This is a genomic window from Klebsiella sp. GG_Kp173 (genome assembly GCF_040062415.1).
GTDB classification, from domain to species: Bacteria; Pseudomonadota; Gammaproteobacteria; order Enterobacterales; family Enterobacteriaceae; genus Klebsiella; species Klebsiella quasipneumoniae.
The window spans coordinates 111,102-161,113 of record NZ_JBEAFZ010000003.1 but is presented as its reverse complement, the minus strand read 5'-3'; the positions used below and the strand labels follow the sequence as shown (position 1 = coordinate 161,113).

42 protein-coding genes and 2 pseudogenes (1 of these 44 only partly in view) are annotated in these 50,012 nt (G+C 60.8%); 22 read left to right on the top strand and 22 right to left on the bottom strand.

Features of this window, described 5'->3' with window-relative positions; all coding sequences use genetic code 11:
- Positions 1-53: 53 nt before the first annotated feature.
- The 7 genes and pseudogenes from ABLU50_RS04175 to ABLU50_RS04145 form a co-directional block, all read left to right on the top strand.
- A pseudogene (locus tag ABLU50_RS04175) lies at positions 54-1,541 on the top strand (glycosyltransferase); the annotation flags it as partial.
- Positions 1,538-2,869 carry a DUF3131 domain-containing protein gene (locus ABLU50_RS04170; RefSeq protein ID WP_017898777.1) on the top strand — a complete coding sequence of 444 codons (1,332 nt, stop codon included), beginning with the start codon at positions 1,538-1,540 and terminating at the stop codon, positions 2,867-2,869. The pseudogene ABLU50_RS04175 and the gene ABLU50_RS04170, both read left to right, overlap by 4 nt.
- On the top strand, positions 2,866-4,413 hold the full coding sequence (locus ABLU50_RS04165; RefSeq protein WP_064189257.1) for a DUF3131 domain-containing protein: 1,548 nt from the start codon (positions 2,866-2,868) through the stop codon (positions 4,411-4,413). Before ABLU50_RS04170 ends, ABLU50_RS04165 begins: the two co-directional genes overlap by 4 nt.
- On the top strand, positions 4,398-5,792 hold the full coding sequence (locus ABLU50_RS04160; protein ID WP_004203928.1) for a DUF3131 domain-containing protein: 1,395 nt from the start codon (positions 4,398-4,400) through the stop codon (positions 5,790-5,792). Before ABLU50_RS04165 ends, ABLU50_RS04160 begins: the two co-directional genes overlap by 16 nt.
- A complete protein-coding gene (locus tag ABLU50_RS04155; protein WP_004179506.1) occupies positions 5,789-6,223 on the top strand; it encodes a globin in 435 nt (144 codons plus the stop codon). Before ABLU50_RS04160 ends, ABLU50_RS04155 begins: the two co-directional genes overlap by 4 nt.
- A gap of 2 nt (positions 6,224-6,225) precedes the next feature.
- Complete coding sequence (locus tag ABLU50_RS04150; protein ID WP_087832819.1) at positions 6,226-8,919, top strand: response regulator; 2,694 nt, start codon at positions 6,226-6,228, stop codon at positions 8,917-8,919.
- A complete protein-coding gene (locus tag ABLU50_RS04145; protein WP_080837600.1) occupies positions 8,909-11,107 on the top strand; it encodes a glycoside hydrolase family 2 TIM barrel-domain containing protein in 2,199 nt (732 codons plus the stop codon). The genes ABLU50_RS04150 and ABLU50_RS04145 overlap by 11 nt, the downstream gene beginning before the upstream one ends.
- A gap of 24 nt (positions 11,108-11,131) precedes the next feature.
- Here ABLU50_RS04145 and ABLU50_RS04140 read toward each other — a convergent pair whose 3' ends face one another.
- From ABLU50_RS04140 to ABLU50_RS04130, 3 genes are all read right to left on the bottom strand, one after another.
- A complete protein-coding gene (locus tag ABLU50_RS04140) occupies positions 11,132-12,001 on the bottom strand; it encodes an aldo/keto reductase (RefSeq protein WP_017898781.1) in 870 nt (289 codons plus the stop codon).
- A 78-nt stretch (positions 12,002-12,079) separates the two neighbouring features.
- Entirely contained in the window at positions 12,080-13,282 is a 1,203-nt protein-coding gene (locus ABLU50_RS04135) for an MFS transporter (protein ID WP_017898782.1), read from the bottom strand.
- A gap of 68 nt (positions 13,283-13,350) precedes the next feature.
- The gene (locus ABLU50_RS04130; RefSeq protein ID WP_043521183.1) at positions 13,351-14,484 is read right to left on the bottom strand and encodes an alpha/beta hydrolase; all 1,134 of its coding nucleotides are present in this window, start codon (positions 14,482-14,484) and stop codon (positions 13,351-13,353) included.
- A gap of 169 nt (positions 14,485-14,653) precedes the next feature.
- Between ABLU50_RS04130 and ABLU50_RS04125 the strand changes: the two genes are divergently transcribed.
- Positions 14,654-15,538: a LysR family transcriptional regulator gene (locus ABLU50_RS04125; RefSeq protein ID WP_087832817.1), complete on the top strand. Its 885-nt coding sequence runs from the start codon at positions 14,654-14,656 to the stop codon at positions 15,536-15,538.
- Positions 15,539-15,840: 302 nt separating this feature from the next.
- Here the strand turns inward: ABLU50_RS04125 and ABLU50_RS04120 are convergent, their stop codons facing one another.
- Together ABLU50_RS04120 and ABLU50_RS04115 are read right to left on the bottom strand one after the other, a co-directional pair.
- Entirely contained in the window at positions 15,841-17,457 is a 1,617-nt protein-coding gene (locus ABLU50_RS04120) for a peptide ABC transporter substrate-binding protein (protein WP_087832816.1), read from the bottom strand.
- A gap of 21 nt (positions 17,458-17,478) precedes the next feature.
- Positions 17,479-17,571: pseudogene (locus tag ABLU50_RS04115) on the bottom strand (hypothetical protein); the annotation flags it as partial.
- Positions 17,572-17,643: 72 nt separating this feature from the next.
- Between ABLU50_RS04115 and mpaA the strand changes: the two are divergent.
- Positions 17,644-18,351, top strand: a complete 708-nt coding sequence (gene mpaA, locus ABLU50_RS04110; protein WP_023318054.1) for a murein tripeptide amidase MpaA — start codon at positions 17,644-17,646, stop codon at positions 18,349-18,351.
- 2 nt (positions 18,352-18,353) lie between these two features.
- On the opposite strand, the gene ycjG is transcribed toward mpaA, so the two are convergent.
- Positions 18,354-19,319 carry an L-Ala-D/L-Glu epimerase gene (gene ycjG / locus ABLU50_RS04105; RefSeq protein WP_087832815.1) on the bottom strand — a complete coding sequence of 322 codons (966 nt, stop codon included), beginning with the start codon at positions 19,317-19,319 and terminating at the stop codon, positions 18,354-18,356.
- A 102-nt stretch (positions 19,320-19,421) separates the two neighbouring features.
- Here ycjG and tpx point away from each other — a divergent pair, with 102 nt between their 5' ends.
- Positions 19,422-19,928 (top strand): thiol peroxidase, encoded by a 507-nt coding sequence (tpx, locus tag ABLU50_RS04100; protein ID WP_004203917.1) that lies wholly within the window; start codon positions 19,422-19,424, stop codon positions 19,926-19,928.
- Between the two features lie 70 nt (positions 19,929-19,998).
- Here tpx and ABLU50_RS04095 read toward each other — a convergent pair whose 3' ends face one another.
- The 8 genes from ABLU50_RS04095 to pspA all read right to left on the bottom strand — a co-directional run bounded on the left by ABLU50_RS04095 (position 19,999) and on the right by pspA (position 27,033).
- Entirely contained in the window at positions 19,999-21,051 is a 1,053-nt protein-coding gene (locus ABLU50_RS04095) for an AbrB family transcriptional regulator (protein ID WP_004203916.1), read from the bottom strand.
- Between the two features lie 100 nt (positions 21,052-21,151).
- The gene (tyrR, locus tag ABLU50_RS04090; RefSeq protein ID WP_004203915.1) at positions 21,152-22,693 is read right to left on the bottom strand and encodes a transcriptional regulator TyrR; all 1,542 of its coding nucleotides are present in this window, start codon (positions 22,691-22,693) and stop codon (positions 21,152-21,154) included.
- A 227-nt stretch (positions 22,694-22,920) separates the two neighbouring features.
- Positions 22,921-23,982, bottom strand: a complete 1,062-nt coding sequence (locus tag ABLU50_RS04085) for a YcjF family protein (RefSeq protein WP_017900790.1) — start codon at positions 23,980-23,982, stop codon at positions 22,921-22,923.
- Positions 23,979-25,376, bottom strand: a complete 1,398-nt coding sequence (locus ABLU50_RS04080) for a YcjX family protein (RefSeq protein WP_017900791.1) — start codon at positions 25,374-25,376, stop codon at positions 23,979-23,981. Before ABLU50_RS04080 ends, ABLU50_RS04085 begins: the two co-directional genes overlap by 4 nt.
- Positions 25,377-25,478: 102 nt before the next feature.
- The gene (gene pspD, locus ABLU50_RS04075) at positions 25,479-25,697 is read right to left on the bottom strand and encodes a phage shock protein PspD (RefSeq protein WP_002901915.1); all 219 of its coding nucleotides are present in this window, start codon (positions 25,695-25,697) and stop codon (positions 25,479-25,481) included.
- Positions 25,698-25,725: 28 nt separating this feature from the next.
- Positions 25,726-26,085 carry an envelope stress response membrane protein PspC gene (gene pspC / locus ABLU50_RS04070; protein ID WP_004203911.1) on the bottom strand — a complete coding sequence of 120 codons (360 nt, stop codon included), beginning with the start codon at positions 26,083-26,085 and terminating at the stop codon, positions 25,726-25,728.
- Positions 26,085-26,309: an envelope stress response membrane protein PspB gene (gene pspB, locus ABLU50_RS04065; protein ID WP_002901911.1), complete on the bottom strand. Its 225-nt coding sequence runs from the start codon at positions 26,307-26,309 to the stop codon at positions 26,085-26,087. The genes pspC and pspB overlap by 1 nt, the downstream gene beginning before the upstream one ends.
- A gap of 55 nt (positions 26,310-26,364) precedes the next feature.
- Positions 26,365-27,033: a phage shock protein PspA gene (pspA, locus tag ABLU50_RS04060; RefSeq protein WP_004203910.1), complete on the bottom strand. Its 669-nt coding sequence runs from the start codon at positions 27,031-27,033 to the stop codon at positions 26,365-26,367.
- 152 nt (positions 27,034-27,185) lie between these two features.
- Here pspA and pspF point away from each other — a divergent pair, with 152 nt between their 5' ends.
- Complete coding sequence (gene pspF / locus ABLU50_RS04055) at positions 27,186-28,175, top strand: phage shock protein operon transcriptional activator (protein ID WP_074195238.1); 990 nt, start codon at positions 27,186-27,188, stop codon at positions 28,173-28,175.
- On the opposite strand, the gene ABLU50_RS04050 is transcribed toward pspF, so the two are convergent.
- The gene (locus ABLU50_RS04050) at positions 28,166-29,557 is read right to left on the bottom strand and encodes an MFS transporter (protein ID WP_087832813.1); all 1,392 of its coding nucleotides are present in this window, start codon (positions 29,555-29,557) and stop codon (positions 28,166-28,168) included. The genes pspF and ABLU50_RS04050 overlap by 10 nt on opposite strands.
- A gap of 25 nt (positions 29,558-29,582) precedes the next feature.
- On the bottom strand, positions 29,583-30,752 hold the full coding sequence (locus ABLU50_RS04045) for a M20 aminoacylase family protein (RefSeq protein ID WP_060656242.1): 1,170 nt from the start codon (positions 30,750-30,752) through the stop codon (positions 29,583-29,585).
- Between the two features lie 171 nt (positions 30,753-30,923).
- On the opposite strand from ABLU50_RS04045, the gene ABLU50_RS04040 reads away from it, so the two are divergent.
- A complete protein-coding gene (locus ABLU50_RS04040; RefSeq protein ID WP_087832812.1) occupies positions 30,924-33,245 on the top strand; it encodes a helix-turn-helix domain-containing protein in 2,322 nt (773 codons plus the stop codon).
- Here the strand turns inward: ABLU50_RS04040 and ABLU50_RS04035 are convergent.
- On the bottom strand, positions 33,212-34,054 hold the full coding sequence (locus ABLU50_RS04035) for a helix-turn-helix transcriptional regulator (protein WP_064150225.1): 843 nt from the start codon (positions 34,052-34,054) through the stop codon (positions 33,212-33,214). The genes ABLU50_RS04040 and ABLU50_RS04035 overlap by 34 nt on opposite strands.
- 107 nt (positions 34,055-34,161) lie before the next feature.
- Here ABLU50_RS04035 and ABLU50_RS04030 point away from each other — a divergent pair, with 107 nt between their 5' ends.
- From ABLU50_RS04030 to sapF, 6 genes are all read left to right on the top strand, one after another.
- On the top strand, positions 34,162-35,070 hold the full coding sequence (locus ABLU50_RS04030; RefSeq protein ID WP_072140440.1) for an SDR family oxidoreductase: 909 nt from the start codon (positions 34,162-34,164) through the stop codon (positions 35,068-35,070).
- A gap of 334 nt (positions 35,071-35,404) precedes the next feature.
- Positions 35,405-37,048, top strand: a complete 1,644-nt coding sequence (gene sapA / locus ABLU50_RS04025; RefSeq protein WP_032455881.1) for an ABC transporter substrate-binding protein SapA — start codon at positions 35,405-35,407, stop codon at positions 37,046-37,048.
- Positions 37,045-38,010, top strand: coding sequence for a putrescine export ABC transporter permease SapB (gene sapB, locus ABLU50_RS04020; RefSeq protein ID WP_017900865.1), 966 nt, complete (start codon positions 37,045-37,047; stop codon positions 38,008-38,010). The genes sapA and sapB overlap by 4 nt, the downstream gene beginning before the upstream one ends.
- On the top strand, positions 37,997-38,887 hold the full coding sequence (gene sapC / locus ABLU50_RS04015; RefSeq protein WP_004151901.1) for a putrescine export ABC transporter permease SapC: 891 nt from the start codon (positions 37,997-37,999) through the stop codon (positions 38,885-38,887). Before sapB ends, sapC begins: the two co-directional genes overlap by 14 nt.
- Positions 38,887-39,879, top strand: a complete 993-nt coding sequence (gene sapD / locus ABLU50_RS04010; protein ID WP_004203899.1) for a putrescine export ABC transporter ATP-binding protein SapD — start codon at positions 38,887-38,889, stop codon at positions 39,877-39,879. Before sapC ends, sapD begins: the two co-directional genes overlap by 1 nt.
- 1 nt (position 39,880) lies before the next feature.
- On the top strand, positions 39,881-40,690 hold the full coding sequence (gene sapF / locus ABLU50_RS04005) for a putrescine export ABC transporter ATP-binding protein SapF (protein WP_004203898.1): 810 nt from the start codon (positions 39,881-39,883) through the stop codon (positions 40,688-40,690).
- Between the two features lie 29 nt (positions 40,691-40,719).
- Here the strand turns inward: sapF and hutH are convergent, their stop codons facing one another.
- The 5 genes from hutH to ABLU50_RS03980 are packed head-to-tail and all read right to left on the bottom strand — an operon-like array spanning position 40,720 to position 45,329.
- A complete protein-coding gene (gene hutH / locus ABLU50_RS04000) occupies positions 40,720-42,219 on the bottom strand; it encodes a histidine ammonia-lyase (protein WP_087832811.1) in 1,500 nt (499 codons plus the stop codon).
- Positions 42,216-43,010, bottom strand: coding sequence for an ATP-binding cassette domain-containing protein (locus ABLU50_RS03995; RefSeq protein ID WP_060657071.1), 795 nt, complete (start codon positions 43,008-43,010; stop codon positions 42,216-42,218). Before ABLU50_RS03995 ends, hutH begins: the two co-directional genes overlap by 4 nt.
- 1 nt (position 43,011) lies before the next feature.
- Positions 43,012-43,743: an ABC transporter permease subunit gene (locus ABLU50_RS03990; RefSeq protein ID WP_004203893.1), complete on the bottom strand. Its 732-nt coding sequence runs from the start codon at positions 43,741-43,743 to the stop codon at positions 43,012-43,014.
- Positions 43,744-43,752: 9 nt separating this feature from the next.
- Positions 43,753-44,472: an ABC transporter permease subunit gene (locus tag ABLU50_RS03985; protein WP_004203892.1), complete on the bottom strand. Its 720-nt coding sequence runs from the start codon at positions 44,470-44,472 to the stop codon at positions 43,753-43,755.
- Between the two features lie 11 nt (positions 44,473-44,483).
- The gene (locus ABLU50_RS03980; RefSeq protein WP_004203890.1) at positions 44,484-45,329 is read right to left on the bottom strand and encodes a transporter substrate-binding domain-containing protein; all 846 of its coding nucleotides are present in this window, start codon (positions 45,327-45,329) and stop codon (positions 44,484-44,486) included.
- A gap of 209 nt (positions 45,330-45,538) precedes the next feature.
- On the opposite strand from ABLU50_RS03980, the gene ABLU50_RS03975 reads away from it, so the two are divergent.
- From ABLU50_RS03975 to ABLU50_RS03960, 4 genes are all read left to right on the top strand, one after another.
- The gene (locus ABLU50_RS03975) at positions 45,539-46,081 is read left to right on the top strand and encodes a HutD family protein (RefSeq protein ID WP_060657070.1); all 543 of its coding nucleotides are present in this window, start codon (positions 45,539-45,541) and stop codon (positions 46,079-46,081) included.
- 198 nt (positions 46,082-46,279) lie between these two features.
- Complete coding sequence (gene fabI, locus ABLU50_RS03970; protein WP_004203888.1) at positions 46,280-47,068, top strand: enoyl-ACP reductase FabI; 789 nt, start codon at positions 46,280-46,282, stop codon at positions 47,066-47,068.
- 188 nt (positions 47,069-47,256) lie between these two features.
- Positions 47,257-48,414, top strand: a complete 1,158-nt coding sequence (locus tag ABLU50_RS03965) for a carboxymuconolactone decarboxylase family protein (RefSeq protein ID WP_087832810.1) — start codon at positions 47,257-47,259, stop codon at positions 48,412-48,414.
- Positions 48,415-48,495: 81 nt separating this feature from the next.
- Positions 48,496-50,012, top strand: partial view of an exoribonuclease II gene (locus ABLU50_RS03960; protein ID WP_080841118.1) — the 5' portion only. Its footprint extends 418 nt past the window's final position; only the first 1,517 of its 1,935 coding nucleotides appear in the window; it begins with the start codon at positions 48,496-48,498; the stop codon falls past the right edge of the window.

Below are 50,012 nucleotides of genomic sequence, written 5' to 3'. Positions count from 1 at the left end.
ACACAACCCGCTACGGGGGAGACTTACCCGAAATCTGATTTATTCAACAAAGCCTCGATCTGTTTATCGCCACCTACTCCGAAGACGTGGAGCTGGTCAGGCTATCGATTCGTGACGCCATGCGGATGACCTATCCTGGTCCGCTCGATTATAAGGTGCATGTCCTTGACGACGGGCGTCGCCCGGAGATGAAGGCGGTCTGCGAGCAGGAGGGGGCGAACTATATCACCCGTCAGAGCAATATCGGCTATAAGGCCGGTAACCTGCGCAACGGGCTGGAACATACCGATGGCGACTTTCTGATCATCTGTGATGCCGATACCCGCGTTTTCCCGACCCTGCTGAGCCACACGCTCGGCTATTTTCGCGATCCGGACGTCGCCTGGGTGCAGACCCCACAATGGTTTTTCGATCTCCCGGAGGGGGAGGATCTGGCGCGCTGGCTGCGGCGTAAAGCAGGCGGCGCAGGCTATGGCGTGGGCTGGCTGGCGCAGAAAATCGTCGGTCCGGTGACCATTGGTCGCGATCCTTTTTTCAACGATCCGCGCATGTTTTACGACGTGATTTTACGGCGCCGCAACTGGGCTAACGCCGCGTTCTGCTGTGGCGCCGCCTCCGTTCACCGACGGGAAGCGGTGATGCAGGCGGCGCTGCGCAGCTACGTCTGGAGCGTTGACGCCGAAATCGCGCGTCATACGCGGGATATTCGCGACCCGGCAACGCGGGAAGCGCTGCAGGACGCCATGCGCCCCCACGTTGCCTTCGATACTGAACTGACGCCCTATAAGTTCCACGTCTCGGAAGATATTTATACCTCAATCCTGCTACACGGCGACGCTGCCCGCCGCTGGCGCTCGGTAATGCACCCGCGGATCGAGTCGAAAATGCTCTCTCCGCAGGATATGCTGACGTGGATGATCCAGCGCTTTAAGTACGCCGCCGGATCGCTGGATATCCTGTTCCATGACAACATCTTCAACCGACGCCGCTTTAAACTCTCGCTGCCGCAAACGCTGATGTACGCGACCACCTTCTGGTCGTATCTGGCTTGCGTGTGGAACACCGTGTTCCTGATCTCGCCTGTTATCTATCTCTTCACCGGCATTCCGCCGGTGTCGGCGTGGTCTACCCCTTTCTATCTGCACTTTTTACCCTTTTTTATTGTCTCCGAACTGGCCTTTATGTTCGGCACCTGGGGCATTTCTGCCTGGGACGGCCGGGCCTCTTACCTCTCCTTTTTCTCGATGAATCTGCGGGCGCTGGACACCGTTTTGCGCGGGGAGCAGATCAAATTTCACGTTACGCCGAAAGAGCGACAGACGGGCCGTTTTCTCTATCTCGTCAAGCCGCAAATTGCCATCGTTTTGCTCACCCTGTCGGGGCTGATATGGGGCGGTATTCAGGTGGCGCGCGGTCAGGTTGACGACCCCTCCGGGTACGTCATCAACATTTTCTGGGGCGCGGTGAATATTGCCGCCATGCTGCCACTGATCTTCGCCGCCATGTGGACGCCCCCCGAAGAGCAGGAGGCGAGCCGATGAGGATCCGCGACGCCCTGCTATCCGCGCGCAGCTATCTCACTATCCTCATTGGCTTCCTGCTGGGTTTTGCGATTGTCGTGTGGGTGGAAAAACAAATGCCCGCGCGCGTCGAGAGCAGCGGCGGGATGACGTTGAGCCAGGATTTTCCGCCGCTCCCTCCCCCGCGCGAGCTGACCTTTGACGAGGCGATCTGGGCGCGGGTGGCCTGGCAGTATTATGTCAACAATACCCAGCCAAACGGCCTGGCCAACGCGCACGATGGCGAACCCTGGCTCAGCCTGTGGAGCGTCGGAAGCTATCTTTTCGCCGTGGTCGCCGCAGAGCAGCTGCATATTGTGACCGCCGCCGAAGGTGATGAGCGCATTGCCGCCGCCCTGTTTACCCTCGGTCAACTGCCCCTCAACGCCCAGGGATTGCCCGCCGCTCAGTACCATGCCGACACGCTGCAGATCCTCGGCAACCCGGACTCCTCCGCCATCGGTATGGGACGCCTGCTCACCGCCCTGCAAACCCTGCTCTGGCGCTATCCTCAGCACGCCGCCGCGGTGCGGGATCTGTTTAATCAGTGGCGGGTCGGCGCGCTCATCAGCAACAGCCCCGCCAGCCAGGCCGCGGCGCCGCTGCACCACTGGGCGCTGGCGGCGGATGAACCGCGGGACAGCTTTGGCTACCGGCTGTACGCCAGCCATACGCTGCGGTTGATCGACAGCGCGGCGGGGCTGGCGGTGACCAACCCGCCGCAGGGGCAGCAGATGATCGATATCGACGGCATCATGGTGCCCGACGAGGGGCTGCGCACGCCCTGGGGTCGGCAGCCTTCGCTGATCAGCCTGCCGTACCTGCTCACCGGACTTGAGCTGGGCTTTGACGCGCAGAGTGCGGAGATCGCCTGGCGCATCATGCAAATCCAGCAGCGCCGTCATAGCCTGAGGGTCAGCAAGCCGCCGATCAGCACTGACTACGCCGAGCCCGCGCCGGATTATGCCAGCGCGCTGGCGGACCGGCAGCCGCAGAGCGCCTTCGCCCCACGCAGCACCGCCCCGGAGCAAACGGCGATCACCTCCACCCGCACCGCCTTTGCCTGGTACGCCCTGTTCCGTAATAGCTGGAGCGAGGCGCTGCGCCAGCAGGTGCAGACGCTGCAGGTCCCGGGCAAGGGCTGGCAGCGAGGGTTAAATCTCAACCGCAGCGTCAACGACGTTATTGACGGCGATACCAACGCGATCGTGCTGGAAAGCCTGGCCTACATTTCCCGGGGGCAGATGCTGTGTCTGGCCTGCCTGAGCCCTGCCCCTCTACCCTCGTCCTCAGCAGGAGCAACGCCATGAAGCTGACCTATTTTTCCCGTTTTCCCCTGCTGGCCGGACTCATGGCGCTGTGGCTCTCGCTCTCCGGCGCGCAGGCCGCGACCGGTCTGCCGGCTGCGGAATACGCCCCGCGCAGCGGGGAGCTGACGCCGAGGGAGATGACTATCGCCAGAAACGCCTGGCAATACTTCGTCGCCAACTTTCAGCCCACCACCGGGCTGGTGAATGCGGTAAACAAATACCCCTCCACCACCATGTGGGACAGCGCCTCCTATCTGGCCGCGATGACCGCAGCCCGTGAGTTGGGGATTATTGATAAGGCGGAATTTGACCGTCGGATGCTGAAGTTTCTCGCCACGTTGAATAAGCTCGATTTATTCCGTAACGAACTACCCAACAAAGCCTATAACACGATAAGCGGACAAAAGGTTAACTACCAGAACAAGCCGGGTGAAATCGGCTTTTCGGCGCTGGATATCGGCAGAATGCTGATCTGGCTGAAGGTGATCAAGGAGCGCTATCCGGAATACAGCAACAGCATCGATAATGTGGTGCTGGGGTGGGATTTTAGCCATGTGGTCGATCCCTGCGGCACGCTGTACGGGGCGTATCTGGAAAACGGCCAGCCCAAATACGTTCAGGAAGGCCGTCTGGGATACGAGGAGTACGGCGCGGCGGGCTTTCAGCTGTGGGGATTTAACACCTGTCAGGCCAGCCGGCCGCAGCCCTACGAGCTGGCGGAGATTTACTGCGTGCTGGTCCCCTATGATTCGCGCGACCCACGGCAAACCAGCCAGCATAACTATGTGGTTAGTGAATCCTACGTGCTGTATGGCATGGAGTTTGGCTTTGATAACCCTGGTGACCGGAACAACAGCCCGCGCGAGTACTCCCATCCCTGGATGAAAAACTTCGCTGACCGGGTCTACCAGGCCCAGGAGAATCGCTACGCCATCACCGGGATCCTCACCGCCCGCTCCGAGCATCAGCTCGATAAATCCCCGTACTTTGTCTATGACACCGTGTTCAGCGACGGCTTTAACTGGAACACCATAACCGACAAGGGCCAGTTCGTACCGAATAGCGCCGCCGTGTCGCTCAAAGCGGCGATGGGGATGTGGGTGCTGTGGAACTCGCCCTATACCGATCGTCTGCTGGACGCCATTGAAAACGCGAACGAAGCGGGAAAAGGCTATTACGAGGGGTTGTATGAGAACGGCGACGGGCCAATCAATGAGTTTACCGCCAACAACAACGGCATCATGCTGGAAGCACTGCTATTTAAAAAGGAGGGAAAACTGCTGCAGTTTTCCAGCGACAATCCGAAAAACCGCGATTTCGCCCCGTCGCTGTGGGACAAGAAGCTGGTGGATCTCTTTGAACCCAATAACGGCCCGCGCAATCGCCCGTTCCTGAGCAACACCCCCGCCGTCAAAACATGGTGCGAGCAGACCGGGACCACGCAGCGCACCAAACCCGCCTGCCAGGCCTGCCAGTGTGCCGCCTGCAAGGCTGACGAGCCCATTAAACTTCCGCCGGTGACCGCGCAATGCTTAAAACCATAGCCCGCTGGCTGGCCATCGCCGTCGTCCTTTTTCTTATCGCCCTGGCGCTGTTTTATCGCGAAGGCGCGGGGTGGCGCTGGCTGACCAAAGGCGGCTGGCACACCACTGCCCGCATCAGCAGCCTGACGCCGCAGGAGCGCACGTGGGCGCAGATCGCCTGGCGGTACGTCGAGAACAATACCCAGCCGCAAACCGGCCTGGTCAACGGCAGCGACAAACAGCCCCGCGCAACGCTATGGCAGATGGGCGACACCCTTATCGCCCTGCTCGCCGCCAGAGAGCTGGGGTTGGTAAAGGAAGCGGAATTCGACGCCCGCCTGACGCCCCTGCTCGGCACCCTCAATCGCCTGACGCTGACCGACGGCGGTTCGCCGGGCAGGCTATACTCCACTCAGACGGCGACCCCTGTCGACTTCAGCGGCAAACCGGCGGCCAGCGGCTGGTCAGCAAAAGATATGGCCCGACTGATGCTCGCCCTGCGGCTCACCGCCGAACGCGCGCCGCAGTATGGTGAATACATTGATAAAATTGTCCTGCGCTGGAACTTCTGTCCGGTTATCGATAAAGACGGGGAGCTGTGGTCCGCCTCACTGCAGAACGGTCAGCGGACGATCCGCGAGGAGCTCCGGCTAGGAGACAGTGAATACGCCGCCAGCGCGTTTCGCCTGTGGGGATTTCCGGCCGGCAAGGCCCTCTCTCCCCCGGCGCGCCATGTGATTATTTATCAGCGCCGCCTCGCCGTTGACGACCGCGACCCGCGAACCACCTGGCAACCCGTGGTGCTCTCTACTCTGCCCGCCATGCTGCCGGGACTGGAGTTCGGCTGGCAGCCGCCCGGCGTGCCGGAGATGGCGCAAAAAGCCATGCGCGAGCGGGCGGAAGGGATATGGCTAAGCCAGAAAACGCGCTGGACGCAGGATAAGGTGCTTACCGCCCGGGCCGATTTTTCGCTTACCCAGGCGCCCTGGCACGTGGAAGACACCGTCTGGGGGAATGGCTACGCCTGGAATACGCTCGGGGACGACGGGAAGTACTACCCCCGGCTGGCGCAGGTGACCACCAAAGCGGTCTTTGTCCTGTGGACGCTGTGGGAAACCGAGTATACCGATGCGCTGATGGCGGTCACTACCCATCTTAACGACCCGCAGCGCGGCTGGTTTGAAGGACGGGTCGAGGCCACCGGCGACGTCAACGCCACCCTCACCCTCTCCACCAACGCCATGGTGCTGGAGGCGCTGTTTTACAAACACAACGCCGGGCCGTTGTTCAAAAACGGCCTCGCGGATGACAACAGCTACTTTGCCCACCGCGCGACGGACGAATTTAACCCGCCCCGCCGCTGCCTGCCGGGCGAACGGGTCATGAGGAGCGCACCATGAAGTTTTATCGCGATCTCTTTGAAGCCAGCCTGAATCGCGTCGTACCAGAGCACGACAAACAGCGCTTCTTCCAGGCCTTCTACAGCACCTTTATCCATATGTCACCGGAAACCGAGCAGCACTTCTCCCAACGCTCCGGTGAGGAAGGCCAGCAGATGATCTTTAAGAGCTTTTTCGCCATGCTGGCGGTCAACGGCGACCTCTTTGTACCCGATTTTCTGGAACGGCTGGCGCGAGCGCAGAGCGAGGAAGGCCTGCGTCTACCGCCGCGGTTTTTTGCCCTCTGGCGGGAAGCGATGCTCAAAACCGTCCGCGCCTGTGATCCGCTGTGCGATGAGGAGATCCTCACCGCATGGGCAATGGCCATCGCCCCTGGGCTCGAGTATCTGCGCCGCCAGGCGGAGCTCCACTATCAAACTGTTGGCCAGTAATCATGCATGCCGCTAACCGTAACGACCTTAACCTCCTGCCCTCGGCGGTGATGATCTACGATGAGCGCGAACGACTGCAGGCCTGGAATGATAAGGTGGCGCTGTTTTATCCAACGATCGCGCCCTGGCTCGCCGTCGGCGCCTCTCTTGAGAGCCTGGCGGAGAAGTTTATCGATGCCGGATATAACATCGACCCAGGCCGGCAACAGACGCTGCGCGAGGCGATTATCCGCAACTGCCGCCAGACGAACCACTGCGAGGTCCGCCAGTCGGGCAACCGCCGGATTTACGTTCAGCATCAGCGGCTGGCGGATGGCGGGATTGTCAGCCTGCATACCGACATCACCGAGCTTGACGAGGCCCGGCGTTCGCGTCATCAACTGCATGATGACTTTTTATTCACCGCGGAGTCGATCCAGATCGGCATCTGGGACTGGCAGGTCTCCGGCGACAGCCTGCAGGTGAATGACACCCTGCTGGCGATGGTCGGCCAGTCGCGGGCGCAGTGGCGCTTTCCGCTGCGCTTTATGCTCAACCTGGTCCACGAGGACGATCGCGCCACTCTGCAGCAGGCGATGATCGCCTCGCAAAACGAGCACATGCCGGTTTTTGAATGTGAGCTTCGCGTCCAGCACCCGACGCAGGGCTGGCGCTGGATGCTGCTCTCGGGGCAGATCGTCACCCTCAACATGCAGCAGCAGGCAGAGCGGGTGATCGGCACCTTGCAGGATATTACCCGGCGCAAAGCCGCAGAGCTGCTGGCCATTGAGGCGGCGAAGGAGGCCCGTGAGGCGAACGAAGCGAAAAGCGCTTTCCTCGCCAATATGAGCCACGAAATCCGCACCCCGATGAACGGCATTCTCGGCATGACGCAGCTCTGCCTCGACACGCCGCTGACCGCGGAGCAGCGGGAGTACCTTTCGCTGGTGATGAGCTCAGCCCAGTCGCTGCTGCACATTATCAATGACATTCTTGATTTTTCACGCATTGAGTCGGGCAAGATGCAGGTGGACGTAGAGCCGCTGGAGATCCGCCCTTTTGTTCAGTCGCTGATCCGCCCGCATATGCCTGCCGCCAGCGAAAAGGGCATTGAGCTGCTGGTGGATATCTCCCCTGCGGTGCCTGAGGTGCTGATCGTCGATGGCCCCCGGCTGCGGCAAATCCTGACCAACCTGCTGGGTAATGCCCTGAAGTTCACTCATCAGGGGGAGGTCCTGCTGGCGATAGCGCCGGCCGAGGACGAAAACCACTGGTGCTTTCGCATTCGCGATACCGGCATCGGCATTGCCCCGGAGAAGCAAAAGGCGATCTTCGAGGCCTTCAGCCAGGCCGATAGCTCCACCACCCGTCGCTACGGCGGCACCGGACTGGGGTTAACCATTTCGGCCCGCCTGGTCAGCCTGATGGGCGGTGAGCTGACGGTGGAGAGCCAGCCTGGGGCAGGCAGCGAATTTGCCTTCACCCTGCCGCTGGAAGGCCTGAACGCCGCGGCCTCCGGTAGCGCCCCGCTGAGCCGCTTCAACCACCAGCGTGTGCTGGTGGTTGACGACAACAGCACCAACCTGCGCCTGCTTGACGCCATGCTTCGCCAGATGGGACTGATGCCAACCTGCGTGAACAACGCTGGCGAGGCGCTACGCCGGGCCGCCGAAGGCCCGCCATGGCCGCTGATCCTGCTGGACGCGCAGATGCCGGATATGGACGGCGTATCCCTGGCGCTGGAACTCTCCGCTTTGCCTGAAGCCAGGCAAAGCCAGATTGTTATGCTCAGCTCCATGAGCCGTCATTTTGACGCCAATATGCTTAAGCGCATCGGCATTGCCCACTATCTGCATAAACCGGTGGCACAGCGCGAACTGCATCAGGTTATCGCCGGCATTCTGGTGCCCACGCCGGTGGTGACGACAACGCCTGCCCACGTTGCGCAACCGGTCAGGGACCTGACCGGGCTAAATATCCTGCTCGCCGAGGACAACCTGGTAAACCAGAAGGTCGCCAGACGGCTGCTGGAGCAGTTGGGTCACCGCTGCGAAGTAGTGAACAACGGTCGGGAAGCGCTGGAGCGCTGGCGCGCAGCCTGCTGGGATCTTCTGCTGATCGATCTGCAAATGCCGGAGATGGACGGTGAAACCGCCATCCGCCTGCTGCGGGAAGAGACCCAGGCGCTGGGCAGGCAACATCAGCCCGCGATTGCCATGACCGCCCACGCTATGCAGGGCGATAGAGAACGCTGTCTGGCGATGGGTTTTGACGGCTATATCGCCAAGCCGGTGAGCCAGGAGGCGCTACGGGAAGCCATCGCCCGCGTCGTCGCGGCGGAAGATAGCGCGCCGGAGGAAGAGGAAGGCCTGCCGGACGAAGCCCGCCTGCTGAAACAGTGCGCCGACGATCCTGAGCTTGTCGAGGAGTTGCTGGGACTCTTCGCTGCAGGACTTAATGCTGCGGCCGCCGCCCTCAACCACGCCATTGACGCCAATGACCGGGAGACATGGCGCCGCGCCGCCCACAAACTGCGCGGCGAGGCGGCCACCCTTGGTTTTCAACGCCTTGCCAGTGTGCTCCAGCGGCTGGAGAGCCAGGCGGCCTCGCCAGACCAAAGCGTGCCGGGCGACCTGCGCGACGCGCTGACCGAGGCGATCGCGGGCTGCCACCTGTGGCTGCGCCGCAGAACGCAGGAGGTTCCCCATGATCGCTAGACGTCTTCTGCTGCTGGTCATTTGCCTGCCGCTGGCGCACGCCGGTTCTGCGCCGGTGACCTGGTCACTGGCCGGACAATGGCGGGTGCATGACGCCAACGACAGCGCCTTCGCCGGAGCGCAGGCTTCGGACGGCGACTGGCGCACGTTGCGGGTACCGGCAAACTGGTACAGCGCCGGATACGATCATCAGGGCGCCCTGTGGTATCGCCATCAATTTACCCTGCATGGCCTGACGCCGGACGCCATGGCTACGCTGGTGTTTGACGGCGTCGATTACTTTGCCGAGGTGGCGCTCAACGGCAAGACGCTGACCCGGCACGAAGGCTATTTTCAGCGCTTCCCGGTGGACATCACCGGGGCCGTTCGCCGCCATAATCAGCTCGCCGTGCGGGTCGACAGCCCCTATGAAGACCCGCAAAAAATCTGGCCGCTGCACAAGACGCTGATGAAAGGGATCCTCAATCAGCACGATACCCGTCCGGGCGGCGCCTGGTCGGTTCAGGGGCAGGATGCCAACTCCGGGGGGATCTGGGCGCCGGTGAAGCTCCATCTGAGCCGCGGCGTCACTATCGACGAGGTGATCCTGCGCCCGGACTGGCGACAGGGGCTGGAGAAGCCCATGCTGCGTGCCGAAATCCGCTATCGGGCCGTGACGCCCGGCCCCGTCACGCTGCGCCTGACGGCCACCCCGGACAATTTTTCCGGCCCGCCTTTTCAGCAGGCCTTTGCGGTCACCCTGGAGAATACCGCAGGCACTCTGCGCGTCTCGCTGCCCATGCCCTCGGCAAAGCTCTGGTGGCCGGTGGGCACAGGTAAACCGAACCTGTACCGCGTGCGCGCCACCCTCGTGGATAAGCGGGGGATCATGGATACCGCCGTCACCCGCACCGGATTACGTAAGGTAGAAGCGCTGGCGGATAATCAGGGCTGGCGCATCAATGACAGACGGCTGTTCATCAAGGGCAGCAACTATATTGGCTCGCCGTGGCTGAGCACCATGACGCGGAAAAAGTATCGCCGGGATTTCAGACTGGTCACGGCGATGAACGCCAACGCCATCCGCGTTCATGGCCACGTGGCGGGCCGCGCGCTGTATGAGGTGGCCGATGAGATGGGACTCATAATTTGGCAGGATGTCCCGCTGCAGTGGGGTTATGATGACAGCGCCGCCTTCGCCGATAACGCCGTGCGCCAGACCCGGGCGATGATGGACCAGTTCGGCAATTCGCCGGCGATTATTGTCTGGGGCGGTCACAACGAGCCGCCGTGGAACTCGCCGTGGATGGAGAAACGCTTCCCCGACTGGCGTAAAACCTTAAACCAGACCCTGACGCAGCGGGTGGGCGATGCGCTGGCGGAAGACACCTCCCGCATCGTGCATCGCTTTTCCGCTGTCGAAGAGCACTACTGGGCAGGGTGGTATTTCGGCACCCTGCGCGACCTGCTCGCCCCGGCGAAAACCGGGATTATTACCGAGTTTGGCGCCCAGGCGCTGCCCCGCCTCTCCACCCTGAAGACCATTATCCCGGCCCGTCTGCTGTGGCCGAAAACCACCGCCGCCGACGATCCCGGCTGGGTGCGATGGAAGTACCATAATTTTCAGCCTTTCCAGACCTTTAAATTCGCCGGGATTCCGCGAGGCAACAATATTCAGGAGATGATTGAAAACACCCAGGCGTATCAGGCCAGGCTGGTGGCCCTGGCGGCGGAGAGCTATCGTCGCCAGCGTTATCAGCCGGTGACCGCCTTGTTCCAGTTTATGTTTGTCGAGACATGGCCCTCCATCAACTGGGGGGTGGTGGATTATCTGCGCCAGCCAAAGGCGGGTTACTATGCCCTGCAGCGCGCCTATCAGCCGATCCTGCCGTCCATCGAGCCGGTGACCGCCAGCTGGCGTCAGGGTAGCCCGGCGACGGTGCGCCTGTGGGCGATTAACGATACCTGGACAGCCTGCGAGGATTGTCGCCTGACCTGGCAGGTCAGGCAAAATGGTCGGATACTGACTCAGGGGGAAACCACGCGGACCCTGCCGCCCGACGCCGGCCAGATGGTCAGGGAGCTGACCGTCACCCCCGCCGGCCAGCAGCCCGTGACGATCGTCTACCGTATTGACAACCGTCGCGGCAAACGCGTGGGGGCTAACCAGCATAGCGAACCCGTCGCCGCGGCCCAGGCAGCGAAATGAAGGAGGCTTCCCGCTGAGCCGCGATCAGTCGTGGATTTTCACCCCCAGACAACCGCGAACGAATTGAGGGTTAAAGTGTTTTACCGCTTCGCCGACATAGCCTAAATCCAGAGCGCTGATTTGCGCCATTTCGCGCGCGGTGAGCGAGAAATCCCAGATGGCAAAATTCTCTTCAATACGCTCCTGGCGGGTGGATTTTGGAATTACCGTGACGCCACGCTGCACGTTCCAGCGCAGGATAACCTGCGCAATGGTTTTATGATGGGCATCGGCAATCTCCTGCAGCGTTGCCTCTTCATACGGGTTATGTCTGCCGCCGCCTAACGGCGCCCAGGCTTCCGGCTGAACGTGATAGTGCTTCATGGTTTCCAGCGCCGCGGGCTGGGCGAAATAAGGATGCAGTTCGACCTGGTTCACCATCGGCTTAATTCTGACGGTTTCGCAGAAGTTCGCTAACACATGGGCGTAGAAATTGGACACGCCAATCGCTTTCAGGATACCGGCCTCATAAGCCTCCTCCAGCGCGCGCCAGGCGCTGAAATAATCGCCCATCGCCTGATGCAACAGATAAAGATCGAAGTATTCCAGCCCGGATTTTTTTAAGGACGCGGCGATACCGGCTTTCGCCATCCCGGCGTTGGCCATGTCCTGAACCCACAGTTTGGAGGTGATAAATAGCGCCTCGCGGGTACACAGACCTTCGGCGATGGCTTCGCGAACGGCCTCCCCCACCGCATCTTCATTATCGTAGACGGCAGCGGTATCGATAAGGCGATAGCCGGTACGAATAGCGTTCAGCACCGCCCGCTTACACTCTGCTTTATCGGTCACCTTAAAAACGCCAAAACCCAGCATCGGCATTTTACGGTTGTTACTTAATACACAATATTCCACGGTGCAGTCTCAGTTTGTTAAAAATTTCATGATAGACCAGAAACATCGCCGCGATTACCCCGTCATTTGTGATTTGACTTATGCATCCAGCTCATTAATCGCAGTGCGCTGATATCTCCTGTGTTTGACAGAAAGCAGGAAGCTCCCCCCTGCCGCGCCCAAAAGTAACAGACCGCTCAGAGCAAAAGTGCTGCGCCATCCCAGACTATCAAACACCAGGCCTCCTGCCGTTGACCCGAGGGCAATCGATAGTTGGATCACGGCGACCATCAGACCACCGCCCGCCTCCGCATCCTCGGGCAGCGTCCGCGCAATCCATGTCCACCAGCCGGTGGGCGCTGCCGTCGCCAGCAGGCCCCACAGGCTTAACAGTACGGCGACTGAACCTGTGTGGTGCCCGGCCAGCAGAAGCGTTCCGGCAATCGCGGCCATTAACAAAGGGATAGCCACCAGTGTCGGATAAAACCGGGCGTTCAGAACGGTCGTAATAAGCAGCGTGCCGACAAAACCGGCGGCGCCAATCGCCAGTAATATCAGGGAGAGGCCAGAAGGCTTGACTCGAGTCACTATCTCCAGAAACGGTCGCACATAGGTAAATAAGGTAAACTGCCCCATAAAGAACAGCCCGCAGGCCAACAATCCAAGGGATACCGTCGAGCGACGGAACAGACGCAGCACGGTTCCCTGCCGCTCTGGTGCGCGCTGACTTTTCATCGATGGCAGGCTAACGCATTGCCAGATGAAGGCTACCATCGCCAGCGGGACGAGACATAAAAAGGCGCCGCGCCAGCCGACGGTGGCCCCCAGGTAGCTGCCCAGCGGGGCCGCGACGACCGTGGCCAATGCGTTACCACCGTTAAAAATGGCCAGCGCGCGGGGAACCTGGCGTTGCGGCACCAGCCGAATGGCCGTTGCTGCCGACAATGACCAGAATCCGCCAATGACGATCCCGATGAGCGCCCTGCCCAGCATATAAACCGGAAAACTGGACGCCTGGGCAATCATCAATCCTGAGGCCGCCATCAGCGCCGTGAGCCCCAGCAGCAGCCATTTACGGTCCAGCGACCCGGTAAGAGGGGAAATCGTCAGGCTGGTCAGTACCGCCAGCGCGCCAGAAAGCGCGATCCCCTGGCCTGCTAATCCCTCGGTAATGTGTAAATCACCCGCGATGGGTGTCAACAGACTGACCGGCATAAACTCTGAGGCAATGAGCACAAATACGCAGAGCGTCATCGCCAGGACGCCGCTCCAGTATGCGCGGGTGTTATGTAATCCAGACATTATTTATCTCCGACAAAACAAAGCCGCCTGCAGGCGGCTTTGGGGATGTCTCCGGCACAGGAGAGCGATTACAGGTTGGTTTCGAAAAACTGCGCGAACGTAGCGAAGGGAATTTTGCCCGCGGCGTTGTCATAGAGGTCGACATGGTTTGCCCCAGGGACAATCACCAGCGCTTTCTCTTTGCTGCCGATCGCCTTGAAAGCATCTTCGGCAAAATAACGTGAATGGGCTTGTTCGCCGGTCACAATAAGCGTCGGAATAGTCACTTCGCTGGCGTAACTCAGCAGCGGCATATTCATAAACGACAGCGGCATCGTCGCATTCCATGCCCCGGTTGAATTAACCGAACGCGCATGGAAACCTCGCGGCATACGGTAATAATCGAAGAACTCTTTCAGGACCGGGTTGGGGTTGGCGGGCAAGGTTTCCGGCAAAATACGAGCGGCAGCGCTGACGTTGCCTTTATCATCAACATATATGTCATGCCCACCTGGGGCGAAAGTGCCGTTTGCCGCATCCTTCCAGCGCTGCGCGTTCAAGTACTGCAGTACTGCTCGGCGGTCGGCTGTCGTGTAGCGGTCTTTGCCATCGCCTACCCCATGCCCCATCGCGCGGCTCATGTCATACATGACGCTGGTCGCCACCGCTTTGACGCGTGTATCCATCGCCGCGTCGTTTAGGGCCATACCACCCCAGCCGCAAATGCCGAGCAAACCGATACGGTTGCGATCCACCTCTTTTTGCAGGCCCAGAAAGTCCACCGCGGCACTGAAATCCTCGGTATTGATATCCGGTGAGGCCACGTTGCGTGGGTAGCCACCGCTTTCGCCCGTATAGGATGGGTCAAACGCCAGGGTGACAAACCCCTGTTCGGCCAGCGTCTGGGCATACAGGCCGCTGGACTGCTCTTTTACCGCGCCGAAGGGACCGCTCACGGCAATAGCTGCCAGTTTGCGTTCACCGCGATCCTTCGGCAGGTAGAGATCTCCAACTAAGGTAATCCCGTAGCGGTTCTGAAAGGTCACCTTACGGTGATCCACTTTTGCGCTCTCCGGGAATGTTTTATCCCATTGTTCAATCAATGAAACAGGTGCGTTCGGGTTAGTTGTATCAGCATAACTCATCGTTGTGGCTCCACTTAATAAGGCGCATAGCAGCATGGCGGGTATCGTGGCTGTCATTTTTTTGCTGAAAACCGTCATTAAATCCCCCTAAATAAACGTGTAAAAACCAGTCTCCAGAGGACAACGCTGCTGGGCTTTGTTGTCATGCGCTTATTGTAGCTAGCAATAAAAGTGCTTATTAGAGGCTAAAAAATGCTAAGATTAATACCATTTAGTTCTAAATAGCGCGATTGTTACGAGGCGGAAGATGGCGAAACGGGAAAACTATAATGACCTCTACCTGTTTATGCAGGTGGTGCGGGAAGGCAGTTTTACCTCCGCAGCGCAACGACTGGGTCTGGCGCAGTCCGGGATCAGCCGTGCGGTTCGCGAACTCGAAGAGCGGCTGGGCGTTCAGCTTCTGGTGCGCACCACCCGCCGGTTGTCGCTCACTCAGGCGGGTGAGCAGCTCTATCACAATGTCGAATCCGGTTTCGACGCCTTAGATATGGGACTCGCCACGCTGGCCCATTATCGGCAAACACCGTCCGGTACGGTTCGCATCAATGCCAGCCAGCACGCTATTGATAAAGTTCTGCTGCCTAAGCTGGCGATATTTAAACAACGCTATCCCGATATCCGCCTGGAACTGATCACCGAAAGCCGGTTCGTCGATATTATTGCGGAGCGTTTCGATGCGGGCGTGCGTCTGGGCCCGGAAGTGGGGAGTGGCATGATTGCGGTACGTATTTCGCCCGATATGGAGATGGCGGTTGTCGGAACCCCGGAGCATTTTCGTCGCTACGGCTTTCCGCAAACCCCTGCCGATTTAACCGGTCATCCCTGCATCGCCTATCAGTTCGGCGACGGCAGCCTGTACGCCTGGGAACTTAACGTGGAAGGCAAAAAAATTACCCACCCGCCTCAGGGACAGTGGGCTTTCGCCGACAGCTATATGGAGGCCAAAGCGGCGCGGCTGGGGCTGGGACTGGCTTATGTCCCGGAGGAGCTGGTCACAGATGATCTGCAACGCGGTACGCTTATCCGGGTGCTCCAGCGCTATAGCCAGCGTCTGGAAGGTTCATTTCTCTATTACCCGCACCGAAATGTGTCGCCCGCGCTGAGAGCGGTCATTGATACATTGCGAATGTAGTAGAGGTCGCCTTCAGGCTTACAGAAAACTGGTATTTTCACTTAAGTCGATCTTCGGTGCGACCAGTTACTGAATATATAATATGAAAAGGACAGCCTTTTTATATATTTCGAACATGAAAAATTATTTAGTTCTGGTTTTTAATTATATGAAGACGATATTAATTTTTAAGATCTGGCAAAGCTTAAAGCACCAAATTCTCAATTGGCTGATTTACTTATTAATAAATAACTGGCGCCGCAATCCGCGCCAGCTCTGGGTTCAGCAATGGCTACCTGCCCTGAGCAGGAGGCCAGTACGCATCAGTGTTTAACGATATACATGGTACGGCTGTAGGCCACATCTTCCGGGTTGGTGATCGGGTAGCCTTTCAGCCACGGCTTAATCAGCCGACCGTTGGTGTACTGGTAGATCGGCGCAATTGGCGCTTTGGTCATAATGATCTTCTCCGCCGCGTTGTAATCGTCGTTACGCGCTTTGGCCGAATTCTCCACCGCCGCCTGGGCGAGGATTTTGTCGTACGCCGGATCGTTAAAGCGGGAAATATTTCCGCTGTGGGTGGAAGTCAGTAGCGACAGGAAAGTGGACGGCTCGTTGTAATCCCCTACCCAGGAGGCGCGGATCACATCGAAATTGCCGGTGTTGCGGCTGTCGATATAGGTTTTCCACTCCTGATTCTGCAGTTTCACATCCACGCCGAGGTTCTTCTTCCACATCGACGCCACCGCGATGGCAATCTTCTGATGGTTCTCAGAGGTGTTATACAGCAGCGTCAGCTTCAGCGGGCGATTCGGGCCATAGCCGGCGGCGGCCAGCAGGGCTTTCGCCTGGGCGTTAAGCTCGGCCTGACTCATACTCTCAAACTGCGACGGCTGCGGCGTGAAGCCCGCCGTTACGTCCGGTGTGAAACGCCAGGCCGGTTTTTCCCCGGTCCCTAGCACTTTCTCCGCCATCACCCGGCGATCGATGGTCATACTCAGCGCCAGTCGCACCCGCTCGTCCGCTGTCGGCCCTTTTTGGGTATTAAAGGCGTAATAGTAGGTGCCCAGCTGCGGCGGGGTATACACCTGTCCCGGAATATCCTTCAGCAGCTTCTGGTACATATTTTTCGGGAAAGATTCGGTGATATCGATATCGCCGGCCAGATAGCGCTTGGTGGCGGCGGACTCCTGGTTGATCGGCACAAAGGTGACCTGCTGGATCACCGTTTTGGCGTTATCCCAGTAGTGGGTGTTCGGCACCAGCACCAGCTTTTCATTCACGACGCGATCTTTGAGAACATAGGCGCCGTTGCCCACCAGGCTGCCGGGCCGCGTCCAGTTCGCGCCGCTGTCGACATTGGCTTTTTGCACCGGATAGAAGGCAAAGCTGGCGGTCAGGTTGCTGAACCATGGCAGCGGCTTATCCAGCTGCACCCGCAGGGTGTGGGCGTCGACGGCGGTGACCCCCAGGGTCTCCGGCGCGGCTTTGCCGTCGATGATGTTCTGCGCGTTGGCGATCCCCGCCAGCGCCGCAAACCAGGCGAACGGCGAAGTGGTTTTCGGATCCACCAGACGCTGCCAGCTATAGACGAAATCCTCGGCGGTGACCGGCGTACCGTCGGACCAGCGGGCGTTATCGCGCAGGGTAAAGGTCCAGACGCGGTTATCATTGCTCTGCCAGCGGGTCGCCACCCCCGGCACCAGGTTGCCTTTCGCATCCTGATTGACTAAACCTTCAAACAGATCGCGGATCACCTGGATTTCCGGCAGGCCCACCGCTTTGGCGGGATCTAACGAGGCGGGTTCATCTTTGATATGGCGCACCAACTGCTGTTTTTCCGCCAGTACCGTGCCCGGCGGTACGTCCGCCGCCCAGGCCAGAGAAGATACGCTGGCTAACCACAGCGCGCCGCATGTCAAAGCGACAGGATACTTCATAAGATCCCCTTTAAAATGAGAAAAAACACCGCCAACAGAGCGATAATTATTTGTTTCATCACCTGAAATTGCAAACAACATATGATAGAAAATTGATGTGCCGTCGGATTTCACGCCTCCGGGAATGGGTTTGATTCCAACACGCTTTTCGCCAACACTGAATAATAACGACACACAGGAAGCCCTATGTCTATTTCACGTCCTCGCCCGCAGCGCGGCGACTTTCCGCCGGGAACCCGGCAGTACGGCAGCTCGGAACTGGGCGCGCCGCTGCTGTGGTTTCCTGCGCCGATGGCCGACAGCCGCAGCGGCCTGATTATTGCCGGCACCCACGGCGATGAGAATTCGTCGATTGTGACCCTCTCCTGCGCCCTGCGCACTCTGAAGCCGGAGCTACGCCGCCACCACGTGGTCCTGACGGTCAATCCTGACGGCTGTCAGCTCGGGCTACGCGCCAACGCCCGCGGCGTTGACCTCAACCGTAACTTTCCGGCCGCTAACTGGAGACAAGGGGAAACGGTGTACCGCTGGAACAGCGCGGCGGCGGAACGAGACGTGGTGCTGTTGACCGGCGAGCAGCCTGGCTCTGAGCGGGAGACCCAGGCCCTGTGTCAGTTGATCCATCAGATCCATCCGGCGTGGGTGGTCTCCTTTCACGATCCGCTGGCCTGCATCGAAGACCCGGGACACAGCCCGCTGGGACACTGGCTGGCCGACGCCTTCTCACTGCCGCTGGTGGGCAGCGTGGGCTACGACACCCCAGGTTCCTTTGGCAGCTGGTGCGCCGATATCGGGCTCCCCTGCATCACCGCCGAGTTTCCGCCGGTCTCCGCCGACGAGGCAACGGAGCGTTACCTGCCGGCGATGACCGACCTGCTGCGCTGGCAGGCTTAAACTTAAAGATGAAGCACGCCGGTGCTGAACCGCAGCGCCGGCTCAACGTCCACCGCCAGCCATGTCGGGCCGTCGAGGTCGGCGAAGCGCGCCAGCGGCGCCAGGGGGAGCGCGGCGGCGATCCCCCGCGAGGTGCAGAGCATACAGCCCAGCATCCGTTCAAAGCCCTGCCGTTCCGCCTCCCCGGCCAGGGCCAGCGCTTCGGTCAGGCCGCCGGTTTTGTCCAGTTTGATATTGATCATCTCATAGCGCCCGCGCAGCCTCGGCAGGCTCTCCCGGGTATGGCAGCTCTCGTCGGCGCAAATCGGTAACGGATGAACGAAGTTTTCCAGCGCCGCATCGGCGTCGGCGGGGAGCGGCTGCTCAAGCATCGCCACGCCGAGGTCCGCCAGCAGCTGGCAGCGCGCCGCCAGCCCCTCGCTGTGCCAGGATTCATTGGCATCGACAATCAACGTGGCCTGCGGCGCCGCCTGGCGAATAGCGATTAACCGCTCGCTGATAAGCCGGTCGTCGAGCTTCACCTTCAACAGCTGAGCACCCTTCTGCCACAGCGCCGCGGCGCTGGCCGCCATCTGATCCGCCGTGCCAATGACCACCGTCTGGGCGGTGACCACCCGCTCGGGCAACGTCACTCCCAGCAGTTGGGGCAAGGTTTTGCCTTCGCGCCGCGCCTGCAGATCCCACAGGGCGCAGTCAATGGCATTGCGCGCGGCGCCTGCGGGCAGCAGCCGCTGCAGCTGTTCGCGGGTAAGTCCCGCCTCCAGCTGCTCGCCGATAGCCATCACCTGGGCCATGACCGACGCGATGCTTTCGCCATAGCGTGGATAAGGCGTGCATTCGCCCACGCCTTTCACACCGTCCTCTTCCAGTTCCACCAACACCACTTTTGCTTCGCTGCGGCTGCCGCGGGCGATCACAAAGGGGGTGTGGAGCGGCCAGGCTTCCTCATACACTCGCACATTACGCATTCCCTTGTCCTCTCTGGTCAATGTTAAATAGGGTTTGCCGTGTAGCTGGCGGATGTCATACACTACTCGCGACGTTAACTATATGTAAACAGGAAGATAACCATGTCACAAACCGTGCATTTCCAGGGCAACCCCGTTTCTGTTCAGGGCACCATTCCGCAGGCAGGCGCTAAAGCGCAGCCGTTTACGCTGGTCGCCAAAGATCTCTCTGACGTCGCGCTGAGCCAGTACGCCGGCAAACGTAAAGTACTGAATATTTTCCCGAGCATTGATACCGGCGTGTGCGCCGCATCAGTGCGTAAATTCAACCAGCTGGCCGCTGAACTGGACAACACCGTGGTGCTGTGCATTTCCGCTGACCTGCCGTTCGCCCAGTCTCGCTTCTGCGGCGCCGAAGGCCTGAGCAACGTGGTGACCCTTTCCACGCTGCGCGGCGCATCATTCCTCGCTGACTACGGCGTCGCCATCTCTGCCGGTCCGCTGGCTGGCCTGGCCGCTCGCGCCGTGGTCGTTATCGATGAAAACGATCAGGTCGTCTACAGCCAGCTGGTGAACGAAATCACCGAAGAGCCAGACTACGACGCCGCGCTGGCCGCCCTGAAAGCCTGATAACAGACTGCCCTGGCGCAGCGCGCCTGCGGACATTCGCTTTGCTCAGCCCCCGCTCTGCGGGGGCTTTTTATTGCCGCGGCGCATAGCGGGAAATCGTCCGCGCCATCGCCGGACCGGTCAGCAAAATGGTAAACAGCCGCAGCGTCTGCAGCGCCATGATGAACGACATATCCGCCCGGGTACCGGCGGCGATAATCGCCACGGTGTCCAGCCCGCCGGGGCTAGTGGCCAGATAGGCGGTCATAAAGTCCATCGGCAAAATATGAGTCAGGGCAAGGGCCATCAGGGCACACATCAGGATCAGCCCGAGGATGGAGGCGATAATCTGCGGCAGCGTCTTCAGGGCCAGTAGAAAAACCGCTTTGTTAAACTGCAGGCCCACCGTCCAGCCCAGCACCGCGTAGGCCATCGCCAGCAACCACTCCGGCAGCTCCAGCATCACCCAGCCGCCGCCCTGGACCAGCGCGCCGAACAGCATCGGCAGCAGCATGGCTCCAGAAGGGATACGCAGCCGGACGCCCAGCCAACAGGCCGCCGCCGTCAGCAACAGCGTGATAGGAAAATTGAGGGTCAACGGCGCAAACCAGACGATGGCCTGGCTCATTGCCTGCGCCTCGTTGCCCAGGGCATAGCGCACCACCAGCGCCGCCGCGCCGACGACAAACAGCACCCGTAGATACTGCATCAGCGCCACCAGCCGCACATCTGCCCCGTACTCCTGAGCCATCACTACCATTGCCGACGCCCCGCCGGGAGAGCTTCCCCAGGCGCCGGTGGCGCCCGGCAGCGCGCTATAGCGAACCAACAGCCAGCCGGTGAGACCACTGATCGCCAGGGTGGTCAACAGGATCGCCAGCACCAGCGCCCAGTTAGCGAACAGTACGCCAAAAACAGAGGGATTAATCGCCCTGGCGATCATGCAGCCAACAATGGCCTGCGCCGCCAGATAACAGGGGCGAGGTATGCTCAGCTTCACCCCGCGCAGGCTCAAAATGAGACCGGCGATCAGCGGCCCCAGCAGCAGCGCTGCCGGCAAATGAAGGCGTAACAGCAGCGAGGAAAAGAGAACGGAGAGCAGCAGCAATATCAGCCACTGCCCGATCGCGCGACGCGACGCCAAGATGCACCACCCCGGAAAAAGAATTAAAAAACCAGTATATACAGGTTTGGCCAGCTTTGCAGGCCGAATGCCGGCGACACAGGTCGCCGGCCTGGCGGGATTATTCGTCGCCCTTTTTCTGACTCAGGCCATATTCACGCAGCTTATTAGCGATGGCGGTATGCGACACCCCCAGCCGCTTCGCCAGCTTACGGGTGCTGGGGTAGCTGCGATAGAGCTGGGTTAGCACCGAGCGCTCAAAACGGCGGGTAATGTCGTCCAGCGACCCTTCCATGGCCTCCTCGCCCACCGGCAGCGAGGCGACGTCGTGGTCCGGCAGCAGAATGTCCTGCGGACGCAGTTCGAATCCTTCCAGCTGGGTTAGCGCACGATAGACAGCATTCTTCAGCTGACGAACGTTGCCGGGCCAGCTGTATCGGGTAAGCACCGTACTCAGGTCGGCGGAGAGCTTCGGCCGCGGGATCCCCTGCTCATCAGCAAAGCGGGCAACAAACAGCTCCGTCAGCGGCATAATGTCCTGCGGGCAGTCGCGCAGCGGCGGCAGATACAGGGTCAGGACGTTGAGGCGATAGTAGAGATCTTCGCGGAACAGCCCTTTCTGCACCAGCTCGACCAGGTTTTTCTGCGTCGCGCAGATCACCCGCACATCGACGTGTACTTCATGATCCTCGCCAACGCGGCGGAAGGTGCCGTCGTTGAGAAAGCGCAGCAGCTTGGTCTGCATGCGCGGCGACATCTCGCCAATTTCATCCAGCAGCACCGAACCGCCGTTGGCCTGCTCGAAGAAGCCTTTTTTGCCCTGCAGGGCGTCGCCGAACAGTTCGCTCTCGACCGCGTCCTCGGGAATGGAGCCACAGTTAAGCGCCAGATAGGGTTTGCCCGCCCGCGGGCTGGCCAGATGGCAGGCATGCGCCAGCAGATCTTTGCCGGTGCCCGTATCGCCGACAATCAACAGCGGCGCGCTGAGCATCGCCAGCTTGCGCGCTTGCTCCACCACGTGGCGCATTTTCGGCCCCACCGCGAGGATCTGACTGAAGGCGCTGGTGTCCTGGCTGGTCATGGTCTGCAGTTGCCGTCCCATGCGCACGGTTGAGCGCAGCATCGCCACGGCGCCGGTCAGCACTCGCTCGTTATGCTCCCCTTCCAGATAGACCGGGGTCACTTCCAGCAGGTAGTTCTGCCCGTTCACCACCACATGCTCCGCATGCGTCTCCTGCGGGCTACTTTCCAGCCAGCGCTGGACGTTGAAATCGGCGATCAGCTGGGCCACCGGATGGTTACGCAGCTTCGCCTGGCTTTGGCCAAACAGCAGGCAGCTGGCGGGGTTGGCCAGTTCGACCCTGCCTTTGGTATCCAGCGACAGCACCGGCTCCGGCATCGCCACCAGCAGCGCGCTGAGCGCAAGATGTTCACGCTCAGATGGCATCCACGGCACGGTGCGCACGTCTGTCACGCCGGCGATACGGCGGATCTCCGCCATCAGGCTGCTGAAGGTGGCAAACTCCAGTTCGGCAAAATTGAGGTAGATACGGCCAATAGGGTCAATATCGATACCACGCAGATCAATGCCGCGCAGCACCAGCAAATCGAGCAATTCACGAGTCAGACCGAGGCGGTCTTCACAAAAGACTTCAAGACGCATGGGAGTGTTCACCCTAAAAGTGCCAATGACCGGAGAATAATAGGCCAGGAATGGACTTTCGGGAAGCCAACTGTCAACAATTATTGACAGCATGGCGGAAAAATGGGCGTTGCGCCGTAAAGTCAGGCGGTCAGTGGTGAAATTGACGCCAGGGCGAGCCGGGATTCAACATAACCTCAAGGCCGGGCAAGGCGAAGCCGCCGCCCGGCAATGTCTCTGAGCGGAGGTTACTTCTCCGGACTGGTTTTGCTTTTCTGCAGGGTTTCTTTCAGCTGGCCAATCAGCTCGCGACGAAAATCGCCGAGCCGCGGTTTATCATCGGCGAGCCACGGCAGCGGGCGGCACAGCTCCATCGCCTTGATCCCGAGGCGGGCGGTGAGCAGGCCGGCGCCGATGCCCTGCGCGGCGCGCGCCGACAACCGGGCCGCCAGATCCTGCGACATCCAGTCCATGCCCACCTCGCGCACCAGTTCGCTGGCGCCGGCGAAAGCGATATTCAGCAGCACCAGGCGAAACAGGCGCAGGCGGCTGTAATACCCGAGCTCAATGCCGTACAGGGTGGCAATCCGGTTGATCAACCGCAGATTGCGCCAGGCGATAAACGCCATATCCACCAGCGCCAGCGGGCTGACGGCGATCATCAGCGTCGACTCCGCCGCCGAACGGCTGATTTCCCGCCGCGCCTGAGCATCAAGCACCGGCTGCACCAGTTGGGCATAGAGGCTGACCACTTCCCGGTCGCTTTGCGTTTCGTGGATGGCGGCATACCAGCGCTGCAGCGCCGGATGCGACTGATCCAGCCCGGCCTGCTGCGCCAGCTTCTCACAAAAGGCTTTCCCTTTACCGACCGCGTGACTGTGCAGCATATCGCGGGCTTCATCGCGTTCGTGGGCGCGCTGGCGCAGTCGCCACAGGCGGCGCCACTCGGTGGCCACCGATCCGACGCCGGCGCCGACGATCAGCGCCCCGGCGACGCAGCCGCCCAGCGCAATCCAGTCCTGGGTCTGCCAGGCGTTGGCGGTCCACTGCACCCCTTGCGCCACGACGCTGACGCCGAAGATCGCCAGGCCAGCGCTGACCATCCGCCGCCACAGACTGCGTTTCGGCCGCAGCACTGACTCCACCACCGCCTCTGCCGCTCCCTCTTCCTCTTCGCCGGTCACCAGACGCGCCGGCGCGAAGTTATCGGCTTCCAGTCGGTCGAAGGCGCGAGCGCTTTTCAGCGGCGGCGTTTTTTCCGCCTGCAGCGGGCCATCAAAATCAATCCGCGGTTTTAACGGTTCGCTCATCGCAGTTTATCTCCAATCAAAAATTCCAGCGCCGCGTCGAGGCGAATGTGCGGCAAGGGCCGATCGACATCCATGACCTGCGGACGAAAGTTTTCAAACTGAAAGCCCTGCTGCTGCCAGAAGGCCTGGCCCGGCAGGCGCGCCGGCACCTCGCCGGGATAGATGGTCAACGGCTGGCCGTCGCTCAGCCGATTGCCGCGCAGGGCGGGAATTTTCTCGCCGTTCAGCTCAATCAGCCCGCTCTGGGTCGCCTGAATGGACGCCAGCCCCAGGCAATCCATACTGATCCCCTCGAAGGCGGCATTCTGCCATGCATCCTGGATCAACTGCTGCAGGAGCGACACCATATTGCTGTGCTGATCCACCGTGACGTGGTCGGCTTTGGTGGCAGCGAACAGCAGCTTGTCGATGACCGGCGAAAACAGCCGGCGAAATAAGGTGCGCTGCCCGTAATGGAAACTTTGCATCAGCTGGGTCAGCGCCAGGCGCATATCGTTAAACGCCTGCGGCCCGCTGTTGAGCGGCTGCAGGCAGTCCACCAGCACAATCTGCCGGTCGAAGCGCAGGAAGTGCTCTTTGTAGAACCCCTTCACTACCTTTTCGCAGTAGTACTTATAGCGTTCGCGCAGCATGCCGGCGTTGCTGTGTTTATCAGCTTGCGCCAGCTTGGCTTCGCCGACGGCGTCGACGTCTGGCCATGGGAAGAACTGTAGCGCCGGCGCGCCGGCCATTTCGCCGGGCAGGACAAAGCGCCCGGGCTGGATAAAGTGCAACCCTTCACGCTTACAGGCGTGCAGATAGTCCGTCCAGGCGGCGGCGATGTCGGCCAGACGGGCCTCGTCGGCAGGAGCCAGCGGATCCAGCCCCGCGCATAGCTGCCGCCAGCGGGCCGACCACTCTGCACGCTGTCCCTGCAGGAGTCCGGTCATCTGCCGCGACCAGCTCAGATAATCCTGCGCCAGCATCGGCAAATCGAGCAGCCACTCCCCCGGATAGTCGACAATCTCCAGATACAGCGTGGAGGTGTCTTTAAAGTGGCGCAGCAGGGAGTCATTGGAACGGTAGCGCAGCGCGAGACGGATCTCGCTCACGCCGCGCGTCGGGGTTGGCCACATGGGCGGCTGGCCGTACAGCTGGGCCAGCCCTTCATCGTAGGTGAATCGCGGAATGCCGAAGTCCCGCTGCGGCACGCGCTTGACCCCAAGCAGTCGCTCTTCTCGCGCGGCGCTCAGCAGCGGCAGGCGGGCGCCGGTGTGAATATTTAGCAGTTGGTTGACCAGCGCGGTGATAAACGCCGTTTTGCCGCTGCGGCTCAGGCCGGTCACCGCCAGGCGTAAATGCCGGTCAACCCCGCGGTTGACCAGCGCATTCAGTTCAGTTTTCAGTCGCTTCATCGCCAGTCCGTTATGCCCTGAAGGTGTGTCTCGTCATCATAAGCTATCCGCCGGGAATAAGCAGGACAACGTTAATCCTTTTGCGCCTTCCCCACGGCGGCGTTATTTCATCCCGCGCGTGACGCGGTTGGCCAGCCGGCTGAGCAGCGGCTCCAGCGCCACCGCCAGCAGCATTTTCAGCGGCCGCCGCGCGACCGATTTGACCGCCCAGCCGGCAACGCCCGCCGGGCCATAACGCAGCGCGGTCAGCAGCGCCAGCTTACCGACGATTTTCAGACCGGGCTTCACCTGCTGCCCGGCGCGTTGCCATTTGCTATTCATGCGTTGCCTCACTCGTTAACAACAGGGTTTACAGCTGACGAAAGCGGCTGCGCAGCGTAAAGGTGTCGGAGGTGACGTACCGTTCCATCTCACGCAGACGCTGTTCGCCGGAGGCCAGTTCGGCATCCACGGCGGCCAACAGATCGCCATTGCTCGGCGCTTTATGGCCGTACAGCTCACTGTCCGGCATCGGGTCCAGGGCGAAGGTCAGAATGATGTAGGCCACCAGGACGAAGAAAAAGAGGCCAAAAATCATCGCCAGCACGGTAATCAGGCGCACCAGCTTCACCGGGACGTCAAGATGCTGAGCAATGCCCGCGCAGACGCCCTTCACCATCCCGCGCTGCGGAATACGCCACAGTTTTTTATTCAGATCCAGTCCAGCCATTATTTGTCTCTCCAGTTCGGATGTTCGGCATCCAGGATCGCTTCCAGCGCCTGAATGCGCTCGCGCATCCGCTTCGCGTCATCGGTCAACTGCAGCAGCCGTTGCTGCTCATTTTGCGTCAGACTGCCGTTGGCGCCGCGATTGTTGTAGTGCAGCCATAGCCAGACCGGCAGAACAAACAGCACAAACAGCGTCAGCGGAATGGCGAGAAAAAGCATGCTCATGTGTACTCCTTACAGGGGGTGAGCCGCGGCGCAACGCCGCGCCGCGCAATCGTACTTACTGGTTGGACTGATTCATTTTGGCTTTCAACGCCGCCAGCTGCTCGCTGATTTCATCGTCCGCTTTCAGTTCGGCAAACTGCTGATCCAGCGTCTGCTGCTTGCCAAAGCGGTGGCTCTCCGCTTCCGCTTCCATCTGATCGATGCGACGCTCAAAGGATTCAAAGCGCGCCATCGCCTCATCCAGTTTACCGCTGTCCAGCTGGCGACGCACATCGCGCGACGAACTCGCCGCCTGATGACGCAGCGCCAGCGCCTGCTGACGAGCGCGGGTTTCGCTGAGTTTGTTCTCCAGCTCGCCAATCTCTTTCTTCATCCGCGCCAGCGTTTCATCCACCAGCTGCACTTCGTGGTCCAGCTGAGCAATAAGGTCGGTCAGCTTCTGTTTTTCGATCAGCGCCGCCCGGGCCAGATCCTCTTTCTCTTTGCGCAGGGCCAGCTCGGCCTTTTCCTGCCATTCCGCCTGCTGGGCGACCGCCTGCTCAATACGACGGGTCAGCTGTTTCTTTTCGGCCAACGCGCGGGCCGACGTGGAACGTACCTCAACCAGCGTGTCTTCCATCTCCTGGATCATCAGACGCACCAGCTTTTGCGGGTCCTCAGCTTTCTCCAGCAGGGAGTTGATGTTGGCGTTCACGATGTCGGCAAAACGAGAAAAAATACCCATAATTTCAGTCCTCATAGTTCTGGTTGCAGGCATTCACCTGTGGGTTAGCTAATACAAATGGCGTGCCAACTTTTTATCTTATTGATTTTAAACAGAGTGGTTGCGAATTGCGCAGGGCATTGCTACATTCACCTGGTTAATCCCACTATTTAATGGCGAAATTCATCATGGCGCAGTACAAGGATAATCTGCTGGGCGAGGCCAACAGCTTTCTCGAGGTGCTGGAACAGGTTTCCCGACTGGCTCCGCTGGATAAGCCGGTGCTGGTCATCGGCGAGCGCGGTACCGGGAAAGAGCTTATCGCCAACCGTCTGCACTACCTCTCCGCCCGCTGGCAGGGGCCGTTTATCTCGCTGAACTGCGCGGCGCTGAACGACAATCTGCTCGATTCGGAACTATTCGGCCACGAAGCCGGGGCCTTCACCGGCGCCAGCAAGCGCCATCCCGGGCGCTTCGAGCGCGCCGACGGCGGGACGCTGTTTCTCGATGAGCTGGCGACAGCCCCAATGCTGGTGCAGGAGAAGCTGTTAAGAGTGATTGAATATGGCGAGCTGGAGCGCGTGGGCGGCAGCCAGCCGCTGCAGGTTAACGTCCGGCTGGTGTGCGCCACCAACGCTGACCTGCCGCGCATGGTGGAGGAAGGCCACTTTCGCGCCGACCTGCTCGACCGTCTGGCCTTCGACGTGGTGCAGCTCCCGCCGCTGCGCGAACGGCAGAGCGATATCATGCTGCTCGCCAACCAGTTTGCCATTCAGATGTGCCGTGAGCTCGGCCTGCCGCTGTTTCCCGGCTTCAGCGAACGTGCCACCGCCACGCTGCTCGGCTACCGCTGGCCGGGGAATATTCGTGAACTGAAGAACGTCGTCGAGCGCTCGGTCTATCGCCACGGAGACAGCGAGCACGAGCTGGACGCCATTATCCTCAACCCTTTCCGTCAGACCGCCGCCTCCGAGCCGGAGACCGTGTCCGGGGACGAGCTGCCCGCCCTGCCGCTGGATCTGCGCGATTTTCAGCTACAGCAGGAAAAACGCCTGCTGCAGCGGAGTCTGCAGCAGGCGAAGTATCATCAGAAGCAGGCGGCGGAGCTGCTGGGGTTAACCTATCACCAGCTCCGCGCGCTGCTGAAAAAGCATCAGCTGTGAGAAGTGCGCGGCAGCAGCAGCGCGCTTACCGCCATCGCCCCCAGGCATAAGGCGGCGTTGAACCACAGGGCATACTGGGCGGCATGGGCCATGCCCAGCGGCAAAAACAGCGCGAAAAGTGACGCCGTCACGGCAATGCCCATCGCCCCGCCCAGCGAGCTGCCCATCTTGTAGATCCCCGAGGCGACGCCAATTTTGTTCTCCGGCGCGTTGGCCACCGCCGTATCCGTTGACGGCGTGGCGTAGCAGCCCAGGCCGAGGCCGAACAGCACGTTGCTGGCGAATACCACGCCGATATACAGCGCCTTATCGAGGAAGGTGCAGGATATCAGGCCGATGGCGATGGCGGTCAGCACCGGGCCGGCCATCATCGGCAGCCGGGCGCCATAGCGCTGCAGCAGCTTCTCGCCGACCCGGATCATCGCCAGGACGGTGACCAGATAGCCGAGGGTCATCATTCCGCTCTCCAGCGGCGTCAGGTGGTGCCCTTGCTGTAGCCAGATGCTGGCGATCATCATGGTGCCAATCGCCCCGTTGAGCAGAAAGTTCGATAGCACCGCCGCACCGTAGGCCCGGTTGCGAAACAGCGCAAAATCGATCAGCGCTGCCTCGCCTTTGCGCAGCCCGCTGCGAATAAACACCGCGCCAGCGATCAGCGCCCCCGCCAGCATGGTCAACGACAGCGGACTGGCCCAACCCCAGCCGTGGCCTTTGCTGATAAACAGGTTCACCAGCACCAGCCCGACGATCAGGCTCAGCAGGCCGCCAACGTCCAGCTTATGCTGGCTGGCGCTGGCGCTCCGGCTCTCCGGCGTGCCGCGCAGCAAAAACAACGCCAGCAGAGCGACGGCAATGGAGAAGACGAAGATCCAGCGCCAGCCCAGACCGGTGGCGATAGCTCCGCCAACGAAAGAGCACAGGCCGCTGCCGCCCCACGAGCCGATGACCCAGAAGCTGACCGCCCGCTGCCGCGCACGCCCCTCATACCAGGTCTTAATCAGCGCCAGCGTCGCCGGCATAATGCACGCCGCCGACAGCCCCTGCAGCACCCGGCCGGCGAGGAACAGCCCCGGCCCCTGGGCCAGTACCAGCATGGCGCTGCCGATGATGCTCAGCCCCAGTCCGAGGGTGGTCATCCGCATGCGGCCAAACTTGTCCGCCAGACCGCCGCTGGCCACCACGAAACAGCCGCTGAACAGCGCGCTGAGGCTGACGGCCAGAGTTAGGGTCTCAAGGGAAATATCAAGACTGCTTTTCATCGCCGGCACGACGTTAATCACCGACTGGGCAAACAGCCAGAAGGTTAAAACGCTCAGCACAATCCCTACCAGCAGACGATCGCTGCCGACAAAGGGGGTGTCGCTTACGGTGACAGTGCTCATTGCATGGCCCTCCCGTTTCCGGTGATTAACGCAGATAGTGTTCCGTCAGGCCGCACCACAGCGCCGCTCCGGTCAGCAACAGCGCGTCGTTGAAGTCATAGCCCGGGTTATGCACCATGCAGCGATCCGGCTCGTCGCCAGCGCCGATAGTGAAATAACTGCCGTGGGGGTGCTGCTCCAGCATGAAAGCGAAATCTTCACTGCCCATAAACGGCTTCACCTCGCCCACCTGCTCTGCGCCAAACAGCGCTGTCGCCACCTCCCGCACCATAGCGTTTGCCGCCGGATCGTTACGCAATACCGGGCTGCCGTTGACGTGGGTCAGCGTGGCCGTGGCGTTGAAGCTCTCCGCCTGGGCCACGGCAATGTCATGGATCCGCTGCAGCACGGTCTCGCGTACCTGCTCATTGAGGGTGCGCACCGTGAGCTTCATCAGCACGTGATCGTTAATGATATTGGGCGCATGTCCGGCCTGGATGCTGCCGACGGTCACCACCGCTGGCTCAAACGGGGTGATATTGCGCGAGACGATGGACTGCAGCGCGAGGGTAATATGGCAGGCCACCAGCGTGGCATCCACCGTATGCTCCGGCACCGCGCCGTGGCCGCCAACGCCCTTCACTTCAATATGCAGCGTATCGGAGGAGGCCATCATCGCCCCGTCGCGCAGGCCGATTTTACCCAGCGGCTGACCCGGCATATTGTGCAGGCCGAAGATGGCGTCGCAGGGGAACTGGTCAAACAGACCGTCCTCGACCATTACCCGCCCACCGTACAGCAACTCTTCCGCGGGCTGGAAAATCAGCTGCAGCGTCCCGTTAAACTGGCGTGTGCGCGCCAGATATTCAGCCGCGTAGAGCAGCGTGGTGGTGTGTCCGTCATGGCCGCAGCCGTGAAAGCGCCCTTCGACCTGGCTTGCCCACGGCTTCCCGCTCCGCTCCTGCATCGGCAGCGCATCCATATCGGCCCGCAGGCCGAGGCGTTTTTTTCCGTGGCCGACGCGCAGCGTGCCCACCACTCCGGTGCCCGCCAGGCCGCGGTGAACCTCGTATCCCCACTCGCCAAGCAGTCGGGCGACCTCGCTGCTGGTCTGATGCTCTTCAAAGCCGATCTCCGGCTGCTGGTGGAACCGGCGACGTAAGGCAATAAATTGCGCCTCGTTGACCTGCAAGGCTTCAAGCAACGGATGTGTCATTTTTTTTATTCCTGTGTTGTGTTTGCACGACACTTTCGAGTTTATGCGGGTGAAACAGCTTTCAGGCGCGGTTTTTTGTTTTATATTGACGAGAAATCAATGAGTGTTTTTCATACATATCGGTTATGACAAAAAACAACCGGTTTCTTTTTGTCGACAGAGGAGAGCCATGTGGAGCAGCATTCAGGCGACTTTAGCGTCACCGTGCGCGATGTGCGTCAGCTGAGCCAGCCGGAAAGCGATCTGCTGACGCTGCTGTGGGTGCTGGAGGGGAGCATAAATCTAACGGAGGCGGAAGGTGCGCCGCAGCAGCTTGCCGTCGACGAGCTGGCGATCGTTAACCGCAACCGTCGCTGGAGCCTGCGCAGCGCCGGGGGCAACGCGGTGATGATCCTGACCCTCGCCGCCAGCTGGCTGGCCCGCCTCGACACCACTTTTTTTGCCGTCGACTACCAGATATCGCCGCGCACCCGGGATGCCGATGACGGCCTGCGCCGCCTGATGCGCCAGCTGCTGGTGAGCGGCCTGGTCAATCATCCCGGCCATTACCGGCTGGAGGCCAACCGCTGGTTGAGCGAGATAGCGCTGCTGCTGGCCACGCGCTTCAGCCAGCCCATCGCTTCCACGCCACGGCGCGATTCTGAAAAATGGAGCCGGAGAATAGCCAGCGTGGTGGCGCGGATCGACGCCAACTTTCAGCGCCGTCTCTCTTTACAGGAGGTGGCGGCCGCAGAGTTTGTCTCCGAGGCCTGGCTGTCACGCCTGTTTCACAAGGAGGTTGGCGTCAGTTTTGTTCAGTACCTCACCGCGCTGCGCCTGCGCCACGCCGCCGACCAGCTGTTAACCACCCGCAAACCCGTTCAGCAAATTGCCCGCGAACAGGGGTTCGCCAGCACGCGAATGATGAGCGATCTGTTTAAGCGCCACCATGGCGTGACGCCGCGCCAGTATCGCGAGCAGTCCCCCCGGGAGCCTGGCCGACCGCGCCCCCCGCAGGGCGATCGCTGGCAGCCGGTGGCCGTGGACCGGCTCTACGCCCGCCTTAATGAGCCCGAACCACCCGACAGGGAGAGCCAGGCGCTGCTGATCAATCCGCCGCAAACCCGGGAGATCAACCTGCACCAGCGACCGGCGCGCGCCGCAGTGCTGCGCCATACCCGGATGGTGGTGACCGTGCGCGAGCTGGACGATCTGCTGCGGGAGGACGTGCGCCGCGAGCTGGAGCAGTTGCACCGCGTCCTGCCTGTGTATGCCATCGATATCAACGACGCCTTTCTCAGCAGCCGCCTGTTCGGCACCGGCTGGGACGATCCGCAGATGGCTGGCTACGCCTGCTGGTACAACCTGCAGCAGATCTTCAGCTGGCTGGCGGTGATGGGCTGGCAGGTGATCCTGCATACCGGGGTCACCACCCGCAGCGACCTGCTGCAGCGCTTCCTGCAACTCGCTGCCAACCATTTTCCGCCGGCGACGCTCAGCAGCTGGCGCTTTGTCTGGCACTGGTCGCCGCAGGCGAGCGAAGCGGCCCGCCAGGCCGCCTGGCGGCAGCAGCGCGAGGTTCTTCACCGTCTTCTGCCCCAGCCGCAGCTGGGGATCTGGCACCGCTTTGCCGCCAGCGCGCCCGGGGACGATCCCCTGTTCCACTCGCCGCTGCTGGCTGAAGCCGATTTTCTCGCCTGCCAGGCGGATGCCAACGAACAGCTCGATCTGGCCCAGGCGGACAGCAGCAGTCTGGCCTCCAGCGAGCACTATCCGGCGCATAAGCTGCGGCAGATCCACAGCGCCCTGCGTCAACGGCAGCTCAACCTGCCGCTATGGCTGCTCTCGTGGAATACGCTGACCGGCGATACGCGGGACACTAACGGGCGCTTTTTTCGCGGCGCGCTGTTGATGGATAATCTGCTGGGGGTCGCTGACCAGGTCTGGCTGGCGGGCTTCTGGTTAAATTCCGGCCTTCAGGGTGAAGCCCGCGCCAACGGCAAGCTGGATACCTCCAGCCTGGCGCTGCACTATCTGCACGGGCTGCCGCGCCCGGTTTACTGGGTGCTGTGGCTCTGGCGACGGCTGCGCGGCGAGATCCTGTTCCACGACAAAAACCTGCTGCTGCTCCATCATCAGGGGCACTACCAGCTACTGCTGCGCAATACGGTGGTCTACAACCCCTGGCTCTCCAGCGAAGCGGCTTTTATTCAACGCTTCAGCCAGCCGTACAGTGTGCGACTGCAGGGGCTCAAGGGCCGCTGGCGCGTCAAACAGCACCTGTTCGATCAGCACCACGGCGCGCTGTTCCCGCTGGTGGACGCCTTTCGCAGCCGCAGCGGCCCCGACGCCGAAGATTATCAGTGGCTGATGCATCAGGCTCGTCCGGCGCTCAGCGTGGAGGAGGCCCGGCTCGATGGCCACTGGCTGCGGGTCGACTCGCTGGAGAGCAACGCCCTGGCGCTGTACGAATTTACCCCTCAGCTCTCCTCCGGCGAGGATCCTGACGCCTGAAGCAAACCGTGAATTTTGCGCTGGCTCTCTGTCGTCGCCGGGTTGAAAACCAGCAGCGACAGATCGGGACGGCCTTCCACGGCAAAAGAGGTGAACTCCAGATCGAGCGGGCCCATCTGCGGGTGGTTAATGCGCTTATAGCCTTCACCGTGGCCAGCGACGTCATGGCTTTGCCAGAAACGGGCGAACTCGACGCTCTGCTGGCTGAGCTCCGCGATCAACTGGTCAGTTTCTTTCGTGGCGCCCATCCGCGTGACGTCGGCGCGGAAGGCGTTAACGATAAGCTGCCCCACCGTCTGCCAGTCCTCCAGGGTGCAGCGGGCCTCAGGCCGGGTAAACAGGCGGCGCAGCACGTTGCGCTCCGCCAGCGGCAGCTGGCCGTAGTCGGTCAGCACCCTGGCCGCCGCCGTGTTCCAGGCGATCACGTCCCAGCTGGCGGTACGGATAATCGCCGGAATGGTGAAGGCGTCCAGCACCCGCTGCAGCCGCGGCGTCATATCATCCGTGACCGTCAAACGGGTCTGCGGCGGATGGCCGAAGGCGAGAATAAACAGATGTTCGCGCTCCGGGGTGGTCAGCCGCAGACCGCGGGCGATCCGCTCCAGCACCTCGCGGGAAGGCGCCCCGCCGCGGCCCTGTTCAAGCCAGGTATACCAGGTCGGGCTGATGCTGGCCAGCTGGGCGACCTCTTCACGACGCAGGCCCGGCGTGCGCCGGCGTCCCGCCGGGAAGCCAAACGTCGCCGGGTCGAGACGCTGACGCCTGGCGCGGAGAAAATCACCTAAAGCATGATTGTCAGAAGTGTTCATCATCTGCCTGTGAGTCTGCCTGTTAGAATTTATACCCCGATAATGTCTCTACTTTTATAGTATGACATCGTGGGTAGGATACGCCTGAAAACCCGTTCAGGAGGTTCATGATGCGTATATTTCTTACCGGCGCGAGCGGATTTATCGGCTCGCGTATTCTTCCGGCGCTGCAGGCGTCGGGTCATCAGGTTATCGGCCTCGCGCGCAGCGACGCTACGGCGCAGGCCCTGGAAGCGGCAGGCGTCGAGGTGCATCGCGGCACGCTGGATGCCCCCGATTCGCTGCTGGCGGGCGTCGAGCGCGCCGACGCGGTGATCCATACCGCTTTCGACCACGACTTCAGCCGCTTTGCCGCCAACTGCGAGAAAGACCGCCAGGCGATCCTGACCATGGGCCAGGCGCTGCGCGGCAGCGAGCGGCCGCTGGTCATCACCTCCGGCACGCTGATGGGCGACGACGGGAGCGGCGCCCCGGCCCGCGAGTCGTGCTTTAACGCAGCGCACCCCAGCCCGCGCACCGCTTCAGAGCTCGCCGGCCAGCAGCTGCTGGAGGCGGGAGTGGACGTCCGGGTGGTTCGCCTGCCGCAGGTGCATGACACCGTGCGCCAGGGGCTGCTGACCTGCTATATCGAGCGCGCGGTCGCCAGCGGCGCGGTGGCCTTGCGCGGCGAGGGGAACAACCGCTGGTCCGCCGCCCATGTCGATGACGTCGCGCGCCTGTACGTCAGCGCCCTGCTGCAGGGCGCTGCGGGCGAACGCTACCATGCGGTGGCTGAAGAGGGGATCGCGTTACGGGAGATTGCCGCAGTCATCGCCCGGGGTTTAAATCTGCCGCTGACCCAGTTGGATGAGACGCAGGCCGACGCCTGGTTCGGCTGGTTTGCCCCCTTTACCGCCCTTGAGCTGCGCGCCAGCTCGGCATGGACCCGCGAGCGATTGCAGTGGCAGCCGGTCGGCCCCGGGCTGCTGGAGGACTTACGGAATATGGATTACCAAAAAGTGACGTTGTCACAATAAGCGAAGACGTTCCGCTCCTTTATTACACCCGACGGGTAGGGTTAGCCGCCCGTCGGACCATCTGCTTTCTCCCCGCTATACTGAATTTATCCTCGGCGTTAGCGTCGCTTCCACCGTCCGGTCAACCGCGGCCAAACAGAGCTGACTGGCGATATCGGCGATAAAAAGTTACCATGTTTCATTATACAGACTCGGTTCCGCGACTATTTTAATCAATTGACTGAATACTATACGCCCCCGGTAACCGCATTATCCCTCAGGCTTGTTGAAGGCGGTGGTGAATGTCTATGAATCTTAATAAGATAGAGTTCAACTCTATAATCAAACAGAAAATATGCGCCTGAAATTGTCATCTCTCCTGGCAGCGGTTTCCCTGCTGTGTGGGCAGGCTTTTGCCGCCCCTGCGCTCCCCGACCGCGCCGATATTCGCGACAGCGGTTTCGTCTATTGCGTCAGCGGCCAGGTGAATACCTTTAATCCGCAGAAAGTGAGCAGCGGACTGATCGTCGATACGCTGGCTGCGCAGATCTACGATCGCCTGCTTGACGTCGACCCTTATACCTATCGGCTGGTCCCCGAGCTGGCGGAGAGCTGGGAAGTCCTTGATAACGGCGCCACCTACCGTTTTCACCTGCGCCGCCACGTCCCGTTTCAACGCACGGCATGGTTCTCCCCGACGCGGGATTTCAACGCCGATGACGTGATCTTTACCTTTGGCCGCATCTTTAACCGCGATCATCCTTGGCACAACGTCAACGGCAGCAGCTTCCCCTACTTCGACAGCCTGCAGTTTGCCGACAGCGTGGAAAGCGTCCGCAAGCTCGATAATCAGACCGTGGAATTTCGCCTCAAGCGGCCGGACGCCTCATTCCTCTGGCATCTTGCCACCCACTATGCGTCGATTACCTCCGCCGAATATGCCGCCCGCTTAACGCAGGACGATCGTCAGGAACAGCTCGATCGCCAGCCGGTGGGCACCGGCCCGTTCCAGTTGTCAGAGTACCGCTCCGGACAGTATGTTCGCCTTCAGCGCCACCCCGGGTACTGGCGTGGCAAACCGTTGATGCCGCAGGTGGTGGTCGACCTCGGCTCCGGCGGTACCGGCCGCCTGTCAAAACTGCTGACCGGCGAATGCGACGTGCTGGCCTGGCCGGCCGCCAGCCAGTTGACGATCCTGCGTGACGACCCGCGCCTGCGCCTGACGCTGCGTCCGGGGATGAACATTGCCTGGCTGGCCTTCAACACCGCCAAGCCGCCGCTGGACAACCCGGAGGTACGCCACGCGCTGGCGCTGGCCATCAACAACCAGCGCCTGATGCAATCCATCTACTACGGCACCGCGGAGACGGCGGCGTCGATGCTGCCGCGCGCCTCCTGGGCCTACGATAACGACGCTAAGATTACCGAATATAATCCCCAGGAGGCTCGTGCTCGTCTGAAGGCGCTGGGGCTGGAAAATCTCACCCTCAAGCTGTGGGTTCCCACCAGCTCGCAGGCGTGGAACCCCAGCCCGTTGAAAACAGCCGAGCTGATCCAGGCAGATATGGCGCAGATTGGCGTCAAAGTAATCATCATGCCGGTGGAGGGGCGCTTCCAGGAGGCGCGGCTGATGGACATGAACCATGACCTGACGCTCTCCGGCTGGGCGACGGACAGTAACGATCCGGACAGCTTCTTCCGGCCGCTGCTGAGCTGCGCGGCGATCGCCTCGCAAACCAACTTTGCCCACTGGTGTAACCGGGAATTTGATGACGTGCTGCAAAAAGCGCTGCTCTCGCAACAGCTCTCCTCGCGGATGGACGCTTACAAAGAGGCCCAGCGCATCCTCGCCCGTGAACTGCCGGTCCTGCCGCTGGCCTCGTCGCTGCGGTTGCAGGCCTATCGCTATGATATGAAAGGCCTGGTGCTTAGCCCCTTCGGTAACGCTTCCTTCGCTGGCGTATCGCGGGAGAAAACCGAAGAGGTGAAAAAACCATGATTATTTTTACCCTGCGCCGTCTGCTGCTGCTGTTGGTCACCCTCTTTTTTCTGACCTTTGTCGGCTTCAGCCTGAGCTACTTCACCCCCCATGCCCCGCTGCAGGGCGCGACCCTGTGGAATGCGTGGCTGTTCTGGTTTGAAGGGGTACTACACTGGGATTTTGGCGTCTCCAGCATCAACGGCCAGCTGATTTCCGAGCAGTTGCGCGAGGTGTTCCCGGCGACCATGGAGCTGTGCATCCTCGCCTTCGGCTTTGCCCTGCTGATTGGCATTCCGGTGGGGATGATTGCCGGCGTGATGCGCAACAAATGGCCCGATACCCTGATCAGCGCCGTTGCGCTGGTCGGTTTTTCGATCCCGGTCTTCTGGCTCGCGCTGCTCCTGACCCTCTTCTTCTCCCTGACCCTCGGCTGGCTTCCGGTCTCCGGCCGCTTCGACCTGCTGTATGAGGTGAAAAACGTCACCGGTTTCGCGCTGATCGACGCCTGGCTTTCGGACTCACCGTGGCGCCATGAGATGATCGTCAGCGCCGCCCGGCATATGGTACTGCCGGTGCTGACCCTGGCGGTAGCCCCCACTACCGAAGTGATCCGCCTGATGCGCATTAGCACCAGCGAGGTCTATGACACCAACTACGTCAAGGCGGCCGCCACCCGCGGCGTGTCGCGACGCAAAATTCTACTGCGCCACGTGCTGCACAACGCCCTGCCGCCGGTGATCCCGCGCCTCGGCCTGCAGTTTTCCACCATGCTCACCCTGGCGATGATCACCGAGATGGTGTTCAGCTGGCCCGGACTGGGCCGCTGGCTGATCAACGCCATTCGTCAGCAGGACTACGCGGCGATCTCCGCCGGAGTAATGGTGATTGGCGCGCTGGTGATTATTGTCAACGTGATTTCCGATATTCTCGGTGCCATGGCTAACCCACTGAAACATAAGGAATGGTATGCCCTACGATAGCGTTTATCTGGAAAAGCGTCCGCCCGGCGCGCTGCGCACCGTATGGCGTAAATTCTATGGCGACACCACGGCGATGATCGGCCTGTACGGCTGCGCGGGGCTGCTGCTGCTCTGCGTCTTCGGCGGCTGGTTCGCCCCCTACGGCATCGACCAGCAGTTCCTCGGCTACCAGCTGCTGCCGCCATCGTGGTCGCGCTATGGCGAAGTCTCTTTCTTCCTCGGGACCGATGACCTGGGGCGCGATGTGCTCAGCCGGCTGCTGAGCGGCGCGGCGCCGACCGTCGGCGGCGCTTTTGTCGTCACCCTTGGCGCCACGCTGTTTGGCCTGGTGCTGGGCGTCATTGCCGGGTCGACCCACGGCCTGCGCTCGGCGGTGATGAACCATATCCTCGATACCCTGCTCTCCATCCCCTCGCTACTGCTGGCCATCATCGTCGTCGCCTTTGCCGGGCCGCACCTCAGCCATGCGATGTTTGCCGTCTGGCTGGCGCTGCTGCCGCGGATGGTGCGTTCCGTCTACAGCATGGTCCACGATGAGCTGGAGAAAGAGTACATCATCGCCGCCCGCCTCGACGGGGCGTCGACGCTGAATATTCTGTTGTTCGCCATTCTGCCCAATATCGCCTCCGGCCTGGTGACCGAGATCACCCGCGCCCTGTCGATGGCTATTCTGGATATCGCCGCGCTGGGCTTTCTTGACCTCGGCGCTCAGCTGCCTTCGCCGGAATGGGGAGCGATGCTGGGCGATGCGCTGGAGCTTATCTATGTTGCGCCGTGGACCGTGATGCTGCCCGGGGCCGCGATTATGCTCAGCGTACTGCTGGTCAACCTGCTGGGCGACGGTATTCGCCGGGCGATCATTGCCGGGGTAGAATAATGCCGTTACTCGATATTCGTCACTTAACCATCGAATTTAAAACCAACGAAGGCTGGGTGAAAGCCGTCGATCGCGTCAGCCTGACCCTGACCGAAGGCGAAATCCGTGGCCTGGTCGGGGAATCCGGCTCCGGGAAGAGCCTGATCGCCAAAGCTATCTGCGGCGTGACAAAGGACAACTGGCGGGTCACGGCCGACCGCATGCGCTTCGACGACATCGACCTGCTGCGGCTGTCGAACCGCGAGCGCCGAAAACTGATCGGCCACAACGTGTCGATGATATTCCAGGAGCCGCAGTCGTGCCTCGATCCCTCTGAGCGTATCGGCCAGCAGCTGATCCAGAGTATCCCCGGCTGGACCTACAAAGGGCGCTGGTGGCAGCGGCTGGGCTGGCGCAAGCGTCGGGCCATCGAGTTGTTGCACCGCGTCGGGATTAAAGATCACAAAGACGCCATGCGCAGCTTCCCCTATCAGCTGACCGAAGGCGAATGCCAGAAGGTGATGATTGCCATCGCCCTGGCCAACCAGCCGCGCCTGCTGATCGCCGATGAACCGACCAACGCCATGGAGCCAACGACTCAGGCGCAGATTATCCGCCTGCTGACGCGGCTCAACCAGAACAACAACACCACCATTTTGCTGATCAGCCACGACCTGCAGATGCTCAGCAAATGGGCGGATAAAATCAACGTCATGTACTGCGGGCAGACGGTGGAGAGCGGGCCCAGTGAAGAGCTGATCACCCTGCCGCATCACCCCTACACCCAGGCGTTAATCCGCGCGATCCCGGATTTTGGCAGCGCCATGCCGCATAAAAGCCGCCTCAACACCCTGCCGGGGGCGATCCCGCTGCTGGAGCAACTGCCCATCGGCTGTCGGCTGGGGCCCCGCTGCCCGTACGCCCAGCGCGAGTGTATTGAAACGCCGCGTCTTACCGGGGTGCGCAATCACCTGTACGCCTGTCATTTCCCGCTGAACATGGAGAAAGAGTGAAATGGTCGAAACATTGCTGGAAGTGCGCCAACTCAGTAAGACCTTTCGCTACCGCACCGGCTGGTTTCACCGCCAGACGGTGGAGGCGGTTAAGCCGCTGAGTTTTACCCTGCGCGAACGGCAGACGCTGGCGATTATCGGCGAGAATGGCTCCGGAAAATCCACCCTCGCGAAGATGCTGGCGGGCATGGTGGAGCCCACCAGCGGCGAGGTACTGATCGACGACCATCCGTTGACCTTCGGGGATTACTCCTACCGCAGCCAGAAAATTCGCATGATCTTTCAGGATCCGTCGACCTCGCTAAACCCGCGCCAGCGCATCTCGCAGATCCTCGATTTTCCGCTGCGGCTGAATACCGATCTCGACGCCGAAGCGCGACAGAAGCAGATCATCGACACCCTGCGCATGGTCGGCCTGCTGCCGGACCACGTCAGCTACTATCCCCATATGCTGGCCCCGGGTCAGAAGCAGCGTCTTGGCCTCGCCCGGGCGCTGATCCTGCGCCCGAAGGTCATCGTCTGCGATGAGGCGCTGGCCTCGCTGGATATGTCGATGCGCTCCCAGCTCATCAACCTGATGCTGGAGCTGCAGGAGAAACAGGGCATCTCCTACATCTATGTCACCCAGCACCTGGGCATGATGAAGCACATCAGCGATCAGGTGCTGGTGATGCATAACGGGGAAGTGGTTGAGCGCGGCAGCACCGCCGATGTGCTGGCCTCACCGCTGCACGACCTGACCCGACGTCTGATTGCCGGCCACTTCGGTGAGGCTCTCACCGCCGACGCCTGGCGCAAAGACGGCAAATAGCGTCGTCTCATTCACCTCGCCCGCTGACCTCACGCCGGCGCGTGGCCAGCGGTTCGCTTAAGGATGACCACCGCGCTGGCAATGTCCGGCGCCAGCCAACGATCGGCCTCCCAGCCAGGCACGCTTTCGCGCAGCAGGTCTCGCGCCCGGCGCGTGCCCGCGGCCAGCTTCTGCGGCTCGTGAAAATCGAGCCCCTGGGCAGCGAGTAAATATTCGATGCCGAGGATCTGATAGAGGTTGCCCAGCAGGCGCTGTAGTTTCAGCGCAGCGCTGGTGCCCAGGCTTAAATGATCCTCCTGCAACGCCGAGGTAACAAAATTATCCAGCACCGCCGGCTGCGCCAGCTGCTTGTTTTCCGCGCACAACGACGCGGCGACGTACTGGGCAATCATCATCCCTGAATTCACGCCCGGTCGGGCGACCAGGAACGCCGGCAGCCCGCTCACCAGAGGGTTCACCAGCCGATCAAGGCGTCGCTCAGCGATGGCCCCGAGCTCTGCCATGGCAATGGCCAGCAAATCGCAGGCCATTGCCACTGATTCGCCGTGCGGATGCGCCTGGGAGACCACCCGCCACTGCTCAACGGTCCCCAGGATCAGCGGATTATCGGTACAGGCGTTGAGTTCGATATTTATCTGCGTCTGCGCGTGGCTAAACTGATCGCGGCAGGCGCCATGCACCTGAGGCATCGAGCGAAGGCTTAGCGCATCCTGGGTGCGAAGTCCTTGACTTTCGGCCAGCAGAGGGCTGTCCGCCAGCAGCTCACGCAGCCGCTGGCCGCTGGTCTGGATACCGGGGCTGGCTTTCAGCGCCAGGATCTCGGCATCGAATGCCACAAGCTGGCCGCGCAGCGCTTCAAAACTCATCGCGCCGGTTACATCGGCCCAGTCCATTAAGCGCTCGGCGTCGTCTAACGCCAGACAGGCCAGACCGGTCATGCACGGCGTACCGTTGACCAGACTCAGCCCCTCTTTCGCTCCCGGCGCGATGGGCTGCAGATTCAGCTGCGACAGGACCTCTGCCGCAGGCCACGTTCGCCCCTGCCACAGCACATCGCCAACCCCCATCAGGGCCAGGCCAATATGCGCCATATGCGTTAAATAGCCAACTGACCCCTGGGAGGGCACCTGAGGGGTGACGCCATGCTGCAAAAACGCCAACAGTTGCTGCACTATCCCGGCGGAGATCCCGGATTTACCGTGGCTGAAATTGGCCACCGCGGCGCACATAATTGCCCGGGTTGGGGCGACCTCCAGCAACGGTCCCACCCCGCAGGCATGGCTGAGCAACGTATTGCGCGACAGCTGGTGCAGCTGCGCTTCCGGCAGCGTAATATTGCACAGCGCCCCCAGCCCGGTATTGATCCCATAGGCTACCTGGCCGGCTTTAACGATATGCTGGACGATCGCCCGTCCTTGCGCGATACGCGCCCAGGCGCTGTCGCTGAGGCTCAAGGTCGCCTCGCCCCGGGCGACGCAAGCCACCTCCTGCCAGCGTATCGGCGCATCGCCCCACTGGATCATTTTCATACGACCTGTCCTGGCTGTTGATGGCTGGAGATAAATTGCTTAAAGCGCGCGGATCCCTTGCTGCCAAACAGCGCCTCAGGCGCGCCGTCGCAGTCAATCGTCCCCTGGTGCATAAAGACCACCCGGTTGGAGACATGGCGGGCGAATCCCAGCTCGTGGGTGACCACCAGCATCGTCCGTCCCTCCTCCGCCAGGCTGCGCATCACCTTTAGCACCTCGCCGACCAGTTCAGGATCCAGCGCTGAGGTGGGTTCATCAAAGAGCATGACGTCCGGCTCCATCGCCAGCGCGCGGGCTATCGCCACGCGCTGCTGCTGGCCGCCGGAGAGCTGCGCCGGATAAAAATCCTTTCGGTTCAACATCCCCACCCGCTCCAGCAGCTGCTCGGCCTGTTCAATGCAGGTCCGTTTATCGCGTTTGAGCACATAATGCGGCCCCTCAATGACATTCTGCAGGACCGTCATATGCGACCACAGGTTAAAACTTTGGAAGACCATCCCCAGCCGCGAGCGCAGGCGCTCTATCTGCCGGGGATTCGCCGCCAGCCGATGCCCGCGAGCGTGGTGTTTCATTTCAATCGTCTCCCCGCCGACGCTGACCACTCCGGCATCGGGCGTTTCCAGCAGGTTAATGCAGCGCAGCAGCGTACTTTTACCGGAGCCGCTGGCGCCAAGGATCGAAATAACATCGCCCTGCTGCGCCTGGATGGTGATCCCCTTCAGAACATCCAGGGAGCCAAAGGACTTATGAATATCGCTGACCGATAAGGTCACCGGACGTGAATCGAGCATCTTACTCTCCTTTGGTTATCGGCTTGAGCGACACGGTCGCCGGATTTGGCCGGGTATGCGGGGTTAAACGCCGTTCAAGCAGGGCGTACAACTGCACAATGATGAAATTGAGCAGCAGGTAGATGGCCGCCGCGCAGAGAAATACCTCCATCGTCCGGTAGGTACGCTGAATAATCTGTTGGGCCACCCCCGTGACGTCCCAGACGGTCACCAGGCTTGCCAGCGCCGTCGACTTGACCAACAAAATGGCCTCCGTGGAGTAGGCTGGCAGCGCATAGCGCAGCATCACCGGGGCAATGATCCGCCGCAGCAGCAGCCAGCGCGACATACCGCAAGCCTGGCCGGCTTCAATCTGACCCGGCGGTATCGCCAGCAACCCGCCGCGCAGAATTTCCGCGGTATAGGCCGCCGTACAGAGCGCCAGCGCCAGAACGGCGCAGATGAAGGGTTCGCGCAGCAGCGGCCACAGGAAACTGTGGCGGATCACCCCAAACTGACCCAGCCCGTAATAAATGAGAAACAACTGGATCAGCAATGGCGAGCCGCGAAAGATCAGGATATAGCCTTTGGCGAAGCCGCTTGCCAGCGGCCAGCGGCTCATTCGCAGCGCCAGAACGCCAAGGGCCAGCACGCCGCCAAGCATAAAAGAGCAGATAAAGAGCCCCAGCGTCACCGGCAGCGCCGCGCCGAGCTTCAACAACGTCTCACCGAGGAAGGCAAAATCGATAATCATACGGGCTCCTTACGCCTGCGCGGCGCTGCGACGCAGCCAGGCGCGGTTCAGATGGCTCTCCGCCCGGGTAAACGCGCGGTTAGAGAGCAGCGTCAGGATCAAATAGCAACCGCCGCCGATGAGATAGAACAGGAAATAATCGCGGGTAGAGCCAGCGGCAATCTGGCTGGCGCGCATGAGTTCAACCATCCCGGTCACTGATACCAGCGCCGAATCTTTGAGGCTCATCTGCCAGACGTTGGACAACCCCGGCAGCGAATAACGGACAATCTGCGGCAGCAGGATGCGCTGCAGGATCCGCCAGCGCGGCATGCCAATGGCGGTAGCTGCCTCCACTTCACCGGGCATCAACGCCAGGCGAGCAGCACGGTAGACTTCCGCCTGATACGAGGAGGAGATCAAACCAATCGCCAGGGCGCCAATAAGAAATGGCGGCACCTCAATAAAGCCGTCTGCGCCAAACAGGCGACCCAGCCATGAAATCATCCCTGAGCCGCCAAAATAGAACAGATAGATCACCAGTAATTCAGGGATTCCGCGGAATACCACCGACCAGGCGGCGCCGAACCAGCGCGCTGGCGCGTGCCGGGACAATTTCGCGGCGGCGATGACGCCGCCCACGCCCGCACCGACGGCCAGCGCTGCAAGCGACAGCAGCAACGTGGTCAGCGTTGCGCTGAGGATCAGCGTCCCCCACCCGTTTTCACCCAAACTCAGAAGATTTAACATGGTTGCCTCGCTCAGGGAGTCACGTCGCTTTTAAACCATTTCTCACTCAGTTTTTTTACCGTCCCATCGGCCAGCGCCGCCTGAATGGCGCTATCCAGTTTCGCTTTGAGATCGGTATCGGTAAGGCGCACACCCATCGCCTCACCGCCTCCCCAGATTGGGCCGCTCATCAGCGGACCGCTCAATGCCAGATTGCTATTCTCCGGACGCGACAGGGTGGTGTTGGCAAAGGTAATATCATCAAACACCGCATCGATGCGCTCAGCCTGCAGGTCGAGGATCGCATCCGCTGAGTTGTTATATTCCCGGACGTCAGCGATATCCTTGAAATACTTATCAATAAACGGGGTGTAGACGGTACCGGAAGCGATGCCGATGGTTTTCCCTTTCAACGCCGCGCGCAGAGGCGCAATCGCCGCCTGAATCTCTTTCTCATCATCATGAAGTTTGACCGCCGGGGACGGCGGTAGCAGCGACCCTTTTACCGCAATGAAAGAGGCCGGCGTGGCAGCGTATGCCTGGGTAAACGCCACTACCTTCGAACGCTCTGGGGTGACGACGATAGCATCCATGATCACGTCATATTTTCCGGCGTTAAGTCCGGCAATCATGCCATCCCAGTTCTGCACCACCAGTTTGCATTCGATCTGCATTCGCTGGCATAAATTCGCCATTAGCTCGGGCTCGAAGCCGCTGAGTTTCCCTCCGGGAAGCGTCAAATTCCAGGGCTCATAGCCGCCTTCCGTAGCGATGGTGATCGATTTCCACTCTTTAGCGTATGTTGAGCCACCAGACAGCAGTAGCCCCGAAAACAGGGTGACCAGGCAGGCCTGGCGGAAAGTAATACGCTGTTGCATTTTCATTCTCCCGATCGCGTTTTGTCATGATGGCTCTGGTCACGGCGATAAGATAATTCGCAGATGACTGCTCATGTATATACAAGCATTGACAAACCCGCACACGCGCTCAATGATGGATTTGTGAGCCCTGTTGTAAATAATTTGTAAGCACATTGAGACAAGCGTGTAACAAATACTATCCACTCCAGATTTCCGCCGAGCAAACTATGATCACGTATTTTGATTACGCTACTTTACCCGTCACGCCGTGGAAGAACGGTGCCGGCGCCACGCGGGAAATTATCGCCGTTCCTTCCGTAGATGCCCCTTTTCTCTGGCGCGCGAGCATTGCCACCCTGCAGGCCGATGGCCCTTTCTCCCCCTTTCCCGGGGTCGACCGGACGATCGTCCTGCTGGCGGGGCAACCGCTACGGCTGCGCGGGGAGGAGATCGACCATCCGCTGGCGCTCTGGCAGCCGTGGGCATTCCCCGGCGAATGGGAGCTGTCCAGCGTCGGGATCGTTGAGCCTGGACTGGACTTCAATGTCATGACCCAGCGGGGTCGAGCCTCAGCGAAGGTTGAAGTGGTGAGCGACCGGCAGCGAGCGGCCACCGAAGGCGTCGCTTATGTGCTGCAGGGGGAGTGGGATCTGGCCGGGCGGCGCTGCGCCGCCGGCAGCGGTCTCTGCTGGCGCGGCAACGCCCCGGGCGAGCTGCGGCCTCTCGGCGCCGATGGGCGCCTCCTGCTGGCGACGATTGCGCTCAAATAATCAGCTGAGAAAAGGGTATACTTGAGCCATCACGATCGGCTTTTGCCCCGCGCGGCGCGGGCCGGCTGAAAAATATCGTGACACAAGGGGTCGTCAGTGGGATATAATTCCCGGCTAAATTTGAGTTATTTTGAAATAACAATGTTAACGTTATGATTGTTAAAGTAAAAATAAGCAATAACGATAAGGATTAAAGCTATGGGTTTTCTTTCCGGTAAGCGCATTTTGATCACTGGCGTCGCCAGCAAACTGTCCATCGCCTACGGTATTGCGCAGGCAATGCACCGCGAAGGCGCGGAACTGGCATTCACCTATCAGAATGAAAAACTGAAAGGTCGCGTTGAAGAGTTTGCTGCCGCGCTGGGTTCTGACATTGTGCTGCCGTGCGACGTTGCTGAAGACGAGAGCATCACCGCGCTGTTCACCGAGCTGGAAAAAGTCTGGCCAAAATTCGATGGTTTCGTCCACTCTATCGGTTATGCCCCGGCTGACCAGTTAGACGGCGACTACGTCAACGCGGTCACCCGCGAAGGTTTCAAAATCGCGCACGACATCAGCGCCTACAGCTTCGTGGCGATGGCCAAAGCCTGCCGCACAATGCTGAACCCGGGCTCTGCTCTGCTGACGCTCTCCTACCTGGGCGCCGAGCGCGCGATCCCGAACTACAACGTCATGGGTCTGGCGAAAGCCTCTCTGGAAGCTAACGTGCGCTATATGGCGAACGCGATGGGTCCGGAAGGCGTTCGCGTCAACGCTATCTCCGCCGGTCCGATCCGTACCCTGGCCGCGTCCGGTATCAAAGATTTCCGTAAAATGCTGGCGCACTGCGAAGCGGTCACCCCGATCCGTCGCACCGTCACCATTGAAGACGTGGGTAACAGCGCAGCCTTCCTGTGCTCCAACCTGTCTGCGGGTATCTCCGGTGAAGTCGTTCACGTTGATGGCGGGTTCAGCATCGCCGCCATGAACGAGCTGGAACTGAAATAAGTTCCTTACCCTCCTCGCCCCGGTGAGGAGGGCTCTCCCTTCCCAGGCCTTGTGCACCCCCTGTTATTCCAATCGGCTATTTGTTAGCACGTATCAATATTTTCTCCTGCTTCCGGGTTACGCCAGGATAGTTCTGCATAAACGATCCGCGGAACGGCGGTTCGCCACATACCGAACAAGGAAAGCCCATGGAGCCACGCCGCGTGAATGGCAAAAACCACTGGTATCACGAAACCCAGTCAACAATCTGCCCGGTGGATGTCCTGCCGCTCGTCCCTGAAGCCGCCCATGTTGAAGACCGCTTTTTGCTGGACCTGACGCTGCCGGACGCCTGGCTACACGCCCACGCAGGCTGGCTACGCCCCGCGCGCCAGCTGGCCGAGCGGCTGTTTCCCGACCAGGTGGCGGTGAGCCGCCTGCAAACCTTTACCGCCTACGATCGCCTGAGCACTGCGCTCACCGTCGCCCAGGTCTACGGCGTCCAGCGGCTGTGTAACCACTATGCCGCCCGCCTGGCGCCCCTGCCGGGGCCCGACTCTTCGCGCGAGAGCAACCGTCGTCTGGCGCAGATCACCCAATACGCTCGTCAGCTCGCCGGTTCACCCTCCGTTATTAACGCCCTTTCCCGCAGCCAGCTCGACGAAGTGGGCCTGACCAGTCGGGATATTATCCTGATCAACCAGATTATCGGTTTCGTCGGCTTCCAGGCGCGGGCGATTGCCGTGCTGCAGGCGGCCCAGGGCTTCCCGGTGCGCTGGATCCCCGGTATGCCGCAGCAAGAGGAGGCGCCCGCCGACCTGTTCGTCAACCCACCAGGAGAGTGGGTAACCGACATTGAGGATCCCGATCTGCAGTATGCCGATGACGAGCGCCAGCGGCGTATCGCCAGCTGGCAGTCACTGCCCGGCCTGGGCCCGCTGGCTCCGTTGCTGGCCTGCGACCCGCAGCTGATGGCGCCTCTGGAGACGCTGTTACGCCAGCTCAGCGGCAACGGTACCTTTGGCCCGCAGGTCGCCTTACTCACCGCGCGCACCAATGGCAGCGCCACCTGTTTTGACGCCTGGCTCTCCCACTGGCACGGTGAAGAAGCGTTCGGCAGCCATTTGCGCGAGGGCGATCAGGCTCTCCATCGCTGGCTTGGGCAGCATTCGCGGTCGCGCGCGCTCGTTACCGCGGTACAGTTGTTAACCCGCTCCCCGGACCGGTTTAGCGCCGCCCAGTTAACCCCCCTCGGCGAATATGGACTCTCAGCGGAACAGGCGATCGATCTGTTAACCTGGAGCGGACTATGCGGCTGGATGAATCGTCTGAAAATCGCCCTCGGCTATGTGCGTCAGCAGACGTAAATTGCTGAAACAGCGCTTGCTGCGACAGGCATAATCGCGTAAAAATGTCAGCCGCTCTTTTAGCCACGAAAATACCTAATTATGTTTCAGGATAACCCGCTGCTAGCGCAGCTTAAACAGCAACTGCATTCCCAGACGCCGCGCGCGGAAGGGGTCGTTAAGGGCACGGAAAAGGGCTTTGGCTTCCTCGAAGTGGACGCTCAGAAGAGCTACTTCATTCCGCCGCCGCAGATGAAAAAAGTGATGCATGGCGACCGTATCGTTGCGGTGATCCATTCTGAAAAAGAACGCGAAAGCGCCGAACCGGAATCGCTGGTTGAGCCCTTCCTGACCCGTTTCGTCGGTAAAGTCCAGAAAAAAGACGATCGCCTCGCTATCGTTCCTGACCATCCGCTGCTGAAAGACGCCATTCCCTGCCGCGCCGCCCGTGGCGTTGAGCATGATTTCAAACAGGGTGACTGGGCCGTCGCAGAAATGCGCCGTCATCCATTAAAAGGCGACCGCGGCTTTTACGCGGAGCTGACCCAGTTCATCACCTTCAGCGACGATCACTTCGTCCCGTGGTGGGTGACGCTGGCGCGCCATAATCTTGAGAAAGAGGCACCGGACGGCGTCGCCACCGAAATGCTTGACGAAGGGCTGACTCGCCGCGATTTGACCGCCCTCGACTTCGTCACCATTGACAGCGCCAGTACAGAAGATATGGACGATGCGCTGTATGTCGAATCTGGCGCCGACGGCAAACTGTTGCTGACGGTGGCGATCGCTGACCCGACCGCGTGGATTGCCGAAGGCAGCAAGCTGGATAACGCCGCAAAAGTACGCGCCTTTACCAACTATCTGCCAGGCTTCAACATCCCGATGCTGCCGCGCGAACTGTCAGACGACCTGTGTTCCCTGCGTGCCAATGAAGTGCGCCCGGTGCTGGCCTGCCGGATGACCCTGGCGGCCGATGGCACCATCGAAGACAATATCGAGTTCTTTGCCGCTACCATCGAATCAAAAGCCAAGCTGGCCTATGACGATGTCTCTGACTGGCTGGAAGGCCGCGGCAGCTGGCAGCCGGGCAACGAGGCGATCGCGCAGCAAATTACGCTGCTGAAGGACGTGTGTCAGCGCCGCAGCGAATGGCGTCAGACCCACGCGCTGGTGTTTAAAGACCGCCCGGATTACCGTTTCGTCCTCGGCGAAAAAGGCGAAGTGCTGGACATCGTCGCGGAGCCGCGTCGTATTGCCAACCGTATTGTCGAAGAGTCGATGATCGCCGCCAACATCTGTGCCGCCCGCGTGCTGCGCGACAAGCTTGGCTTCGGCGTTTATAACGTCCACACCGGCTTCGACCCGGCGAATACCGAACAGCTGGCGGCCCTGTTGAAGACCCACGACGTACACGTTGATCCGACGGAAGTGCTCACCCTGGAAGGTTTCTGCAAGCTGCGCCGCGAACTGGACGCTCAGCCGACCGGTTTCCTCGACAGCCGCATACGTCGTTTCCAGTCGTTTGCTGAAATCAGTACCGAGCCGGGCCCCCACTTTGGTCTTGGTCTTGAGGCCTACGCCACATGGACCTCGCCGATCCGTAAGTATGGCGACATGAT

What these genes read in the sequence shown, in the direction of transcription:
- mpaA (WP_023318054.1), top strand. Translation starts at nt 17,644, where the DNA reads ATGTCTATTTCACGTCCTCGCCCGCAGCGCGGCGACTTTCCGCCGGGA.
- ABLU50_RS04085 (WP_017900790.1), bottom strand. Translation starts at nt 23,982, where the DNA reads ATGAGCGAACCGTTAAAACCGCGGATTGATTTTGATGGCCCGCTGCAG.
- hutH (WP_087832811.1), bottom strand. Translation starts at nt 42,219, where the DNA reads ATGAAAATGATCCAGTGGGGCGATGCGCCGATACGCTGGCAGGAGGTG.
- pspA (WP_004203910.1), bottom strand. Translation starts at nt 27,033, where the DNA reads ATGGGTATTTTTTCTCGTTTTGCCGACATCGTGAACGCCAACATCAAC.
- tpx (WP_004203917.1), top strand. Translation starts at nt 19,422, where the DNA reads ATGTCACAAACCGTGCATTTCCAGGGCAACCCCGTTTCTGTTCAGGGC.
- ABLU50_RS04035 (WP_064150225.1), bottom strand. Translation starts at nt 34,054, where the DNA reads ATGAACACTTCTGACAATCATGCTTTAGGTGATTTTCTCCGCGCCAGG.
- ABLU50_RS04080 (WP_017900791.1), bottom strand. Translation starts at nt 25,376, where the DNA reads ATGAAGCGACTGAAAACTGAACTGAATGCGCTGGTCAACCGCGGGGTT.
- ABLU50_RS04145 (WP_080837600.1), top strand. Translation starts at nt 8,909, where the DNA reads ATGATCGCTAGACGTCTTCTGCTGCTGGTCATTTGCCTGCCGCTGGCG.
- pspC (WP_004203911.1), bottom strand. Translation starts at nt 26,085, where the DNA reads ATGGCTGGACTGGATCTGAATAAAAAACTGTGGCGTATTCCGCAGCGC.
- ABLU50_RS04130 (WP_043521183.1), bottom strand. Translation starts at nt 14,484, where the DNA reads ATGACGGTTTTCAGCAAAAAAATGACAGCCACGATACCCGCCATGCTG.
- ABLU50_RS04120 (WP_087832816.1), bottom strand. Translation starts at nt 17,457, where the DNA reads ATGAAGTATCCTGTCGCTTTGACATGCGGCGCGCTGTGGTTAGCCAGC.
- ABLU50_RS04030 (WP_072140440.1), top strand. Translation starts at nt 34,162, where the DNA reads ATGATGCGTATATTTCTTACCGGCGCGAGCGGATTTATCGGCTCGCGT.
- pspF (WP_074195238.1), top strand. Translation starts at nt 27,186, where the DNA reads ATGGCGAAATTCATCATGGCGCAGTACAAGGATAATCTGCTGGGCGAG.
- ABLU50_RS04045 (WP_060656242.1), bottom strand. Translation starts at nt 30,752, where the DNA reads ATGACACATCCGTTGCTTGAAGCCTTGCAGGTCAACGAGGCGCAATTT.
- ABLU50_RS04135 (WP_017898782.1), bottom strand. Translation starts at nt 13,282, where the DNA reads ATGTCTGGATTACATAACACCCGCGCATACTGGAGCGGCGTCCTGGCG.
- sapB (WP_017900865.1), top strand. Translation starts at nt 37,045, where the DNA reads ATGATTATTTTTACCCTGCGCCGTCTGCTGCTGCTGTTGGTCACCCTC.
- pspD (WP_002901915.1), bottom strand. Translation starts at nt 25,697, where the DNA reads ATGAATAGCAAATGGCAACGCGCCGGGCAGCAGGTGAAGCCCGGTCTG.
- sapD (WP_004203899.1), top strand. Translation starts at nt 38,887, where the DNA reads ATGCCGTTACTCGATATTCGTCACTTAACCATCGAATTTAAAACCAAC.
- ABLU50_RS03975 (WP_060657070.1), top strand. Translation starts at nt 45,539, where the DNA reads ATGATCACGTATTTTGATTACGCTACTTTACCCGTCACGCCGTGGAAG.
- sapF (WP_004203898.1), top strand. Translation starts at nt 39,881, where the DNA reads ATGGTCGAAACATTGCTGGAAGTGCGCCAACTCAGTAAGACCTTTCGC.
- tyrR (WP_004203915.1), bottom strand. Translation starts at nt 22,693, where the DNA reads ATGCGTCTTGAAGTCTTTTGTGAAGACCGCCTCGGTCTGACTCGTGAA.
- sapA (WP_032455881.1), top strand. Translation starts at nt 35,405, where the DNA reads ATGCGCCTGAAATTGTCATCTCTCCTGGCAGCGGTTTCCCTGCTGTGT.
- ABLU50_RS04165 (WP_064189257.1), top strand. Translation starts at nt 2,866, where the DNA reads ATGAAGCTGACCTATTTTTCCCGTTTTCCCCTGCTGGCCGGACTCATG.
- ABLU50_RS04170 (WP_017898777.1), top strand. Translation starts at nt 1,538, where the DNA reads ATGAGGATCCGCGACGCCCTGCTATCCGCGCGCAGCTATCTCACTATC.
- ABLU50_RS03965 (WP_087832810.1), top strand. Translation starts at nt 47,257, where the DNA reads ATGGAGCCACGCCGCGTGAATGGCAAAAACCACTGGTATCACGAAACC.
- ABLU50_RS03995 (WP_060657071.1), bottom strand. Translation starts at nt 43,010, where the DNA reads ATGCTCGATTCACGTCCGGTGACCTTATCGGTCAGCGATATTCATAAG.
- ABLU50_RS04155 (WP_004179506.1), top strand. Translation starts at nt 5,789, where the DNA reads ATGAAGTTTTATCGCGATCTCTTTGAAGCCAGCCTGAATCGCGTCGTA.
- ABLU50_RS04050 (WP_087832813.1), bottom strand. Translation starts at nt 29,557, where the DNA reads ATGAGCACTGTCACCGTAAGCGACACCCCCTTTGTCGGCAGCGATCGT.
- ycjG (WP_087832815.1), bottom strand. Translation starts at nt 19,319, where the DNA reads ATGCGTAATGTGCGAGTGTATGAGGAAGCCTGGCCGCTCCACACCCCC.
- ABLU50_RS03985 (WP_004203892.1), bottom strand. Translation starts at nt 44,472, where the DNA reads ATGTTAAATCTTCTGAGTTTGGGTGAAAACGGGTGGGGGACGCTGATC.
- ABLU50_RS04160 (WP_004203928.1), top strand. Translation starts at nt 4,398, where the DNA reads ATGCTTAAAACCATAGCCCGCTGGCTGGCCATCGCCGTCGTCCTTTTT.
- pspB (WP_002901911.1), bottom strand. Translation starts at nt 26,309, where the DNA reads ATGAGCATGCTTTTTCTCGCCATTCCGCTGACGCTGTTTGTGCTGTTT.
- ABLU50_RS04150 (WP_087832819.1), top strand. Translation starts at nt 6,226, where the DNA reads ATGCATGCCGCTAACCGTAACGACCTTAACCTCCTGCCCTCGGCGGTG.
- ABLU50_RS04125 (WP_087832817.1), top strand. Translation starts at nt 14,654, where the DNA reads ATGGCGAAACGGGAAAACTATAATGACCTCTACCTGTTTATGCAGGTG.
- fabI (WP_004203888.1), top strand. Translation starts at nt 46,280, where the DNA reads ATGGGTTTTCTTTCCGGTAAGCGCATTTTGATCACTGGCGTCGCCAGC.
- ABLU50_RS03990 (WP_004203893.1), bottom strand. Translation starts at nt 43,743, where the DNA reads ATGATTATCGATTTTGCCTTCCTCGGTGAGACGTTGTTGAAGCTCGGC.
- sapC (WP_004151901.1), top strand. Translation starts at nt 37,997, where the DNA reads ATGCCCTACGATAGCGTTTATCTGGAAAAGCGTCCGCCCGGCGCGCTG.
- ABLU50_RS03980 (WP_004203890.1), bottom strand. Translation starts at nt 45,329, where the DNA reads ATGCAACAGCGTATTACTTTCCGCCAGGCCTGCCTGGTCACCCTGTTT.